The sequence below is a fragment of the Mycobacterium persicum genome (assembly GCF_002086675.1).
Classification (GTDB): domain Bacteria; phylum Actinomycetota; class Actinomycetes; order Mycobacteriales; family Mycobacteriaceae; genus Mycobacterium; species Mycobacterium persicum.
In genome coordinates this window covers 1-52000 of record NZ_MVIF01000031.1, presented here as the reverse complement: position 1 = coordinate 52000, position 52000 = coordinate 1, and the positions used below count along the sequence as shown (strand labels likewise).

Below are 52000 nucleotides of genomic sequence, written 5' to 3'. Positions count from 1 at the left end.
ATCGTCGGTTCCGGCGGAGCGGGCGGGCAGGGTGGATTCACCTCGGTCGGCACCGGCGGAATCGGCGGGGCCGGTGGTAGGGCCGGGCTGATCGGCGACGGCGGCGCCGGTGGCGCCGGTGGCCAGGGCGCACCCGGCGCGACCGGGGGTGCCGGCGGCCGCGGCGGCGACGCCGTCGTCATCGGCAACGGCGGCAACGGTGGTAACGGCGGCCTGGGCCCGCCCAACGGTAACGGTGGCCTGGGCGGCGCCGGCGGGTCGTTGCTGGGCCAGCCCGGTCTGCCGGGCACCGGGTAGGCGGCGCGGCGCACCGGCGAGCCGTGCGAAGATTTGGCATGACTCTTCGCGAGCGACCAGTGGAGCTGCCTGGGACGCTGCGCAGTCCCGGACAACCGTTCGGGTTGTACGTGCATGTCCCGTTCTGCGTGACCCGGTGCGGGTATTGCGACTTCAACACCTACACCCCGGCCGAGCTCGGCGGCGTCAACCCGGACGCCTGGTTGCTGGCCCTGGGGACGGAACTTGAGCTGGCGGCCGCCCGGCTCGACGCACCCGCGCTGGACACGGTATTCGTCGGCGGCGGGACGCCGTCGCTGCTCGGCGGTGAGCGCCTCACGACGTTGCTCGGCATGGTTCGCGACTGTTTTGCGCTGGCGCCCGACGCCGAGATCACCACCGAGGCGAATCCCGAGTCCACCTGGCCGGAGTTCTTCGACGCGATCAGGGCGGCCGGGTACACGCGGGTATCGCTGGGCATGCAATCGGTGGCGCCGCGGGTGCTGGCCACGTTGGACCGGGTGCACTCGCCCGGCCGGGCCACCGCCGCCGCGCGCGAGGCCATGGACGCTGGCTTCGAACACGTCAACCTCGACCTGATCTACGGCACCCCGGGGGAATCCGACGACGACCTGCTGCGTTCGGTGGAGGCCGCCATCAACGCCGGTGTCGACCACGTTTCGGCCTACGCCCTGGTCGTCGAGGACGGAACGGCGCTGGCCCGGCGCGTGCGGCGCGGTGAGCTGAGCGCCCCGGACGGCGACGTGCTCGCCCATCGTTACGAGTTGGCCGACGCGCGGCTGACCGCGGCCGGGTTGAGCTGGTATGAGGTGTCCAACTGGGCCCGCCCGGGTGGCGAGTGCCGACATAACCTCGGGTACTGGGCCGGTGGCCAGTGGTGGGGCGCCGGTCCCGGTGCGCACGGTTACGTCGGCGCGACGCGATGGTGGAACGTCAAACATCCCAACGCCTACGCGGAGCTGGTGGCGGGTGCGACGCTGCCGGTGGCGGGCTTCGAGCAGCTCGGAGCCGACGCGTTGCACACCGAGGATGTGCTGCTGAGAATCCGGTTGCGTCAGGGGTTACCGGTGGCCCGGCTCGACGCCGCCGAACGCCAGCGCGCCGAAGCCATACTTGCCGATGGGCTGCTGGCCGTCGAAGGCGACCGGCTGATCCTCACCGACCGGGGACGATTGCTCGCCGACGCCGTGGTGCGCACGCTGTTGGGGTAATCCGTGGTCAGGCGGTGGTATGGAACCACTGCCCGACCATGCGGGCGATCTCGATGTAGAGCGGGATGCCGATCGTGACGTTGTAGGAGAACGTCAAACCCAGCGATGCGGCGAGCGGCAGCGTGGGACTCGCCTCGGGGATCGCCAGCCGCTGTACCGCCGGAACGGCAATGTAGGACGCCGCGCCGCACAGTACCGCGAATAACACGTAGGTGCCCGGCTTGAAGTCGCTATTGGTCAGGTAGGCGTAGGTGTGGGCGACCACGATTCCCAGCGTCGCAAAGAGGTTCGGCGCCAACAGGCCGAAGAAGATGAACCCCCGACCCGCGGTCCTTAGGTCCTTGAGTTTGCGGGATGCCGTCATGCCCATCTCTAGCAGGAACAGCGCCAGTACGCCCTGGAAGGCGGTGACGAAGAAGGTGTCGTCGTCGTGGACGACTTTTTCTCCTTGCAGTCCGCTGATCAGTCCGATGATGATGCCGCCGAGCAGCAGACACAGCCCAGGGTTGAGGAAGACCTCCTGCAGCAGCTCGCGTGAGAACAGGGAGGCCTTGCGGCTGCCTTCCCCGGCTTCCTCCCAATCGGGATGCTCCTGCTTTTCCAGCGAGAGCTCCAACTCCTGCTCGATTCCGCGGTCGTTGACGGCCTCGAGGGTTTCCCCGCGGGCCGGCCGCGCCGCGGTTCCCGGTCCGAGTGAGACCTTGGCCGGGGGGGTGTAGCCCGGCTCGTCGGGCATATACCCGGCCTCGTCCATTCCGCGGTGGCGCAGGCGTGCCACCAGGTAGAGCGCCACCAGGCAGCCGGGAATCTCCATGACAGCCAACATGACCGGCATGTAGGCGTTGAAGGCGATGCCAACGCTGGTCAGCACCGCGACGCAGGTGGCGAAGGTCCCCGCGGAATCCGACCCGTAGTAGCCGGCGACTGTCGCTCGATCGACTCGCCGCATCGAACTCATGCGGCTCAGCAGCAGATAAGCCAGCCCGCCGATCGCGAAGTTCAGGAGAAAGCCCAAAACCATGAATCCGACGATCGTTCCGATGCTGGACGCGCTGATCTTGGCGAGTTCTTCACCGCCATGCCAGCCGATGGCCAGCAGCAAGTACATGGTGAGGCCCTGGTAGATCACATAGGGGAACTCGAACCGCACCTTGAGGATCGGGATCAAGAACCCGAAGTAGAAGAACAGCAGCAGCGGTTTGAAAAGGTTGTGGGTGAAATTCTCCCAGAACTCATGCAGCATTGGCGCCTCCCATGCTTCGTGCCGCGATCCAGGAAGCAACCACCTTCAGCGGAGCGACCGGGAACACCCCAGACAACGCTGAGAATTTAGCGAGGCTGCGGCCGGACCGCTACTCTTGACTCGCGCAAAACCCCTGGATTCGCGGTATTTCCGGGCACCCGGCGACCCCCGGTACCGCCATGTGGCAGTCGGTGGTGCCAATTGTGCTGGCAGTGCGCTGTCAGCGCCCTAATGGCGTGAGTTCAATGTGAATCAGCTGCTAATATGCTGTGAAATCCTGATCGGGCCGTCAGCGCGCGGAAGAAATCAGTGACGGCCGGACACCAATGTCCCGCTTGCGGTGGGTCACCGTCCGCCACGCAATGGGCGAGTAATGGGTCGTGGTCTCCTCGAAGCCGTCGACCTTGCATACCGTAAGCACGCCGGTGTCCTGGTTGATCGAGAGCTCCTCGCTTTCACCATGGACTTCTTCGCCGTCCGCGAGATGGATCACGAACATGTGCTGGTCCCTCCTCGTGCTTGCCTGCGGATGGGCATACGACTGTCGCCGGCTGACAGGCAGCCGGTTAGGCAGTGATGCTAGGAGAGTCGCGCGCACAGCGATCTGTCGTCATGTGACCGACAAGTAAATGGTTGGTAAACGTTTGGAGTTTCCTGCGTCTGGCGTGAGCACTGGTGAGCTGCCGGGAACGACCGGCCATCCGGCGGCAGCCTGCGGAAGAAGTCGGAAACTCGGTCCGGCCGGGTACCGCCACCGCGGCCCGATGATGCCATCAAGTATGCCCCGACAGCGATCGACTCACGGTGAGCCCTAGTGCGGAGGGCATCTGCGCGACAAGGTCGCAGAACGCATTTAGTAGGTTAGGCTACATTTACTAATGCCGCGGAGGGGAGCATCGCGATCAGTACTGCCAGTACCGCTGAAGTGTCGATTCCGATGCCGGCCGACCTGGAGCCGGCTGATCTAGCGGCCGAGCTGGCCGCCGCCCTTTGCGAGGCCCCCGGCGAGCAGTACCTGCTCTACGAATACAACGGGCAATGGGTCCTGGCCTTGGGCGTGCAGGCGATGGTGGAGCTGGACAGCGACGAGCTGCGGGTGATCCACAACGGCACCGCTCGCCGACAAGCCTGGTCGGGGCGGCCGGCGTCGGTACTGGGCGAAGCCATCGACCGGTTGCTGTTGGAGACCGACCAGGTCTTCGGCTGGATCGCCTTCGAATTCGGTGTCTACCGGTACGGGCTGCAGCAGCGGCTGGCGCCCCGCACGCCGTTGGCCCGGGTATTTTGGCCCGGCAGCCGCATCGTGATGACCAGGACCGAGATTTGCTTCGTCGGGGCCGGGGCGCACCATCGCCAGGTGGTGCACCGGTTACTGCGCGACGGGATAGCTGGCGTGCCGCAGTCCCGCGCAGTCGACTTGTCCGCCGACCCGTCCGGATTTCGCGACCGGGTGGCCACGGCCCGCCGCGAGATCTTGGCCGGCCGGTATCGCAAGGTGATCCTATCCCGTTGTGTCGACGTGCCTTTCGAGCTCGACTTCCCGTCGACCTATCGTCTGGCGCGTCGGCACAACACTCCGGTGCGATCGTTCATGTTTCAGCTTGGCGGAATTCGGGCGCTCGGCTTCAGCCCGGAACTTGTCATGTGCGTTCAGCCCGACGGCGCCGTCGTCACCGAGCCACTGGCCGGCACACGTGCGCTGGGCCGGGGCGTCGCAGACGACATGCAAGCCCGCCGCGACCTGGAGTCCAACGCCAAAGAGATTGTCGAGCACGCTATTTCGGTACGCACGTCATTTCGGGAGATCGCCCAGATCGCGAAACCGGGAACCGCGGCCGTCACCGATTTCATGACGGTGCGCGAGCGCGGCAGTGTGCAACACCTCGGCTCGACGATCAGTGCGCGACTAGACCCAGCGCGCGATCGGATGGATGCCCTGGAAGCCCTTTTTCCTGCCGTAACAGCGTCGGGAATTCCCAAAGCGGGCGGAGTCGAAGCCATCTTGCGTCTCGACGAAGGTCCGCGCGGATTGTATTCGGGTTCGGTCGTGATGTTCTCCGCAAACGGCGGCCTCGATGCCGCGCTGACGTTGCGGGCGGCCTATGAACGGGACGGGCGCACCTGGCTGCAAGCCGGCGCCGGGATCATCGAGGCGTCGCTACCCGAGCGGGAATTCGAAGAGACCTGCGAGAAGCTGTCTGCGTTGGCGCCCTACCTGGTTGAACGTCAGTAGCCGGCGCCGCAGTCCGGTTCGGCCGGACGAATCTACCTGCGCGGTGATCAGCAACACATCTTCACAGGGACTTTCGGCCCTAGCGGCTCGAAAGGCAGCCGGGGACGCTTCGACTGAAGCGATCAGTTCGACTGCTGTTCGAGCCGAAGAAGAAAGCGGGGTCGCTGCGGGGTGTACGCGCTCAAGCCGTGGTCGGTGCGAGAATTCCCCGATCTCACAGTGCTTTCCGGCCCACGGGTGTCGGCTTCGCAAGGTGAGTACGTGGCGCGGTCGGTGGGGCGGGTGCTGGCCCATCACGAGATCTCCGGAGGCGCTCGGGTTCGGCTGAAAACCGGAGCCTGTGGTCGCGGGCCGTTGATCATGCAGGTGAACCTGCGCGTCGGCGAGCTACCAGCGCGGGTGCTTGCCGTCACCACGGGTATCGACGACCTGACGCCGGCATTACTGCGACTGGATCGTCATATCGCGCGGATGTACGGCCAGTGGCGACCTCGTCCCTGGCCCGATCCGACCCGCAGGCTCTTGACCATCGCCACCGGGGCCGTCGTGGTACGCCGGAAATCGGTGGTGCCGCAGCGCACCACGCCGTTGGAGGCGGTGGCGGTGATGGATGCCATGGACTACGACGCGCACCTGTTCACCGACGTGGAGACGGGCGAGGACGCGGTGGTGTACCGGGCGGGTCCCTCGGGGCTACGGCTGGCTCGCCAACGACACGTGTATCCCCCGGGATGGGCGTGGTCGTCGAGCACGTCAGAGCCGGTGGTGCCGCTGATCGTGAATTCCCGCCTGACGCCGTGTCTCACCGAGGACGCGGCAGTGCACCGCGCCGGTGAACACCGGCTCCAGCTGCTGTTTTTCACCGACCCGGCCACCGGTCGCGGCAACCTGCTCTACCCGCGCTACGACGGCAACCTCGGATTGATCACTGCGTTCCAGCGTGTCTAACTTGCATGTAACCGGGGTTCACAGATATATTCACTGTTACTGAACGACACACATAGCTGGGAGACCTCTCATGCCGAAGGAAATGACCAACCTGCAGCTACTTCATGAACTTGAGCCCGTGGTGGAGCAGCTGCTCAACCGCCACCTCTCGATGTTCAAGGAGTGGAACCCGCACGACTACATTCCTTGGTCGGACGGCAAGAATTTCTATGCCCTCGACGGCCAGGACTGGGAGCCCGGACAAAGCCAGCTCTCCGATGTGGCCCAGGTAGCGATGGTCCAGAACCTGTTGACGGAGGACAACTTACCGTCTTACCACCGCGAGATCGCGATGAACTTCAGCATGGATGGACCCTGGGGGCAGTGGGTCAACCGGTGGACCGCCGAGGAGAACCGGCACAGCACTGCGTTGCGTGACTACTTGGTGGTGACCCGCGCGGTGGATCCGGTCGAGCTGGAGAAGCTTCGCATGGAGCAAATGACACGGGGCTTCAGCCCGGGCCAGAACCACCAGGGCGATATGTTTGCTGAGAGTGTCTTCGACTCGGTGATGTATGTCTCGTTCCAGGAGCTGGCGACCCGCGTCTCGCATCGCAACACCGGTAAGGCCAGCAACGACACCATCGCGGAGCAGTTGATGGCCAGGGTGTCGCACGACGAGAACCTGCACATGATCTTCTACCGGGACGTCAGCGCAGCCGGACTCGACATTGCGCCCAACCAGGCGATCAAGTCGGTGCACCGGATTCTGCGGAACTTCAAGATGCCGGGCTTCACGGTGCCGGAGTTCCGCCGCAAGGCCGTGATCATCGCCGTCGGCGGCGTCTATGACCCGCGCATCCACCTCGACGAGGTGGTCATGCCGGTGTTGCGGAAGTGGCGGATTTTCGAACGCGAGGACTTCACCGGCGAGGGTGCGTGGATGCGCGACGATCTTGCCGTGCTGATCAAGGAGCTCGAGGAGGCCAGCGACAAGTTCGAGGACTCCAAACAGCGCTACCTCGAGCGCGAGGCTCGCAGGGCCGAGAAGATCACCGCTGACCGCGTGCTCAAGACCGCGGGGACGTTGACGCTCAGCCGACGCTGAGCATGCCTGCGCTGTGGACGGTCAGGGGATGGTCGTCCGCGAGATCCGGCCAACGGCCCGAGTATACGTGCCGGGCGCCAGGCGTTTGACGTTCCAGCCGATCTTGGCATCCAGCTGGGGCAGGCAGTAGAGGTCGCCCCGGTCGTGGGCGTCCAAGCACACGCGCGCCACCTTCGCGGCCGAAAATCCGGTCCAGCGCATCAGTTTGGCGGCACGTTCGCTGGATTGTTCGCTGATACGGCCGGATTCGACGATGTTGGTCTTGACGAAGGTCGGACACAGCACCGTGACCTTGATTGCGGTGCCCGATAATTCGGCCGCCAGGGTCTCTGACAGGGAGAGCACGCCAGCCTTGCTGACGTTGTATGCCGCCATGCCGGGAGCTGCGGCGAACGCCGCCGCCGAGGCGACGTTGATGATGCCCCGCGGGGTTCGTGACGGCTCGGCGGCGCGCAGGATAGGAGTGAATACGTGGCAGCCGTGGATGGGTCCCCACAGATTGACGCCCAGCACCCACTTCCAATCATCCAGGGGCACTTCGCCGACGGGCGCGCCGCCGGCCCCAACGCCGGCGTTGTTGATCACCAGCGTGGGCGCCGCATCGAACCAGGATTGCGACTGTTCGGCCAACGAACACACGTCGTCCACGCGGGACACGTCGCAGCGGATCGCAGTGGCTTTCGCACCCCGTTCGGTGAGCATCGCGGCCGTCTTGTGGGCGGCTATTTCGTCGACGTCACTGCAGACCACCGCGCTGCCGCGGCGGCCGAGTTCGACCGCGAACGCGGCGCCGATCCCACTGCCGGCGCCGGTAACCACGGCCAAGGCCCCGTGCGTGGTGGCCCTCGACCTGTTCAGCAGCCTGCCCACAGGCCCCAACACTTCAGCCTGCCTCGGCAGCGTCATTGTCCTGCAATGAATTTACGATGAATTCGCAGGCGTATCCCATGGCCTTCGCTGCTTCCGGCGCCATTCGCGGGAGCGCCTGGAATACGTGCATCTGGTCGGGCCATACCTGTAGGTCGCAACTGCCACCGGCGGCGCGGATGTCGGCGGCGAGTTGACGCGCGTCGGCCTCCAGAATTTCGGCCGCACCAGCCTGGATCAGGGTGTTCGGTAGCACCGGTCCGCCGGCGACGTCGAGGGTCAGGCGGTGATGGGTGGGATCGATGCCGGCGTAGTACAGGCTGACCACCCGGGCCGCCGCGGCCGCCCGGACAGCGGGATCTGGGCGTAACTGTTCGCGAGCGGCCGAGATCGTGAACGTAAGGTCGATCAGCGGCGAAAACAACACCAGTGACGCCGGTGGATTCGCGGCCACATCCCGTTGCAGCAACATGTCCACCGATAGGTGGCCACCAGCCGAATCGGCAACCACCACAATGCGTTCCGGCGGCAGGCCGGACGCCTCCGGTAGCCAGTCCCAGCCGGCACGAACGTCGTCGGCGGCAGTGGGGAAGCGGTAGCGCGGCGCCAATCGGTAATCGACGCAGAACACCGGCAGGCCGGTCAGTGACGACAGCCATGACGTCAGCCGCCGGTGTGTCCGGGGTGAACACATGGTGTAGCCGCTGCCGTGCACGTAGTAGATCACCCCGGCGGTGCCGGCCGACGAGCGGTGCGTCGCCTCCATGTGCGGTCCGAACACCCATTCACCACGGACCCGACGGCCGTCCGCCAGAACGGAATTCACGTGTTCGACCCGGGTACCCGCCAGAGATGGCCCGAAGGTGCCCAAGAGTCTGGCGATAAGCTGGCGCGTCAGCCACATTCCCCATGCTCGCTCCGGCGGTATCGCGCCGGTGATCGCCGGCATGATCGCCGTGCTCACCGCCACCGCGGTGCGGGAGCGTAACGACCCGCGCGCCGGAACGACGTCCATCATGGCACGCGAGTCAATATCAAACGGCGACATTAGTCAATGGTAAGTTTCGGGGAAAAATTCATGGATCGGCGAGGGAGTGGCGCCGGGTGAGGGCCTGACGCGCGATCGCCTTCTTGTCGATCTTCCCGACCGCCGTGGTGGGCAGTGATGCCAGCGGCAAAAGCATGTCCAGGCGGGCGTGTACCGCCACGCCGCGCTCGTCGAGGTGGCCGTTCAGTTCCGCAATTGTGATCGGAGTACCAGCGAAAACTACCGCCGCGCAGATCTTTTCGCCTAGATCCGGGTCGGGGACCGGGACCGCGGCGACGGACCCGATCGCCGGGTGGCTCAACAGATGCTCTTCGATGTCCTGGGCCGCGACGGTCTCCCCGCACCGGCAGATGACGTCTTTGGCCCGACCGGTGACCACGAGGTAGCCGTCGTCACGAAGGCGCACCAGGTCACCGCTGCGATAGAACCCGTCCGAATCGAAGCAGCGTTGGTTATCCTGCTCGGCGCAAAAGTAGCCGTTGATTGTGTACGGACCGCGCACCAGAAGTTCGCCGACTTCACCGGGTGCCACCGGCTGGCTCTCGACGTCGGCAATCCGCAGTTCATCGGCGGCCGACAGGGGCCGCCCCTGAGTGTGCTCAACCACGTCCGGTGGATCGTCGAGGCGGGTGAAGTTCAACAGCCCCTCTGCCATCCCGAATACCTGCTGTAGGCCCGGGCTCAACATCGATCGCACCCGGCGAGCGTCTTCAGGCTCAAGCTTGGCACCACCGACTTGCAAGAGCCGCAACGTCTTTGGCGTCACAGGTTCCCACTCGCAGGCTTGGGCCCACAGCTTGGCCAGCGCCGGCACGAGCGCGGTGACGGTCACACCGTACCGTTCGATCGTGGCGAACGCGGCCTCCGGGCTGGGATCGGTGCTGAAAACGACGGTGGCGCCGACAGACAACGCGCCGAGAATGCCGGGGCAGGCCAGCGGGAAGTTGTGCGCTGCCGGCAGTGACACGAGATACACGTCATCGCATGTCAAGCCGCACAGCTCGGCACTCGCGGTGGCGTTATAGACGTAGTCGTCGTGAGTACGGGGGATCAGCTTCGGTATGCCGGTGGTACCGCCTGACACGAGCAGCAATGCAGGAGAGGCGGTGTCGACCACATTCTTCGGCGGGTTGCCGGTGGGCAACCCTGACCAGGAGATAAATGGGCCAGGATCTCCGTCGACGATGACATGGCGCAGTCGCGGATGTGCGACAGCAAGCTGCTCGGCGATGGTGCGATAGTCGTAACCGCCGGCCGTCTCGGGGATGACGAACCCGACCGCATCGCTTACCTTGGCGAAGCGAGTCAGTTCTGCCGACCGATGCCCGGGCAGACACATCACCGGAATCACCCCGGCACGCAGCAAGCCGAAAAACGCGACGGCGAACTGGCGCGTATTCGGCAACTGCAGCAACACCCGGTCGGCGGGCGCGATCCCGACGCCGGCTATGCCCGCGGCGGCCCGGTCCGCCAGTCCGTCGAGTTCGGAGTAGGTGTGGCTGCCTGAGTCATCGACCACGGCAACACGGTCCGGCCATGTCGACGCGGCCCGCCGTAACAGCGCATCAACTGTGTGACCGCTCCAGTACCCGCTTTCCCGGTATCTTGCTGCCCGTTCTGGAGGAAAGGGGACGAAGCCGGCGAGCGACGCCGGTTGCGGCGGCTGGACAGAAGTGACTGGCACGTGATGCCCCCTGGGTCGAACGTGTCCTGCCCTTTAGACGTAGGGTAGCGTAGCACGAAGTTAGGGCAGCCTGGGCTAAGCGGCGGAGGTGGTGTGGTGGGCGGCGCATCACTCGCCGGCGTGCGGACGGACTCGGAATGCCGCAATTGTCCCCACCCTTCAGCGCGGTCGGCGGGTCCGCGATGACCAGGACGCTCGCGGTGGTCGGGGCGGGCGCGAAGGCGGTCGCTGTGGCCGCGAAGGCCGCGACGCTGCGGGAAATGGGCATCGAGGTGGGCGACGTCGTTGCCGTCGAACGCGCCGGTGTGGCAGCTAACTGGCGAGCCGGCGGCGGCTGGACCGACGGTCGGCAGCGGTTGGGCACCAGCCCGGAAAAGGATGTTGGCTTCCCGTATCGGTCGACGGTGGTTCCAGGTCGCAATGCCGAACTCGACGAACGAATGATGCGGTTTAGCTGGCAGTCATACCTGGTTGCCACCGACCAACTTGTGGGCTGGATCGACCGGGGTAGGCCGGCGCCCACCCACGACAGCTGGGCTCGGTATCTGCGCTGGGTTGCCGACGCGGTGGGGCTGAAAGTCGTTCGCGGCGAGATGGTTCACCTGTCGGTAGCCGGATTGCGCTGGGTCGTGCAGACACCCGACACGACCGTGTCGGCTGATTCGGTGATGATCACCGGTCCGGGTCAGCCGCAGCGGTCGATGCTCCCCGGGGACCCGCGGATGTTGTCGATCGCGCAGTTCTGGCAGCGCACCGCGGGTGACAACCGGATCGTTGCCGACGAAGTCGCGGTCATCGGGGGCGGCGAGACTGCCGCCTCGATACTCAACGAGCTTTTCCACCATCGGGTTTCAACGATTACCGCGATCTCGCCACAAGCGACGCTGTTTACCCGCGGCGAGGGGTTCTTCGAGAATTCGCTGTTTTCCGATCCCACGCAGTGGTGCAGCCTGACCCGTGCCGAACGGCGCGACTACATTGCTCGCACCGACCGCGGGGTGTTTTCCGCGCGGGCGCAGGAGCTACTGCTTGCCGACGAAAGAATCAGGCATTTGCGGGGGCGGGTGGCCGATGCGCAAAATCGCGCCGGGCGTATCCGGATCACAGTGCACACCGACCGGCCGCAGCTGGCGGACCGGGGTGGCCGTGCCCCGGCGGGAGTGACCACCGCCGGGTCGTGCCACAGCGCTCCTGGCGACGAATTGTCCGCGACCGTACACGATTTCGATCTCGTCGTGGATGGATCGGGGGCCGACCCGCTGTGGTTCCTGCCGCTGCTGGATCAGGATGCCGTGGACATGCTCGAGTTGGAACTGGGCGGCCCGCTGACGAGTGACCGTCTCGAGGAATCCATCGGGCATGACCTTGCTGTCCAGGGGCTGCATCCGAAACTATTCCTGCCCAACCTATCCGGCTTCAATGAGGGGCCGGGATTTCCGAACCTGAGCTGCCTGGGACTGCTCGCCGACCGGGTGCTGGGCGCCGAAATCGGTGTCAGCGATGCGTCACGGGGACGAAGCGGTGAATATCAATCCGTGTGACGCAGACACGGCCATGAGCGCGCAGCGCGTGCCGGAAGTGACGGCCGGCTAGGGGCCTGCGCTGATCTGGTTTCCGGGATCTATGGAGTTTGGCTGCGGCAGTCCTGCCTGTCACAGTGTTCTCTGGCCGGGGTGATACCCGATTTGCCTGGCGCACTCGGAAATTCATGATGACCACGAATGTGGCTGGTCAACGATGTTCTTGGTGCGCAGCCGTGGATGCCTGGCTCAGTTTCGAGCACCTTGGCTCTGTTTTGGCACGTCGATACGGCTGCTTAACTCAAACCGCTTGTGATGGTAGGCGTTCGGGAGATGTCTTACGCGCTCACCGAACCGGCTGTCATGCCGGCTGTATCGAGTGTGCGGTGAGGGCTTTGACTGTGTATGTAGGGCGGGAGTTTGACGTTCGGACCGCCCTGACGGCTTACTCGAGGCCGCCAGTGCACACTCGACGCCGCCTGCCGCCTGCCGCCAGCCGCCAATCCAACCACACCAGCAGGCGACGTCCATCTGCCCACATCGGGGCACAGCCCACGACCGATTTCAGCGACAAGCCAAGGAGGGCAACGGATTGTGGCTGTGTAGCGGGCATGACGGGTACCCGTCGGCTCCAGCCATGGCACGACATCAGCGCTGCCTTGAGCGACATCAGCACCGCATTAGAGTGACAGATCCGTTGGGTGGCAGGGCTTTTCGCCGCCGGGTCAGCACGACGTGACGGAACTAGCGTAACGTGGCCAGAATATCGTCGATCGACGCTCCGCCAAGCAGATCGGAGACCTCGAGTTCGTGATCGAACTCCGCCTTGACGCGGCGACGCAATTCCAGCGCTTGCAACGAATCCAGGCCGAGCGCGACCATCGGAACCGTGGTGTCGATCTCCTCGACGTCGTCGACGCCGATCGCGCCCGCCAGCAGTTTTAGCAACCGGTGGATAGCACCCGTCGCAGTGTCATCCCGCGTCGAGTTACCCACCGTCACGTGCGAAGTCAGCTGTGACAACAACCCGCCGTGGCCGCAGGCCTGCAATACCGAGGTCGCACGCTCCGCGTCGAACGCGGCAACGATCGCATTCCCGCGAAGTCGACCCATCCCCAGTGCCAGCGCATCGGAGGCGGACATCGGCAGCAGACCGGTGAAAGCCAGCTTCGCCATCCCGGAGTCGGCGGCAGCGGAAGCGACATGCCACTGGCCCCACTGAACCGACACGCAATCCAGGCCCTCGGATCTGAGCCGGTGCGCCATGGCGTCGAGCATTCGGTTGGATGCGGCATAAACGATCAGGCCCCGACCCCCGACGGTCGCCGCTACCGACGAGCACAGCAGAATGCGGCAGTCGGCGGTCCGCGGAATCGTCTCCAGTACCATCGACATGCCGACCACCTTGGCGCGCAACGCCTTTTCGGCCTTCTCGACCGTGATGTCCGCAAGCTCCATGCCCGAATACTGGACGGCGGCGTGGACGATGAGATCCGCGGGTGTGTCCTGAGCGGCCGTCGCCAGTCGGAGCACTGCCGCCGGGTCACCGACGTCGCACGCGGCGGCCTCGATGTGCGCCGATGTGGCAGACCGGATCTGCTGTAACCGGTTTGCCACCGCCGCGGTCTCACCGGATCTGCTGACCAGCGTGATCCGTCGCGCCCCGCGCCGCGCCAGATGCTCGCAGAATTCGAGTCCGAGGTTTCCGGTCCCGCCGACGATGAGCACGTGCTGTGGTGTGGCGAGGTTCGAATCGGCTACCGGAGCCTCGCTTTCGACGATCCGCTTGGCGTACAGAACACCGTCGCGCAGGGCAAGCGCCGATTCCCGCGCGGTGTGCAGGGCGGCCAGGACCGCGGCCGACGCGTCCGGCAACGGCGACCCGGCAGCCAGATCGAGATGCCGGAAACAAACGCGCGGATGTTCGCAGCCGATACTGCGAAAACCCGAAATTGCGGCCGCATGCACGGGATCCGGTGACGGGTCGTCGGCAACCACCGCCTCGCCGCCTATGGTCACCAGCCAGCAATCGGTGATTGCAGCACTGATTCCCGGCCACCACGTGCGGTCGGAAAAGAATGCCGCAACCGCGGCCGCGGCCGCGGCGAAGTCGAGTTTCGCCGACCGTGGAAGAAGTATCACAAGTGTATCCAGACCCGTCGTCGCAGAACTGTTTCGGCCATCGACGACACGGGCGGTTGCGCCGAGGTCGGCGGCCGCAATGCACAGCGCGGCGGCCTGCTCGGCGCAGCCCCCGCTGTGATCGACTATCCCGATTGCGCGCGGCGCTACCAGCGAGCGCTGGGACAACCGAACCCAATTCTCGGCGAGAAGTCGCGGCGGCGCGATCTGGCCGATCGGGTTGCGCACCGGACCAGATGTGGTTGTCGTTCGCCGAGGACGCTGCGGCAACGTGTCTTGGTAGGGCAGCCACAGTTTGGTCTCGTTCAGCACGGTATTGGGGAAGTCGGGAAGCGGCAGCGCGACGGGGCCGTGCGGCTCGGCGGACAGCTGGTCCCAGGCATAGGCCAGGTCATGCACGGCGACGCGGCCGAGATTTCGGGTGAATTCGCCCAGATCGGTCGCCTCCCTAATCGACGTGCCCACCACCATGGGATCGCGATCGTTGCCGTCGTCGGACGCTGCGGCAAGGTTTTCTTCGATGGCCAGTTGCAGGGACGGATGAACGGCCAGTTCGACGAAGGTGTCGACGCCGCGTGCCACCGCGGCGGCGATCGCCTTGTCGAATCGAACGGTATTGCGCAGGTTCCAGAACCAGTACTGGTCGAGCGGCAGATCTTGGGTGATGGGACCGCCCAGCGTGGCGCCGAGACAGTCGATATCGGTGTCGAGGAACTTCGGATTCCGCAGTTCGCGTCGGGTGGCAGCGCAGAATTCGTCGCCCAGCGCACTGATCACGCTGGTGTGCGCGGGAAATCGGACTTCGATAACCCGGGCGAACATGTCGCGCCGGGAAAAGGTGTCGACGATCATCTGCACTGTTTCCCGATCGCCCGAGATCCCGGCCAGGTTGGGTGAATTGATCACCGACAGCTGCGCCCAGCCCGAACACCGTGCGAGCAGGTCCTCGCAGGCGTCGCGGTCGGCGGCGATGACTGCCATGGCGTAATCACCTGCGGCGAACCCGTCGGCGGCGCGAGCGCGGATCCCGATGATGCTAACCGCGTCCGCCAAGGTGATTGCGCCCGAGACATAAGCCGCGGCTATCTCTCCCTGGCTGTGACCGATGGTGACGTCGGGCGCAACGCCCACTGATCGCCACATCGCGGCCAGGCCGGCCATCTGGGTGAACAACGCGGGCTGGACGGTGATCGCGGAGTTGTCAACCGAAAGGCCCTCGTCGAGAAGGTAATTCAGTGGCGAGGTGCCCAACTGTGCCTGAAATGCCGCGGCGCAGCGATCCACCTCGGCCCGGAACGCGGGCATGGCCTGGTAGAAGAGTCGCCCCATCCCCGGACGTTGGCCCCCCTGCCCGGGAAATACGTAGGCGACCCGCCGGGCCGCGGCGGCGGTTTGGGTGCACACCACCGACGGGTGGTCGCGCCCGTCGACAATCGCCCGCAGCGCGTTGACCAGCTCGTCGCGGTCGGCCGCCATGGCCAGGGCTCGGTGTTTGCGGGCAATCCTGGTCCGGAAAAGCATGTCGGCGATCGCCTGCGGCGCCACCTCGGGATGGTCGGCCACATACGTCAATACCGCGGCGGCCTCCCGCGACACCAGATCAGGGTTATCCGACGTGACCAGGACGGGGATGGCGCCGTCGGGGAGCCGGTAGCCGCGCGATGTCACTTTCTCACTCCCCGTGGTCTACCGGCATGGCGATGATCGCGTGCGCATTGGCGCCGCCGGCGCCGAACGACGAGACGGCGCCGTAGCGGACGCCGTCTCGGGGCTGCCACTGGTGCAGTGTGGTGGCCAGGCGCAGGCCGGTCAGGTTCCAGTCCAGCTTCTTGGTCGGGTTGTCCGAGAACAGCGTTGGCGGAATCCAGCCATGTCGGCCCGCAAGCAGCAGTTTGATCAGTCCGAGGATGCCCGCCGCCGCCTGCGCATGCCCGGCGTTGGACTTGATGGAGCCCAGCAGAGCTTCGGATCCCGCTGCGCCGTAAGTCTTGAAGAGTGCCAGCAATTCCACCGGGTCGCGCGCCAGCGTCGCGGTTCCGTGCCCTTCGATCATTCCCACCTCGGCGGCGTCGATTCCGGCCGCATCGAGCGTCTTGCGGATCACCTGCTCCTGCGCGCGCACCCGCGGCACCAGGATCGGCTTGCCTTTACCGTTGTGGTTGGTGCGGACGCCGAGGATGCGGCCGTAGATCCGGTGACCCAGTTGCCGTGCCCGCGACTCGCGTTCGACGAGAACCATGCCGGCGCCTTCGCCCCACACGGTGCCGCTGGCGTCGTCGGCGTAGGCGCGGCAATGCCCGTCGTCGGCAAGGGCATTGAGCCTTGCGAACTCGAAGAACGCCGCCGGCGCCCCCAGAACGCACACCGCGCCGGCGAGCGCCCATTCGCACTCGTCCATGGCAACCGCGTTGGCCGCCAACTGAAGTGCCGTCAACGACGATCCGCACGCCGAGTCGATACACATCGACGGGCCGGTCAATCCAAGGCAGTGCGAGATCCGGCCCGCTCCGCCGAGTTGTCCCATTCCGACGGTGCGGTGCCCGGTGTAGGCGTCGGCCTGTGCGGTACGCGGGCCGTACTCCGTCATCGACATTCCGACGTAACAGCCGCCGAATTCACCTTCGAGCGTGCCCGGATTGATCCCGGCATTCTCCAGCGCCTGCCACGCCACCCGCATGGCGACGCGTTGCTGGGGATGCATCACCAGGGCCTCCCGATGCGTGATGCCGAAGAAGGGAGGGTCGAATGTCGTTGCACCGTCCAGGAATCCGCCGGCATCGCAGACCCGGCCCCAGCCGTCGTCCCGGGACAGCGAGAGCAGCTCGTCGATCGGCCAGCCGCGATCGCGGGGAAACGGGCCGATCAGCTCTCTCGACTCCGACAGCGCTGACCATAATGCGGCGGGGCTGTCGATTCCCCCGGGCGCCTCCACGGCCATGCCGGAAATGACGATGTGGTCGGCTGCGGTGTCGATCATGACGTCTGCTGGTAGTGCGCGCATGACGCCAGCAGTTGCGCGACGGCGTCGAGGTGATCGTCGAGGAAAAAGTGTCCGCCGTCGAACATGGTGACCTGGATGGTGTCGGTGTGCTTACCCCATCCATACAGATCACCCAAGGTGACAATCGGGTCCCGATCACCCCCGAGCGCGTGAATCGGGGCGCTGATTCTGACGCTCTCAGCGCAGGAGTACGCATCGAAAGCCCGATAGTCGGCTTTGATCACCGGAAGCGCCAACCGCATCAGGTCGCGGTTGCCGTAGACGTCGGAGTCGGTGCCCTCGAGGGTGGCGAGGTGGCTGAGGATCTCCTCGTCATCCGTCGGATGTGAGGGTTTGGCGGCGGCGTGACAAGGGGCCACCGCCGCCGAGACATAAATCTGCCGCACCTGGATGCCCCGAGCGTCGGCGAGTCGGGCGAATTCGAACGAGACCATGGCGCCCAGGCTGTGGCCGAAGGTCACCAGCGGAACGCCGTCGTGGTGCTCCGATGCCGAAAACTCGTCGAACGCTCCGCGCGCGAGGTCGGGGATGGATCCCAACAACGGTTCGGCTGCCCGGTCCTGACGTCCGGGGTACTGGAAGACGATGACCTTGAACGTCGCGCTCAGCGCTTTCGAGAATGCGCGGTAGGCCGATGCCCCGGCGCCGGCATGCGGAAAAACCAGCAGCGGCGGGTTCGCGGGCGCGCCCGGTTGGTGAAATTGCCTGATCCACCCTAGTTTGCGGGGCATGCGCTAGTACCTTCCCGATCGCTTCGCTTCCCGTGGCCCGCGTGGTCCCGCACCATCACCCGGCCAGAAAATCTCGGGCCTCGACGGCCGCTATACCCATGCAACTTAGCGAAGGCTAACATAATCCGCCGGACCTGTGGTTGGTGCCCGGCAAGGCCGGCCGAACCCCGGGTCCGGCCCCGGCCGAGGCCGGCCGGGTCACGAGTCAGGGGAGGCTGGTCCGCAAATGCGCGTCGTGTCGTTCGGTTTTCAGACCTGGGGATACAAGACGCTGCAGGCGCTGATCGATCTGGGTCACGACGTCGTGCTTGCGGTCACGCATCCGGCCAGCGAACAGTCGTATAAGGCCATCTGGTCGGACTCGGTGGAGAAACTCGCGCGAGACCGGGGCATCCCGGTGCACATCACCGAACGGGCTGACGCGGAAACCATCGACGTCGTCAAGCGGGCCGAACCCGACGTGATCGTGGTCAACAGCTGGTACAGCTGGATGCCGCCGGAGCTCTACAGCCTGCCGCCGCACGGCACACTGAACCTTCACGATTCGCTGCTGCCGAAGTTCACCGGGTTTTCCCCGGTGCTCTGGGCGCTGATCAGCGGCGAGTCCGAGTTCGGGTTGACCGTGCACCGGATGGACGACGGTTTCGACACCGGCGACATCCTGATCCAGCGTTCTCTGCCGATCGGGCCCACCGATACCGCGACGGAGCTGGTCACCCGCGGCATGGATTTGATCCCCGGTGCGCTGCGGGACGCGCTTCACGCGCTGGAGTCGGGCACCGCCGTCTGGCGGCCGCAGAACAAGGCCGAACGGACGTACTTCCACAAACGCGCCGAGCGCGACAGCCTGATCGACTGGACCTGGCCGGCCGAGGACCTGGAGCGGTTCGTGCGGGCACTGTCGGACCCGTATCCGCGCGCGTTCAGCTACTACCGGGGCGAACGCATCGAAGTGCTCGAGGCTCAGGTTTCACAGGCCCGTTACGGTGGTACGCCTGGCCGGGTGATCGTGCAGGAGGGCGGCGGCGCGGTGGTGTCGGGGCCCAACGCGTATCGCGGAGCCAACCGGGGTCTGGTCATCACCGCGGTGCGCGACGCCGCCGGGGCCGAGCACTTTGGGGAGGAGTTCTTTTGCCGCGGTGGCTATTTGAGCAGTCAGGCTTGACTTCCGATTCCGGCGAACCGAATGCTAGGAGTGAAACAGGCGATGGCCGCTGATGCCAAGACCGTGCAGGAACGCCGTCGCGAATTGCTGCGTCGCCGGATCGCCGAAAGCGGTTTGGCGACAGGCAAATCGGTGGAGCAGACGCAGGTCCGGGCCGGCGAGCGCTATCCGCTGTCCACCGGTCAGCGCCGGATGTGGTTCCTGCAGGCCATGGACGCCGACGACACCACCCTCAACATCTGCGTTGGCTTTCGGCTAACGGGCGCGCTCGACGCTGGGAGGTTGCGTTGCGCGGTCGGCGATGTCGTTGCCCGGCACGCGGTGTTGCGCACCACCTATGGAGTGGACGCATCGGGTGAACCGTATCAGGTGGTTGCCGATGGTGCCGATGGCATTGAAATACCCTGGCGTGCATGCGATTTAACTGAAATTGGTGCGCCGGAGCGGAACCGGCGCCTCGAAGCCATGGCACGAGACGAGTTCGGCCGGCCCTTCGACCTCACCCGTGAGCTGCCGCTGCGCATCTCCCTGATACGCACCGGCGCCGACGAATTCGTGCTGCTCTTCGTCGTCCACCACATCTGCTGGGACGACGACTCCTGGGAGATCTTCTTCGACGACGTGCGCGCTGCGTACCAGGGTCTGAACCCGAGTACCCCGGCGCCGCAGTTCGTCGCGGTGGCGGTGCCGCGGCACACCGGTGAACCCGGCGACGCCGACGTCGAGTACTGGCGTAACCACTTGCAGCCGTTGCCCGAACCGCCGGATCTGCCGGGTGCGGCCGCGGCGAATCCCTCCCGGCGCGCCGACCGCCGGACTCGCGCATTGCCCGCCGCCCTGTTCGGCCGGGTCGAAGAGTTCGCCCGCGAGCACTCCGCATCGCCGTTCATGGTATTGCTGGCCGCCTTCGCCGCTGTGGTGCGTCGTTATACCGGCGCATCGGATTTCCTCGTCTCCGTGCCGGTGACCGAGCGCGGCGCGGCCGCGCAGGATGTCATCGGGTATTTCGGCAACATCCTGCTGCTGCGGTTTGTCTCGGGAGCTGACGACACGTTCGCCGGGCTCGCCGACGCCGTTCGCGAAACCTGTCTTGGCGGCTTCGCGCACCAGTCGGTGGGCATCGACCGCGTGGTCCGCGCCATGAACCCGGAGCGCACCGCGGGGCGCGACGGCCTGGACCGGGTGGCGCGGCTGGGCTTCAGCATGCGTAAGAGTCTCGCCGGGTTCGGGTTCGACGGCGTTACCTGCAGACAACTGGAACTCGGAGCGGTCACCGCGCAGCTGCCGTTGGCCCTGGCGGTCGTGCACGATCCCGAGGACCCCGAGCATGTTGTCGTCGAGTTCGAATACCAGACCGATGTGCTGGCCGGTGCGCTCGTCGATCAGCTGCTGACCCATTACCTGCGGCTGCTGGACAATGCACTGCGAGCCCCCGGCGATCGCCTCGCGGGCCTGGACATGCTGGGCGCCGCAGAGCGCGCCGCCGTCCTCGCGCAGTCGCACGGCGAGCTGGTCGCGACACCGGCCGCCACGATGGTCGCGCTGCTCGAAAGGGCGGCTGCCGCCGCGCCCGAGCGGATCGCGCTGGTTTCCGACGACGCGGAGTTGAGTTACGCCGAACTTCATCGCCGGGCAAACCGCCTGGCACGCTGGCTGATTCGGCATGGTGTCGGGGCCGACGACATCGTCGGGTTGCACCTGGCCACCTCGGTCGAGTTCGTCGTCGCCATGTTCGCGGTGCTGAAGGCCGGGGCGGCGTACCTGCCCATCGATCCGGCCTATCCGCAGGATCGCATCCACTACCTGATCACCGACACCGGACCCACAATGGTGCTGGGCCACCACGAATTCGGCGCCGCCGAACAAGCCGCCGCCCACCTGTCCGATGATGCGCTGACCGACGCCGACCGGATTCGGCCGTTACACCCTGCGAACCTGGCCTACGTGATCTACACGTCCGGGTCCACCGGGCGGCCCAAGGGCGTGGCGGTGCCGCATCAGGCCATCGCCGAGCATGTGGACGGGTTCATCGCCGAGTGGAGCATGACCCCCGACGACCGGTTGCTGCAATCGTCATCGGTGAGTTTCGACGCATCGCTGCTGGACATCTTCGTCACGCTGTCGCTGGGGGCCCGGCTGATCGTGCCCAAGCCCGGCGCCTTCGGCGACATCCCCTACGTCGCCGATCTGATCAGCCGCCACCGGGTCACGGTCCTACACATGGTGCCCTCCATGCTGAGCACGTTGCTGGCGCTGCCGCAGGTCAGCCAGTGGCGGCAACTGCGCCACGTGCCGGTAGGCGGCGAAGCGCTTCCCGCCGAACTGGCCGACAAGTTCGCCGGCCACTTCGACGCGGAACTACGCAACCACTACGGCCCCACCGAGGCGGTCGTCTGCTCCACGCATCTGCGGGTATCGGGGCCGCAGCGCAGCGGCGTGGTGCCAATCGGCGTACCCAACCGCAATGTCTACGCCTACGTCCTGGATCCGGAGTTGCAGCCGGTGCCCGCCGAAGTGGTCGGCGAGTTGTACCTGGGCGGTGCACAGTTGGCGCGCGGATATCTGGGCCGTCCGGGGTTGACGGCGCAACGATTCGTCGCCGACCCGTTCAATCCCGGGATGCGGCTGTACCGGTCCGGAGATCTGGTGCGCCGCAACCTCTCCGGGCAGCTGGAGTTCGTCGGACGCGCCGACGAGCAAGTCAAGATCCGGGGCTTTCGCGTCGAACTCGGCGAGGTCGAGTCCGTCATCGCCACCCATCGCGCGGTGCGGCATTGCCTGGTCGTCGCCGAAGACACCGAGGCCGGGCCGACGCTGGCCGCCTACCTGGTGCCCGCCGGCGGTGAGAACGGACCCTCGGCACGAATCGATTTCGACGATGTCCGCGCCCATGCCGCGGCGATGCTGCCCGACTACATGGTGCCCGCTGCGTTCGCGGTGATCCGGGAGATCCCGCTGGGCCTCAGCGGCAAACTGAACAAGCGGGCGCTGCCCGCACCGACTCAAGTCAGTGCGCGCCGTTACCGCGAGCCGGCGAACGCGGCCGAGCGCCGGGTGTGCGCGATCTTCGGCCGGCTGTTCGGCTGCCCGGACGTCGGTGTCGACGACTCGTTCTTCGGGCTGGGTGGCCATTCGCTGCTGGCGGCCCGGCTGATCGCCCAGATCCACGCCGAATTCGGGGTGCGGCTGAACGTTCGCGCGGTGTTCGATACCCCTACCCCGGCCGGGTTGGCCGCTGGGTTGGTGCACGCTTCCGGATCCCCGGGCGCCCGCCCGGAACTCGCCCACGCGGCTCGCCCACACTGGCCGCCGTTGTCGTATTCCCAGCTGGCCATGTGGTTCCAGTACCGGATGCGAGGCGCCAACGACGTCTTCAACATGGCGCTGGCGCTTCGGTTCGACGGTCCACTGGACTCGGCTGCTCTGGCCGAGGCGCTCAACGACGTGATAGCCCGCCACGAGGTGTTGCGCACGAATTTCGTTGACCACAAAGGTGTTCCGTATCAGCATGTGCATCCGGTAATGCGGGTGCGACTCGCCGTCCGCGAAGTCGCCGCCGACCGGGTCGATCAGGTGCTTGCCGAGTTGCGCCGATACGTGTTCACGCTGGAATCCGAGCCGCTGGTCAGGCCCACCCTGCTGCGGCTGGGCCCGGACACGAATGTGTTGCTGCTGCTCGTCCATCACATCGTCACCGACCACAGCTCGTTGGGCGTGATGGTCGACGACCTCATCACCGCCTATCGCGCGCGGTTGCACGGCGGTCCGCCGCAGTGGCCCAAAACCCCCTTACAGTTCGCCGATTACGCGGTATGGCAACGAAGCACCTTCGACGCACCGGGCGACTGGGGGCAAGCCGAGCTGGCGTATTGGCGTGATGCGCTGGCGGGAACACCCGAGGACATCTCGATAGCGTTGGACCACATGCGTCCGCTGGTCCTCGGAAGGCGTGGGGCGGTAGTGACTTTCACCGTGTCCGCGGCACGCCGGACGGCCCTGACCCGGCTTGCCGAACACCACGACGCCACGGAATTCATGGTTTACCATGCGGCGCTGGCGGTCGTGCTGCACAAGCTCGGCGGCGGGGCGGACATCGTCATCGGCAGTCCGGTCGCGTCGCGAATCGACCGGGCAGCAGAACACCTGACCGGCCCATGCGCCAACGTGGTCGTGCTGCGCAGCGACTTCTCCGACGACCCCTCGTTGCGCGACATCCTGATCCGAAGCCGCCGTACCGTGCTGGGCGCGTTGGCTCACCAGGAACTGCCCATCGAACGGTTGGTCGAGGCGATCAACCCGCCGCGCTCGCCGTCGCGCAACCACCCGCTGTTCCAGCACTCGATCCATTTCCGCGGTGCGGACTGGGCGTTGCTGCCGCGGGATCTGACCGGCGACCGAGCGACCACGGTCGTTGCGCTGTCAATGGATTTCGAAGTCTCACTGCTGGATCTGAACGTGGGTCTGGATGTGACACCCGACGGGGGCCTCGCCGTACGGGTGGTGGCCAATGCCGATCTCTACGAACCCGCCTCGGTGCAACTGATCGCCGATGCGCTCGACGCCACGCTCGAGACCTTCGCGGGGGCGCCCGACGCCGCGGTGTCGGGCGTGCACTTGCTGCCCGCCGCCGACCTGGACAAGCTGTTGGCACCGCCGACAGCGGTCGAGCCGCAGCCGTGCCGATCGGTCACCGGCGGCTCGGCGGAAACGGAGCGAGTGCTCATCGCCTTGCTGGAGGAATTGCTCGAGATCAGTGACGTCGACCCCGACGACAATTTCTTCGCGCTCGGCGGCGACAGCATCATCTCGGTCCAGTGGGCGGCTCGGGCCGCCGCGCAGGGGCTGGCGCTGACCCCGGCAATGGTGTTCGCGCACTTGACCATTGCCGAGCTGGCCGCGGCAGTCGATGCGGCCGCCGATCAGCCCGCCGCCGAGGCGGCTTCGCTACCCGCGCCGGCTGAGCCGATGAGCGCCTCCGGTCTTGACGACGACGCGCTGGCTGCGCTCACCGCGTCGTGGCGGCAACATTCGTAAGGCGGGAGTCAGGAAATCGTGACCATTGCTTCGCCGCAGATCGAGGACGTTCTCGCGCTCAGCCCCCTCCAGCAAGGACTGTTCGCCTTGTCCCGGCTGGCCGCGGACGGCCTCGACCACTACACCATGCAGTTGCGGGTCGACATCGACGGACCGGTGGACGCCGAGCTGCTGCGCCGCAGCGCCGCAGCCATGCTGGACCGGCACCCGAACCTGCGGGCCGTCTTCTGGGACCGCGATGTTCCCAAGCCGGTGCAGATCGTGCCCGCTCGGGCCGAGCTGCCGTGGGTCGAACGCATAGCGCTCCCAACAGAATTCGATTCCATCGCGCGGTCCGAACGACGCCGCCCGTTCGACCTGAGCCGGGGCCCGGCGTTGCGCATTATCCTGCTTTCGGCCCCCGGTGAGACCGGGCGCCGGCTGATCTTCACCGCCCACCACATCCTGATGGACGGCTGGTCGCTCGGGGTGTTCTTCACCGAGATGCTGGCGGTGTACCGGGCCGGCGGATCGCCGGCAGGGCTGGCCAAGCCGCGCCCGTATCGCGACTACATCAGCTGGCTGGCACGGCAGGACACCGAGGCGACCATGACCCGGTGGACCGAGTACCTGCGCGGCGTCTCGGGACCACTGATGGTGGCCGACGGCACGCTCGCCGCGCGCGACGCCGTCCCGGAAAAGGCTGAACTGCTGCTGCCGGCCGCCGATACCAGCCGGCTGCGAAACTGGGCAGGGCGCAACGGTCTAACGCTGAACACCGCGGTGCTGTTCGCGTGGGCGGTGCTGCTCAGCAGGCTCACCGACCGTCGTGACGTCGTGTTCGGCGCCGTCGTCTCCGGCCGTCCGCAGCAGCTGACCGGGGTGGAGGGCATGGTCGGGCTGTTCATCAACACCGTGCCGGTCGTACACCAGGTCAGCGGCGCCGCGTCGGTGGTCGAACACTGTGCGCGGCTGCAGCGTGAGTCGTCGGCGATGCGCGACATCGGTTATCTGAGTCTGTCGGAACTGCAACGGGCGCACGGGCGCGGAGCCTTGTTCGACAGCCTGTTCGTTTTCGAGAACGCGCCCGTCGAGCATGCGATCCGGCCGGTGACCACTCCCGACGGGGCGTGTTTTCGCCCGGTCGACATGGACAGTCTGACGCACTACCCGTTGACGGTGGCCTCGCACCTCAGAGACGACGCGTTGGTGGTGGTTGTCGAGGCGATTCGTGATGCGTTGCCGCATCTTCCCGCGGCACAGGTCTGCGAGCGACTACTCGGCGTGCTGCGGCAACTGCCCGATATCGGCGACGCCACTCCCGACGCGCTCGACGTCCTCACCGCGGCCGAGCATGCCGAATTCGAGCAACTTGCAACGCATCCGGCAACCACCCCGGACGGTACGGTGTGGGAGATCTTCGAGCAACAGGCGTCCGCCACACCAGATGCCCAGGCGTTGACCACATGCCGCGGCGATCGCTACACCTATGCCGAACTACACGCCGCGGCATGCCGATTGGCGGCGGAGCTGGCCGACCACGGCGTCGGCCCGGAAACGGTCGTGGCGCTGCTGTTGCCCCGCTCGACCCAATCCCTGGTCGCGATCCTGGCCGTGCTCGCCGCCGGCGGGGCCTACCTGCCGGTTGATACCAGCCTGCCGGCCGCTCGTATCGAATCGATTGTGCGTCAAGCCAAGCCGGTGGTCGCCATCACCGAAGCCGGCAGCTCCCAGCTGGCCGGGGCGGCGATCCCCACCTTGGTCATCAACGATCCGGTGGTAGCCCAACGCGTTTCGCGCCGCCAGCCCGCGCCGCCGCCAGTTCACCGCGATCCCGGGCACTGTGCGTACGTCATCTTCACGTCTGGCTCCACCGGTGAACCCAAGGGCGTGATCGGCACCAATGCCGCGCTGGTCGCGTATTTCGCCGACCACCGCGAACGCGTCTACCGGCCGGCGGTCAGGCGCCTGGGCCGTCCGCTGTGCATCGCGCATGCGTGGTCGTTGAGCTTCGACGCGTCGTGGCAGCCCATGGTCGGACTGCTGGACGGTCATGCCCTGCATCTGTTCGACGCCGAGGAGATGCGTGACGCCGACCGGGTGGTGAAAGGCCTTGCCGCGCACGAGATCGACATGATCGACACCACGCCGTCCATGTGGGTGCAGCTGCGTGCCGCCGGCCTGCTGGACTATGGCCTGTCGGTGCTGGCGCTGGGTGGGGAGGCGATCGACGCCGCGTTGTGGCAGAGCTTGCGCTCGCTGGCGCCGACCGCGGTATACAACTGTTACGGCCCCACCGAAATGACGGTCGAGGCGGTGGTGGCCCCCGTCGACGAATACCCGGCGCCGACGATCGGTACGGCCAACACCGGAACCCTGGGCTATGTCTTGGATTCGGCGTTGCGGATGGTACCCACCGGTGTGGTGGGCGAGCTGTACCTGTCCGGCGCGCAACTGACCCGCGGCTACGTGGACCGGCCGGCGCTGACCGCCGCCCGGTTTGTGGCGGACCCGTTCCGCCCCGGACAACGCATGTACCGCACCGGTGATTTGGTGCGTCGCCTGCCGCATGGCGGATACGCCTACCTGGGACGCAGCGACACCCAGGTCAAGATCCGCGGCTACCGGGTCGAGATCGACGAGATCGAAGCCGCTTTGCGTGACCACCCCGGGGTGCACGACGCGGCGGTTTCGGTGCTGCGCCGCCAGGGCGGCACGATGCTGGTGGCTTTTGTTGTGTGGCAACAAGCTGCTGACGGTGACGTGATCCGGCTGCGTACCGCGCTGACCGAACGGCTGCCCTCGTACATGGTTCCGGTCCGGGTCGTGACAATGCCGCGGCTGCCGGTCAACGCCAACGGCAAGCTGGACTGCCAGGCATTGGAGCGGCTGGCGGAGACAACCCTCTCGGCCGTGGGTGGCCAGGAATCGCCGGCGGCGCGCACCAATACCGAGCGGGCGCTGTGTGAAATCCTCGAAGACCAGTTCAACGGTGCGGTGCCGCACCTCGACGACGACCTTTTCCTGTTCGGGCTGGACAGCATTGTGGCGATCTCGTTGGTGCACAAGGCGCGACGCCGTGGTATCAACCTCAGCCCGCGAATGGTGTTGACCGCGCCGACCATTCGCCAACTTGCCGCCGCCGTCGACACGGCGGTCGACCCGGACACCACCGTCGGGCAGGCCGAATACGGTGAGGTGCTGCCGCTGCCGATGGTGTCCTGGCTCTACGAGCACGGCAATTTTCGGCGCTTCACCCATACCGTCTTGCTCCGGCTACCAGCCGATATCGACGGTCCGACCGTAGAGCTGATGTTGCAGTTGCTGCTCGACGGCCACGACACCTTTCGCTCGATCCTGATCGACACTCCCGCCGGGCCGCGGCTGGTCACTCGCGAACCCGGCGTGGTCCGCGCCGGCGACATCCTCACCCGGATACCGCTGCCGGAACCGACCGACGCCGAATTGGTCGCGGCCATAAGTCGCTGCGCCCGTGGCGTAATGGACCGGATCGACCCCCGCGCCGGTGCGATGGTACGGGCCGTCTGGTTTTCCGGCGGTGGCGGGGACCCGGGCCCGGGAGATGCGCTGCTGCTCACCGCGCACCACCTGGCGGTCGACGTGGTGTCCTGGCACATCCTGTTGGGTGATCTCGTCGAGGCGTGGCGTTCACTCAACGGGGGTGCGTCGCCGAAAATGCTGCCGGAGTTCACCTCGTACCGCAGCTGGTGTGAGTTGATGTGGCACCGGGCCGCAGCACCCGAGGCGCGGGCCCAACGCGAGTACTGGGCGCGACAGGTCCGCCAACCCGATCCGGCACTGGGCGTGCGGCCGCCGGACCCGGCCCGCGACACCTGGTCCACGCTGCGGGTCACCCGGGTGGTGACACCCGCTGAAGTCACCGGACGAATACTTGCCGCGGTCAAGCGAAACCAGGGCGTACGCGAATTTCTTTTGGCCGCAGCCACGATGGCTATCGCAAGTTGGCGCCGTGGTCGTGCGCAGGATCCGGCGGCGGGCGCGCTGGTGGCGCTGGAGGGACATGGGCGCGCTGATGCCGTTCTGGACACCGACACCACGAACACCGTCGGGTGGTTCACCTGTGCATACCCGGTGCGACTCGGAGCCGGTTCGGCCGCGGTGGAAATCGAGCAGGCCGAGCGTGATTCGACAGCAGCTCACCGCCTGGTCGAATCGGTCGTCGCCCATCTTGGCGCAATCCCGAACGACGGTTTGGATTACGGTCTGCTTCGTTACGTGAACCTGGTTCCGGAACTGCAGGACGCGGCCGAGCCGCAGATCCAGTTCAGCTATCTGGGCCGTCTGGACCTCGGTGGTGTCCCCGATCAACCGTGGTCCCTGCTGACCGGGCCGTACCTCGATGCGCTGCCGGACGATCCCGAGCCGGATCTGCCGTTGCGGTTCGCGGTGAACCTCAGCGCGTTCGTGGCCACGACACCGGAGGGCACCCAACTGATCAGCAACTGGCGCTGGAGCGATGCGCTGTTCGCACCCGCCGATATCGATCACCTGACGCATTTGTGGCAGCGCGGAATCGCGCTCCTGGCAGCCACCCTGGACACCGCGGCCTGACGCGCACCACCCGGCACGCCGAGAAAGGATTGGTATGGAGCCGCCCGGAGACAACTGGATCAGCAAGGACGAAATCAGGTCGGCGATCGCGGCAGAGCTAGGTTGTCCCGCAAGCGATCTCGCTGATCACGACGATCTCATCCAACTGGGCCTGAACTCCATCCGGATGATGGGCCTGGCAGGAGGCTGGCGCAAGCGCGGCGCCGACATCACCTTTGCCCAACTTGCGGCCGCGCCGACGGTGGATTCGTGGTATGCCCTGCTCGGCGGGGACCCGGCGCCGAGCCCCGCAGCGGCGGCGGCCGTCGCGCCCGACGAGGCCGAGGCCACCGACGAAGCGCCGTTCCCGTTGGCCGGCATGCAGCACGCGTACTGGATCGGTCGATCCGACGAGCAGGAGCTCGGCGGTGTCGCCGCGCACCTCTATGCCGAATTCGACGGACCGGCAGCCGGACCGGCAATTGATCCGGACCGCCTGCAACGCGCCGCGTCCCAGCTCGTCGCAACCCATCCGATGCTTCGCACCAGATTCCTGCCCGACGGGACTCAGCAAACGATGCCCAGGCCGGACCGGCCGGTGCTGACCCTGGTCGATCTTCGCGGACACAGTTCCGCGCAGGTGGAATCGGCACTGGCGGAGCTGCGCGAGCTCAAGACCCACCAACGACTGGGAATCGAAGACGGTCAGGTCGTTGACATCACGCTGACCCGGTACGGCGAGAATCGCCACCGGCTACACCTGGACATCGACATGCTCGCCGGTGACGCGATGAGCTACCGGGTGCTGATGTCGGACCTGGCCGAGCTGTACCGGGGGGCCGCGGTTTCGGCGCCCGGGTACAGCTACCGCCGTTATCGCACCGAGCGGCAACCGGACGACGCCGCGCGGGAGCGGGATCGTCAGTGGTGGCAGCGGCGGCTGGCCCAGATGCCCGGTGCACCCGAGCTGCCGACCGTGCCGGTGGGGAGCCGTCGGGCAGCTCATCGCACGGTCCGCTACCACCACTGGCTGGCGCCGGATGCCAAGCAGAAACTGATGGCCGGGGCTCACGCCCGCGGCGTCACCCCGGCCATGGCGCTGGCGGCGCTCTTCGCCGACACCATCGGCGGCTGGTCGGCGCAGAGCCGATTTCTGCTGAATGTGCCGCTGTTTCACCGTGAGTCGGTGCACCCCGACATCGACCGGGTCATCGGTGACTTCACCTCGTCGGTGATGCTCGAGGTCGATGTCGCCGAAAACGTGTCGGTTGCCGCCCGGGCCGCAGACATTCAACACCGGATGTACGAGAGTGCCTCGCACGCCGCCTATTCCGGGCTGGAGGTGCTGCGCGATCTGGGTCGATACCACGGTGAGGCGATGTTGGCGCCGGTGGTGTTCACCAGTGCGCTCGATCTCGGGGAACTGTTCGCCGACACGGTGATCCAGACCTTCGGCGAGCCGGTGTGGATCATTTCGCAGGGACCTCAGGTGCTGCTGGACGCTCAGGTGACCGAGCTGCGCGGCGGGCTGCTGGTCAACTGGGACGTGCGGGAGTCGGCGTTCCCGCCGGGACTGATCGAGGCGATGTTCAGCTGGTTTCGTCAGGCTGTCGATCGGCTCGCCCGCGGTGATGCGGGTTGGGACGCCGACGCGGTGGTGCAGTTGCCCAGCACGCAGGCAACGGTGCGTGCCGCGATCAACGCAACCGACGGCCCGGTCAGCCGGCGATGCTTGCATCAAGGCTTCTTCGAGCAGGCCGCGATGAATCCGGACGCGCCCGCGGTGGTGTGGGGTCTGGGCAACGCCGACGGCGCCTGGAGCTACCGGGAACTTCGCACGCAGTCGCTGGCCGTCGCCGGGGCGCTGCACGCCCACGGGGTCCGACGCGGTGAGGCGGTCGCCGTCCAATTGCCCAAGGGACGCGATCAGGTCGCCGCAGTGCTCGGCGTGCTCGCCGCCGGCGCCACGTATGTGCCGATCGGCTTCGACCAGCCGGATGCCCGACGTGCCAAGATTCTTCAGACCGCCGATGCCGTCGCGGCGCTGACCGTCGACGGCGCCGACCTGGGCTCCGCGATCACGTGCCTGCCCATCGACGCGGCACGCAACCACCCAAACCCGTTGCTGGAGGCCGTCTTCCCCGACACCACCGAGATCGCCTACGTGATCTTCACGTCCGGGTCGACGGGTCTGCCCAAAGGCGTCGAGGTGTCCCACGGCGCGGCGATGAACACGATCGACGCCGTCAACGACTGGTTCGCGGTGCGCGGCACCGATCGAGTGCTCGCGCTGTCGGCACTCGAGTTTGACGCTTCCGTTTACGACATCTTCGGCATGTTCTCCGTCGGTGGCTCATTGGTCGCCGTCGATACCGAGCAGCAGGCGGCGGCCACGACATGGGTGGAATTGATCCGCCGCCATCGGGTTTCGATGCTCAACTGTGTGCCCAGCATGCTCGACATGATCTTGGAGCTCGGCGGCCACCAACTGGGCCGTTCGCTGCGGGCGGTCACCCTCGGTGGCGACTGGGTGGGTGCCGACCTGGCTCGCCGGCTGGCACGGCAGGTGCCTGGATGCCGGTTCTCCGGTCTGGGCGGAGCAACCGAGACCGCCATCCATCACACCATCTGCGAGGTGGCCGGCGAACCGCCGGTGCACTGGACGACGGTGCCGTTCGGGCGACCGCTGCGCAACGTCCGCTGCCGGATCGTTGCGCCGTCGGGCCGCGATTGCCTCGACTGGGTCCCCGGCGAATTATGGGTCGGCGGCGCCAATGTCGCCGCCGGTTACCGCAACGACCCGCAACGCACCGCGCAACGGTTCGTCGAGCACGACGGTCTCCGCTGGTACCGGACCGGTGATATGGCCCGATACTGGCCCGACGGAACCATCGAATTCCTCGGCCGGGCAGACCATCAGGTGCAAATACACGGCTACCGGGTCGAACTCGGCGAGGTGGAGAGCGCGTTACGGACGCTGCCGGGGGTGCGCCATGCCGTCGCCGCCGTCGTCGGCGCCAGCGCCCCCAAGCTCGTCGCCGCGGTCGCGGGTGATCCGCAGCCGGCCGGCGACCTCTCCGCGGCGATCGCGAAGCTGTTGCCCGGCTACATGATTCCCACCCGCATCGTGTTCTTCGAACAACTCCCGCTCACGCCCAACGGCAAGTTGGATCGCCGCGCCGTGGCCGCGCTGCTGCAACCGCACCCCGCGGACAGCGCGCCCGCGCACAGCGCCGCACGCAACGATCTGGAGGCGGCCCTCGCCGACATCGCTGCGGAGGTACTTGGTGTGGATTCGGTTGGCGTACAGCAAGATTTCTTCGCGCTGGGCGGTGACTCGGTGTTGGCCACCACGCTGATCGCGCGGGTGCGTGACTGGCTGGAAACCGATCATGCCGTGGTCGCCGACCTGTTTGCGTCCCGGACGGTGGCCGGTTTGGCCGAGCGGCTGGCAGAACGGGAGGCTCAGCGCGGCACGCCGCGGCGCCTGGACCTGGTCGCCCGGCACTATCTCGACGTCGCGGCGTTGACCGATGAGGAGGTGCTGGCTCAGGGCTGAATTTCCACTCGGCACGCCGGTCTGCCGGTCCGCCGGACCGTGGTCCGGAGAGTTGGTGAGCGAATCCATGCCGGTCGCACAGCGTCGTCACAGACTCGCCACACTTTCCACATGTAGCCTGTCTGTAACGCAGACCGTCTGCTCAACGACAGATCAGTGCATACTGCAGTACGAGGCTGACCGGCGATGCTCGTCGTGTTGTGCACCAATCGAAGGGGGAAACACACTATGTACACCGCGAAATCCGTGAAAAGGCTGATCACCGGCGCGACCGCCGTGGCCGCAATCGGAGCTGCCGCCGCGGGTGTGACGTCTGTCGCATCCGAGAGCCTGGCGGTAAGCCAGGTCCAGCCGGTGGTCTTCGGAGCGCCGATGCCGCAGGACCCCGCCCCGGCCGCAAACCTGCCGACCGCCGCTCAACTGACCAGCCTGCTCAACAGCCTTGCCGATCCCAGCGTCTCGTTCGCGAACAAGAGCGACCTGGTCGAGGGGGGTATCGGCGGGACCGAGGCGCGCCTGGCCGACCACGAGCTGAAGAAGGCCGCCAAGAACGGGGACCTGCCGTTGTCGTTCGCCGTGTCCAACATCCAGTCAACCGGTGCCGGGACTGCCACGGCCGACGTTGCCGTTTCCGGCCCCAAGCTGACGTCGCCGGTCACGCAGAACGTCACGTTCGTCAACCAGGGCAGCTGGATGCTGTCGCGCAGCTCGGCCATGGAACTGCTGCAGGCCGCGGGACACTGACCCGTCCTAGCTGTTCAGCGCGCCCAGATCGAGCTTGGCGATGCGCTGCGGATCGGCCAGCACGTCGATCGCGGCGATCCTTGCGTTGCGCACCAGGAAGCCCATGACCGCGGCGGGGCGGCCGGCGATGAAGACGACCGCGCCGGCCGCGCCGTTGACGGTCGCGGGTCGCACCTCGCGTTCGGGTGCCGCTTGGCTGCGGGCCAGTGCGGCCACGGCCGAAGCTCCGTGCGCCGAGCGGACGGCTCCGGGTCCCAGATCGCCGCGTAACACGACGCCGGGGTCGAGCAGCGACACCAGCCGGTCGAAGTCACCGCTGCGTCCCGCCGCGAAGAAGGCGTCGACGAGCCGGCGCTGCGCAGCGATGTCGCGGTCGGGAACGGCGTCGGCGCGCTCGATGCGTCGCCGCGCCCGACTGGCCAGTTTGCGAGCAGCCTCCGGCGAGCGCTCGAGGATGGACGCGATCTGCTCGAACGGGACGGCGAACACGTCGTGCAGCACCAAGGCCAGCCGCTCCGCCGGGGGGAGCGTATTCAGCACGACGAACAGCGCCAGGCCCACCGCATCGGCCAGCATCGCCCGGTGCTCCGGGTCGAATTCGCCGACCGGGTCCACGATCGGATCCGGCAGCCGCTCGACCAGCTCCTCGCGGCCCTGGCCGTGGCGGTCGCGCAGCATGTTCAGGCAGATCCGGGCCACCACGGTGGTCAGCCACGCGTCGAGGTTGTTGATGCCGACGGCCCGATCCGTGCCGGCGCCGAGTCGCAACCAGGCTTCCTGGACCGCGTCCTGCGCGTCGTCCACCGAGCCCAGCATCCGGTAGGCCAGTGCGCCCAGCTGCGGCCGGGCCGCCTCGAAACGCGCGGTCAGCGTCGGGTCGGCCGTCATCGTGTCGTGGTGTCGGGCAGCGCGCACACCCGGTTACCCGAGAAACCTGAAGCCTGAATGCCCAGCGCGATATTGAACCGGGCACGCAGATTGCCCAGGGTGACGATGTGGGTGAGCGCGACGAGTTGAGGCGTGTCGAAGTGCGCGCGTAACGCCTCGAACAGCTCGTCGCTGACCTCGACGGGGGTGCGGCTGATCGCCGTGGCGTACCGCAGCACCAGCTTGTCGACGTCGGAGAAACAGGTGGCCCGCTCGAAGTCGGCCAGCGCCAGCAGTTCCTGGTCGCCGAGCCCGAGGCCGCGGGCGATCTGTGAGCCCAGGTCGATGCAGTATTCGCAGCCCACGGTCGTCGCCGCCTTCAGTTCGGCCAGGGCCCGCACCCGGGGGCTGAGCATATCCAGTTTCGATTCGGCCTGCTCGAGGCCGCCGTAGGCGCTGAGCAATCTCGGAATATGGGCGTACAACCGCAGGGGCTCCATCATGGCGGCTGTTTGCAGTCCGGTCATCTTCGCCAGCTTGCGCCTGGTGAAGAAGAAGGCGATTTTGGCGGCCGGGAAGGCGTCGCGATCACCGACCCCGATAAGGCGGGACATGGTGTGCTCCTCACGGATTGGTGGTCTTTCTTAGATCGACACCTGACGGCATCGGAATGTGACCGGCCGATCCGCATCCGGCGGCGGCACGTGCGGCAAGCGAGCTTAGTTCGGGCGGCCCGGCTGCATGTCCATGTCGAACACCCGCGCATGCAGCACCGTCCGGTTCCGCAGCGCCGCCCGCACCGCCCGGTGCAAGCCGTCCTCGAGATACGTCACCCCGCGCCACTTCACGGCGTGCGGGAAGAGGTCGCCGTAGAACGTGGAATCCTCCGACAGCAATCGGTCCAAGGCGAGCACCGTGGTCGTGGTGACCAGCTCGTCGAGGCGTATCTGTTGCGGCGGAATCTGTGACCAATCCCGATACGACAACCCGTGGTCGGGATACGGCTTACCGTCCCGCACGCCCTTGAAAATCATTGGCGGACCGTCGCTGACGCGCCGTGGGAGCCGCACATGATCATGCCGAACAGGCTAGCCGCAAAGGCGCCGTGGAAGCAGACCTCCACCGAATCTGCCGAATGCGCCGGCCGGCGCCGCCCCGGTGACGCGGTGCTATTCCACAGCTGGACATTCGGATACTTCCGAGACCGTAAAATGAACCCGGCCGACCGGGCGCAAAGGAGGTGACAGTCGATGGCAAGCGCGGACGAGCGCCGCTTCGAGGTACTGCGCGCCATTGTCGCCGACTTCGTCGCCACCCAGGAACCGATCGGCTCGAAATCCCTGGTAGAGCGTCACAACCTGGGGGTGTCCAGCGCCACGATCCGCAACGACATGGCGGTGTTGGAAGCCGAGGGATACATCACCCAGCCGCACACCAGCTCCGGGCGGGTGCCCACGGAGAAGGGATACCGGGAGTTCGTCGACCGCCTCGACGACGTGAAGCCACTGTCCAAGGCGGAGCGGCGGGCGATTCAGAGCTTCTTGGCCTCCGGCGTCGATCTCGACGACGTGCTGCGCCGGGCGGTGCGGCTGCTGGCGCAGCTGACCCGGCAGGTCGCGGTGGTGCAGTACCCGACGCTGTCGAGCTCTACCGTCCGCCACCTGGAAGTGATCGCGCTGACTCCGGCGCGGCTGTTGATGGTGGTGATCACCGACTCCGGGCGGGTGGACCAGCGCATCGTAGAACTTGGCGACGTCATCGACGACCACCAACTGTCCCAGCTGCGCGAGCTGCTCGGGCAGGCGCTGGAAGGCAAGAAGCTTTCGGCGGCCTCCATCGCGGTGGCCGACCTAGCCGGCCAGCTGAGCGGTGCCGGCGGTTTGGGCGACGCGGTCGGCCGCTCGGCCACGGTGTTGCTGGAGTCGTTGGTGGAACACACCGAGGAGCGGCTGCTCATGGGCGGCACCGCCAACCTGACCCGCAACGCCGCGGACTTTGGTGGGTCGCTGCGCTCCATCCTGGAGGCGCTCGAGGAGCAGGTGGTGGTGCTGCGGCTGTTGGCGGCACAGCAGGAAGCTGGCAAGGTGACGGTGCGCATCGGCCATGAGACGGAGGTCGAGCAGATGGTCGGGACCTCGATGGTGAGCACCGCCTACGGCTCCAACGACACCGTCTACGGCGGCATGGGTGTGCTGGGGCCGACCCGGATGGACTACCCGGGAACTATCGCCAGTGTCGCCGCGGTTGCCATGTATATCGGCGAAGTGCTGGGTGCTCGATGATCGCGCACCCGCTGCAGAGGTTGTGGACAGCCGCTTAGGGCGGCACAGGAAGGTCAATCGTGGCACGCGATTACTACGGGCTGCTCGGCGTCAGCAAGGGCGCCAGCGAAACAGAGATCAAACGCGCATATCGCAAGCTGGCCCGAGAACTGCATCCCGATGTCAATCCCGACGAGGCGGCGCAGGCGAAGTTCAAAGAGATCAGCGTCGCCTACGAAGTGTTGAGCGACCCCGAAAAACGCCGGATCGTTGACCTGGGCGGGGATCCGCTGGAAACCGCCGGCGCGTCGGCCTCCGGGTTCGCCGGCTTCGGCGGCCTGGGCGACGTCTTCGAGGCGTTCTTCGGTGGCGGCTTCGGCGGCGGTTCAGCGTCGCGCGGCCCGATCGGCCGCGTTCGCCCGGGTTCGGACTCGCTGCTGCGCATGCGGCTGGACCTCGAGGAATGCGCGACCGGTGTCACCAAACAGGTCACCGTCGATACCGCGGTGCTCTGTGACCGCTGCCAGGGCAAGGGCACCCACGGCGATTCCGCGCCGGTGCCCTGCGACACCTGCGGTGGCCGCGGCGAGGTGCAGACCGTCCAGCGTTCGTTGCTCGGGCAGATGCTGACGTCGCGCCCGTGCCCCACCTGCCGCGGTGTCGGGGTGGTCATTCCCGACCCCTGCCATCAGTGCATGGGCGACGGCCGGGTGCGGGCACGCCGCGAGATCACCGTCAAGATTCCCGCCGGTGTCGGCGACGGCATGCGGGTGCGTCTGGCCGCGCAAGGCGAAGTCGGTCCCGGGGGAGGGCCGGCGGGCGACCTCTACGTCGAGGTCCACGAGCAGGCCCATGACATCTTCGCGCGTGAGGGCGACGACCTGCACTGCACGGTGTCGGTGCCGATGGCCGACGCGGCGCTGGGCGTCACCGTAACCCTGGATGCCATCCTGGACGGCCACAGCGAGATCGTCGTTCCGCCGGGGACCCAACCGGGTTCGGTCATTACACTGCGGGGCCGCGGGATGCCGCACCTGCGCTCCAATAGTCGCGGAGACCTGCACGTCCACGTCGAGGTGGTGGTCCCCACCCGGCTGGACCACCACGACGCCGAGCTGTTGCGCGAGTTCAAGAACCGCCGAAGCCGCGACGTGGCCGAGGTACGGTCGGCGCACGGCGCCGGCGGCGGGCTGTTCAGTCGGCTGCGCGAAACCTTCACCGGGCGCTAGCCGGTAGGCGGCGCGCACATGGTGGCGACGCTGTTCTATGTCGACGCGCTGCCCGACACCGGCGCGCTGGCCGTGGTGGACGGAGACGAGGGTTTTCACGCCGCCACCGTGCGGCGGATCCGTCCCGGCGAGGAGGTGGTGCTCGGCGACGGCGAGGGCGACCTGGCCCGCTGCCGGGTGGAGCGGGCCGGACGCGACGGCCTGGCCGCCCGGGTGCTGGAGCGTTGGCGCGCCGTGCCGGCCCGGCCGGCGGTGACGGTGGTGCAGGCCCTGCCCAAGTCCGAGCGTTCCGAACTGGCGATCGAACTGGCCACCGAGGCCGGCGCGGACGCGTTCGTGGCGTGGCAGGCGGCGCGCTGCGTGGCGAGCTGGAACGGTGCGCGCGTCGACAAGGGTCTGCGCCGGTGGCGAGCGGTCGCGCGTTCCGCGGCGCGGCAAGCACGGCGGGCCTATATCCCGCCGGTCGACGGCCCGCTGTCCACGGCCGCGTTGACCGTGCGCGTCCGTGACGAGGTGGCCCGCGGTGCGATGGTGCTGGCGCTACATGAGTCGGCGACCAACCGTCTTGCCGATAGCGTTGTGGCGCAAGCGGATTCACTGCTGCTCCTGGTTGGCCCCGAAGGCGGTATCGCGCCGGCGGAGATCGACGCGCTGACCGGCGCCGGAGCCGTCGCGGTCCGGCTGGGCCCGACGGTGTTGCGGACATCGACCGCGGCCGCGGTGGCGCTGGGCGCGCTCGGAGTGCTGACCCCGCGCTGGGACTAAGCCCGCACTGGCACTCGCGTGACCGGTCACCGTCTGGCCTGGCAGCGCACGAGCTGCGCTCTCGTACATCAACTTCTCGGCAGTGTCCACATCGAATCCGGGCTCAAGTTCAATCCCGTTGACACCCAAGAACCGCCACGCCGACCCCGGCGTTGAGGACGTCGCCGTGATCGGGCAGCTCCACCACCTTCAGAGCTGACACGGCGTCGAGCCGGCGATTTTCCCGCAGCACCGTTGCCGGCGTGGGACTCTCGGGTGCGAAAGGAGCGTGCCCCATGACCCATACTCCGCGCGACCTGGGTGCAATCTTCGACGAACACGTCGCTCACGAGTTCGTCGCCAAGAACCTCGCCGCGACCATGGCGACGATGACCGCCGATCCCTACGTCAACCATGTGCCCACCATGATGGGCGGTGTCGGCGCCGCCGGGGTGGCCGAGTTCTACGGCCAGTACTTCATCGGGCACTGGCCCGAAGACACCAGCATCATCCCGGTCTGTCGTACCGTCGGCGCCGATCGTGTCGTCGACGAGATGATCATGTCGTTCACGCACGACATCGCGATGCCGACCTTTTTGCCCAACGTGGCGCCCACCGGCCGCGCGGTAATGCTGCCCGTCGTCGTCGTGATGGGATTCGAGGTCGACCCGGACTCCCGGGAACCAAAAGTCGCCTACGAACGGATTTATTGGGATCAGGCCTCGCTGCTGGTGCAGGTCGGGCTGCTGCCCGAGGACCTGCTGCCGGTCACCGGCGTGGCCCAAGCGCACAAGGTCCTGGACAAGGACCTGCCCGCCAACACGCTGCTACGCCCCGCGTGAACCGGTGGCGCGCCAGGAATTGACCCGCCGTTACGTGGACCACGGGCAGCAGTGGGGTGTGTATTCCCCCGACTAGTGGGCATACCAGAACCATGGGCCTTGCAACCAGACTGGTGTCGACCCCTGCCTGGAGAGTCTTCGCCAAGTACTACTACCCCTTCATCACCCGCCACGGCGCCGACGACGTGGCGTTGCTGAATCTTGGCTACGAGGAAGACCCGCCGATGGCCATCCCGCTGTCGGAGTCGGACGAGCCGGACCGGTATTGCATTCAGCTCTACCATCGCACGGCAACCCAGGCCGATATCGCCGGAAAGCAGGTGCTGGAGGTGAGCTGCGGCCACGGCGGCGGAGCCTCCTACCTGATGCGTACGCTGCACCCGGCCTCCTACATTGGCCTGGACCTCAACCCCGCCGGCATCGAGGTCTGCCGCAGCACCCATCGGCTACCAGGGCTGGACTTCGTCCAGGGGGACGCCCAGAACCTGCCGTTCCCCGACAATTCCTTCCATGTCGTCGTCAATATCGAAGCCTCGCATTGCTATCCGTCGGTGCCCCGATTTCTCACCGAAGTCGCGCGGGTGCTGCGCCCGGGCGGGCAGCTGCTCTACGCCGACGTCCGGCACAGCGACCACGTCGCCGAGTGGGAGGCCGAGTTAGCCGACGCGCCGCTGCGGATGCGTTCCAAAGAGATCATCAACGAGCAGGTGGTGCGCGGGCTGGAAAAGAGCCTGCCGCGCTCGCAGAACATGTTCACTCGACGTACCCCGGCTCTGTTCCGTGGCCTGGTCCGCGACGCCGTAGCGGCGTCGAACGCCAAGATCTGTCGCGGGCTGCAGAACGGCGAGAGCTCGTATCGGCTGTATTGCTTCGAAAACGAGTGAGTCGTCCCGTCTTTCGATATCCGTGCCGGCGACCGGCGCCGGCGAGTCCGTTGGAGATGTAGTCCATGACAACGACCAAACGAGACACCTTCTGGGTCACTCGAAACCCGGTCGGCCGCGCGCGTGACGCGCTGGGTGCGCGGCGCCACCATCGAGCGCCGCGACCGCCCGGCCCGCGCGGGCGGCCCTTCGTCGGGGTCCTTCCCGAACTCAAGTCCGACCCATTCGCATACCTGCGCCAGCTGGGGACGACCTACGGCGACATCTACCGGCTGCCGTTGCCGCTGTACGACGTGGTGGTCCTGAATCATCCCGACCACGTGCGTCACGTCATGAGCCACCGCGACGGCGAGTACAGCCTGATCGGCCCCGCCGCGGGTGCGGCGAAAAAAGTGCTGGGCGCTTCCATGCAGATGATGGAGGGCGCCGAGTTTCGCCGCCGGCGCAAGCCGCTGACACCGATGATGGGCCGCCAACAGCTGAGCCGGGTCGCCGCCACCGTCGCCGACGAATTCGCCAACCGCCTGACCAAATGGGAGCGGTTCGCGCAGACCGGCGAACCGATCGATCTGCAGCACGAGATCAACGGCGTGGTGATTCCGGCGTTCATGCGTGCGATGTTCACGACGGGGCTCTCCGATGCCGAGTTGCATCGGCTCGACGTCGACGTCCGCACGCTGATGCAGAGCGCGTCGTCACCGCTGCTGCTCGGAGCTGCGCCGCGGGTGCTGCCGGGAGACGGCAACCCCGTGCAAGCGTGGTTGCGGATGCGGCGCTGGGTGCAGCGGCGGGTCGAGGAAAGGCTGGCCGACTCCCGTTCCCACGACGACCTACTGCAGATACTTCTGGACGCGCGCTACGAGGATGGCACACCCATCAGCCGGCGTGACGTGCTCACCGAAGCGATCATGCTGATCGGCGGCGGTTATGAAACCGTGGTCGCCGCATTGGCCTGGACGCTGGCGCTGCTTCCGCAGAATCCGCAGGCGCAGCAGCGACTGTATGACGAGGTCGACCAACTCGGCGGAGCATTGCCCGGCTACGCCGACCTTGACCGCCTCGAGTGGGCCAAGGCGTGTTTTGACGAGGGGCAGCGCCTGCAGGGCCTGTTGTTGCAGCCGCGGTTCGCCATGATCGACGACGTCATCGGTGGCTACCGGATCCGCCGCGGCACCCTGATCGGCTTGCCGATCTACGCGCTGCAGCGCGATCCACGCTGGTGGGGACCCGACGCCGAGAGTTATGAGCCGATCCGGTTCTACGACAAGGAGATCGTCGCCGCCCGGCCGAATCTGGCTTTCCTGCCCTTCGGCGCCGGGCCGCACCGCTGCTTCGGTGCGGCCATGGGTTACCTGGAGGCCCAATTGTTTCTCGCCCAGGTTCATCAGCGGTTCCGGATACAGCTCCACGCCGGTTGGGCGCCCGAACACGACCCTGCGCTCCCGTGGCCGGTCAAGGGTGGCGTGCCGGCGGTGGTCACCAAGGTGCCCGTCGCCGCGCAACGGATCTAGCGGCCCGGGCGCCCTTACTGTTCAGGGGCGTCGGTTCCCGGGCGGCATTTCGACTGGACCAGGCCCGCGAGGCGCACCCGGCGGTAGACTTGACTACCGGCTGTCGTTGCCCGCGAACCCAGAAAGTAGGCATCAGAAACCACGTGACGCCCCGCGAAACCAAGGCTGCTGACGCCTTACCGGCTTCATCTCAGGTTCGCAGCAGCATCGATGTTCCGCCTGATTTGGTCGTGGGCTTACTCGGATCGGCAGACGAAAACCTGCGCGCGCTGGAACGCACCCTGACCGCCGGGTTGCATGTGCGTGGCAATTCGGTGACGCTTTCCGGCGAACCGGCCGATGTGGCGCTGGCCGAACGCGCAATTTCCGAACTGGTCGCGATTGTTGCCGGGGGACAGTCGTTGACGCCGGAGGTGGTGCGTCACAGCGTCGCCATGCTGCTCGGCGCGGGCAACGAGTCGCCGGCCGAAGTGCTCACCCTCGACATCTTGTCGCGCCGCGGCAAGACGATCCGGCCCAAGACGCTCAACCAGAAGCGCTATGTCGACGCCATCGATGCCAACACCATCGTGTTCGGGATCGGCCCGGCCGGCACCGGGAAGACCTATCTGGCGATGGCCAAGGCGGTGCATGCATTGCAGACCAAGCAGGTCACCCGCATCATCTTGACCCGTCCGGCGGTGGAAGCCGGTGAGCGCCTTGGGTTTCTGCCCGGCACGCTGAGCGAGAAGATCGACCCGTACCTGCGGCCGCTGTATGACGCGCTGTACGACATGATGGATCCCGAGCTGATCCCGAAGCTGATGACCGCCGGGGTTATCGAGGTGGCGCCACTGGCGTATATGCGTGGCCGCACCTTGAACGACGCCTTCATCGTGCTCGACGAGGCGCAGAACACCACCGCCGAGCAGATGAAAATGTTCCTCACCCGCTTGGGGTTCGGGTCGAAAGTCGTCGTCACCGGGGACGTCACCCAGATCGACCTGCCAGGCGGCGCCAAGTCCGGCCTGCGGGCCGCGGTCGACATCCTCGAGGACATCGACGACATTCACATCGCGGAGCTGACCAGCGTGGACGTGGTGCGTCACCGACTGGTCTCGGAGATCGTCGAAGCCTACGCCCGGTCCGAGGAACCCGGCTCCGGGATGAACCGGGCGGCTCGGCGGGCCTCCGGCGCGCGTGGTCGTCGATGATGAGTGCGTGAGAACTCTCGTGAGCAATCTTATGAGCATCTATGAGCATCTATGAGCATTGAAGTATCCAACGAGTCGGGCATCGACGTCTCCGAGACCGAGCTGGTCAGCGTCGCGCGATTTGTCATCGACAAGATGGATGTCAACCCGGGCGCGGAGTTGTCGATGGTGTTGCTGGACACCGCCGCGATGGCCGACCTGCACATGCGCTGGATGGATCTGCCCGGGCCGACTGATGTGATGAGCTTTCCGATGGACGAGCTAGAGCCCGGGGGGCGCCCCGACGCGCCCGAGCCCGGCCCGGCGATGCTCGGCGATATCGTGCTGTGCCCGGAGTTCGCGGCGGAGCAGGCGGCCGCGGCGGGCCACAGCCTCGGACATGAGCTGGCGCTGTTGACAATCCACGGCGTGCTGCATCTGCTCGGCTACGACCACGGTGAGCCGGACGAGGAGCGGGAGATGTTCGCCCTGCAGCAGCGGTTGCTGGAAGAGTGGGTGGCCGCCCAGGTCGAGGCTTACCAGCACGACCGCCAACATGAACGAGATCGCCGGCTGCTGGACAAGTCCAGGTACTTCGACGAGTCGTGACCGGTCTTGCTCAGCTGCTCGGTGCGATCGTGTTGATCGGACTCGGCGGTGTATTCGCGGCGCTGGACGCCGCCTTCAGCACGGTGTCGCTGGCCCGTGTGCAGGAGCTGGTGCGCGAGGCCCGGCCGGGAGCGGTGGCACTGCTCAAGGTGATGGTCGAACGGCCGCGCTACATCAACTTGGTGGTGCTGCTGCGGATCGTGTGTGAGATCACCGCCACCGCGTTCCTGGTGGTGTTTTTCCGGCACAATCTGAACCTCAACGGCGGGTTGTTCGTGGCCGCGGCCGTCATGGTGGTGACCAGCTTCGTCGTTATCGGTGTGGGTCCGCGCACGCTCGGCCGCCAGCATGCCTATTCCATCGCGCTGGCCACCGCCGTTCCGTTGCAGGTGATTTCATGGCTGTTGATGCCGATCAGCCGGTTGCTGGTGCTGCTGGGCAACGCGCTCACCCCGGGCCGTGGGTTTCGCAACGGGCCGTTCGCCTCCGAGGTTGAGCTGCGCGAAGTCGTCGACCTGGCGCAGCAGCGCGGCGTGGTCGCCGCCGACGAACGCAAGATGATCGAGTCGGTCTTCGAACTCGGCGACACCCCCGCCCGCGAGGTGATGGTGCCGCGCACCGAGATGATCTGGATCGAGGGGGACAAATCACCGGCTCAAGCGATGAACCTGGCCGTGCGCAGCGGCCATTCCCGCATTCCGGTGATCGGCGAGAACGTCGACGACATTCTTGGCGTGGTGTACCTGAAAGACCTTGTGCGCCAGACCTTCTTCTCGCCTGACAGCGGTCGGGAAAGCACCGTGGCGGACGTCATGCGCCCGGCGGTGTTCGTGCCGGACTCCAAGCCGCTGGACGCGTTGCTGCGGGAGATGCAGCGCGACCGCAACCATATGGCGCTGCTGGTCGACGAATATGGCGCCATCGCCGGCTTGGTCAGTATCGAAGACGTGCTGGAGGAAATCGTCGGTGAGATCGCCGACGAGTACGACGAGGCCGAGACGGCGCCGGTAGAAGATCTGGGTGACAAACGATTTCGGGTGTCGGCGCGGCTGCCGATCGAGGATGTGGGTGAGTTGTACGGCATGGAATTCGATGGCGACCTCGACGTCGACACCGTAGGCGGTTTGCTGGCTTTGGAATTGGGCCGCGTTCCGCTGCCCGGTGCCGAGGTGGTATCCCATGGTCTGCGCCTGCAGGCTGAGGGGGGCCGCGACCACCGCGGCCGGATGCGCATCGGCACCGTCTTGGTGAGCCCCGTAGAGCTGGGCGAAACCGTAGCAATCGACGGCTCCGGGGACCGCCGGGGTGAAGGTGATTCCGATGGCTGAGCCGGCGGATCCTGAAGACGCCAAGCTGGTGGTGCTGGCGCGGGCGGCCATGGCGCGGGCCGAGGCCGACAGCGGGGCGGCGGTACGCGACCGCGACGGGCGCACCTATGTGGGCGTACCGGTGAACTTGTCGGCGCTACGGCTGACCGGATTGCAGGCGGCGGTGGCTGCTGCCGTATCCAGCGGGGCGATCGGTCTGCAGGCTGCCGCGCTGGTCGCCGGATCCGTCGACGATCCGGGCATCGCGGCCTTACGCGAACTGTCGCCGATGGCGTTGGTGATCGTCACCGACCGCGCCGAAACCCCGTTATGACGGCCGAATTCCGTTCCGGCTTCGTCTGTTTGGTCGGACGGCCGAACACCGGAAAGTCAACGCTGACCAATGCGCTGGTGGGTGCCAAAGTCGCGATCACGTCGATGCGGCCGCAGACCACTCGGCACACCATCCGCGGGATCGTGCATCGAGAGAACTTCCAGATCATCCTGGTCGACACGCCCGGCCTGCACCGGCCGCGGACGCTGCTGGGCAAGCGGCTCAACGACCTGGTCCGGGCCACCTACGCCGAGGTCGACGTGATCGGACTGTGTATTCCGGCCGACGAAGCGATCGGACCGGGTGACCGGTGGATCCTCGAACAGATTCGCTCCGTGGCACCCGGCACAACCCTGGCCGTCATCGTCACCAAGATCGACAAGGTGCCCAAGGAGCGGGTGGCGGCGCAGCTGGTGGCGGTCGGCGAGCTGGTGGAAAACCTGCCCGGGTCAACCGAAATCGTCCCGGTGTCGGCCCTGACCGGCGCGCAGGTCGACGTGCTGGTCGACGTGCTGGCCGGGGCTTTGCCGCCCGGCCCGGCGTACTACCCCGACGGTGAGCTGACCGACGAACCCGAAGAGGTCCTGATGGCGGAGTTCATCCGCGAGGCCGCCTTGGAGGGTGTCCATGACGAACTGCCCCATTCGCTGGCCGTGGTTATCGACGACGTCAGCCCCCGCGACGGACGCGACGACCTGATCGACGTGCACGCGGTGTTGTATGTCGAGCGGGACAGCCAGAAGGGGATCGTCATCGGCAAGGGCGGCGCCCGACTGCGACAGGTGGGCACCGCGGCCCGCGGTCAGATCGAGAAGCTGCTGGGGACCAAGGTCTATCTGGACCTGCGCGTCAAGGTCGCAAAGAACTGGCAGCGCGACCCTAAACAGCTTGGCCGGCTGGGCTTTTGAACGGCGAACGGATCAGCGCTGCTAACGCTGTGGCGGCCGGACGCTGTGCGGGGCGGGAGTTTCGGTGCCCTCGTCCCACCAGACCGTCGGCTGCTTGGCCGCCCAGCCGCTGACGGCTTCCAACTCGGCGGCCAGCGAGATCAGCATGCCTTCGCTGTTGGCCGGTCCCATGAGTTGGACACCGATCGGCAGGCCCTCGACGGTGAACCCCGCGGGCACGTTGATGGCGGGCCAGCCCAGTAGATTCCACGGCCAGGTATAGGGGCACGCCGCGATGATGGCGCGGTCGGTGGCCAGCCCGCCCAGCTGGTCGAACGCGCGGGCCAAGGGCGGGGGTTGTGCGGTAGTCGGTGCCAGCACCACGTCGACGATGTCGAAGATCGAGCCCACGCGACGCTGCGCGGCGGCTTCGTGGCGCCGCGCGCTGCGCAGGATGGCCTGGGAAAGCATGTGTCCGGTGCGCAGATTGGACACCGTGCGCGGGTCCAGCGTGACGCCGTCACCCAGCCGCTGGGCCCACTCCCACAATCCGGCGGTGGAGCGGGCAAGAAAATCCCACGACATCTGCACGCTGTAGTCGGGGTTACCGCGTACCACGGTATGGCCGAGCAGCTGAAGCTGTTCGCCCACCTGACGCGTCGCGGCCAGGATCTCCGGATCCAACTTCGCCCGAAAACCGTTGAACGGGGCTCGGGTTGACAGGGCGATCTTCAGCGGGCCGGGGGCGATGCCGACGTAGTCGGATGCGGTCACCGGCGGCGGCCGGTGTAGATCACCCTCGACATTGCCCGACGCCGCATCCAGCACCAGCGCCGCGTCGGCCACCGTGCGGGCCAGCACGCCGTTGACCGTGATGCCGTTGAACGCCTCCGGCAGCGGCCAGGTGGAGATGCGGCCACGCTGCGGTTTGATGCCCACCAAGTGGGTCCACGCCGCGGGAACCCGGATGCTGCCGGCCCCGTCGGAGCCGATTGCCGCGGTGACCAGGCCCGCGGCCACCGCGGCCGCGCTGCCGCCCGACGATCCGCCCGGGGTATGCCGGCGCGCCCACGGGTTGCGGGTGTGTCCGAACCCGGGCCCGCTGGTGAACGGCCACTGACCCAGCTCACACGTGTTGGTTTTGCCGACGATCACCGCCCCTGCCGCCTTGAGCCGCCGGACGACCTCCGAATCCGCGGTGGCGGGAGCGACATACCCCTCGGTGCCGTAGGCGGTGGGCACTCCAGCAACGTCGACGTCGTCTTTGACCGCGATCGGGATGCCCAGCAGCGGCCCGGTGTCGCCGGCAGCCCGTCGCCGGTCTGCCGCGGCCGCGTCGGCCACCGCCGACTCGGTGAGGACCACCCGGAATGCGTTCAACGTGGACTGGCTCGCCTGAATCTCGCGCAGGGATCGGCCTACCAGCTCGACGGAGGTCACCGAGCCGTTGGCCAGCTGATAGAGAAGATCGGTCAAGGTGGGCAGGCGCTGGTTACCGGACCCGGAAACGGCCCCGGAAGCGGACTCAGAAGCGCCAACCACGGGGTACGAGACTATCGGCGCGGATACCCGCGATGTCGCGCCGGGGTGCGAAACTATGGGGATGCGGCTATATCGAGACCGGGCTGTTGTGCTGCGCCAGCACAAGCTCGGCGAAGCCGACCGGATCGTCACCCTGCTGACCCGCGACCACGGGCTGGTTCGTGCGGTGGCCAAAGGGGTACGTCGCACCCGCAGCAAATTCGGTGCCCGGCTGGAGCCGTTCGCGCACATCGACGCGCAACTGCATCCCGGCCGCAACCTCGACATCGTCACCCAGGTCGTCTCCATCGATGCCTTCGCCACCGACATCGTCAACGACTACGGCCGCTACACCTGCGGCTGCGCGATGCTGGAAACCGCCGAACGCCTTGCCGGTGAAGAGCGGGCGCCCGTCCCGGCCCTGCACCGGCTCACGGTGGGCGCGTTGCGGGCGGTCGCCGAGGGACGTCGTCCTCGCGACCTGCTGTTGGACGCCTATCTGCTCCGTGCTATGGGTATCGCCGGCTGGGCGCCGGCACTGACCGAATGCGCTCGCTGCGCCGCACCCGGGCCGCATCGGGCGTTTCACATTGCCGCCGGGGGCAGTGTCTGCGCGCACTGCCGTCCCGCCGGTGCGACGACACCGCCGTTGGGTGTGCTGGAGTTGATGTCGGCCCTGCACGACGGCGATTGGGAGGCCGCCGAGCAGGCGCCGCAATCGCATCGCGGCTACGTCAGCGGGTTGGTGGCCGCGCACCTGCAATGGCACCTGGAACGTCAGCTCAAGACGTTACCGCTGGTGGAGCGGACCTATCGGATCGATCACACCATTGCCGAGCGTCGCGCCGCGCTGATCAGACAGGTAGGTGAGTGTGGCTAAGAAGGCCGAACGAGTGCTGACGTCCACCGACTTCCCACAGCTGCCCCCCGCACCGGATGACTATCCGACCTTTCCCGACACCTCGACGTGGCCGGTTGTCTTCCCGGCATTGCCGCCGTCGCCCGACGGCGGTCCGCGCCGGCCGCCGCAGCACATCTCGAAGGCGGCTGCGCCCCGAATTCCTGCCGACCGGTTGCCCAATCATGTCGCCATCGTGATGGACGGAAACGGCCGCTGGGCCACCCAGCGTGGCCTGCGCCGCACCGAGGGGCACAAGATGGGCGAGGCGGTGGTGATCGACATCGCTTGCGGTGCAATAGAACTCGGAATCAAGTGGCTGAGCCTCTATGCTTTTTCCACCGAAAATTGGAAGCGTTCGGCCGAGGAGGTCCGCTTCCTGATGGGTTTCAACCGCGATGTGGTGCGACGACGCCGGGAGAACCTCAAGGAGATGGGGGTGCGGATCCGGTGGGTGGGCTCACGGCCGCGGCTGTGGCGCAGCGTCATCAACGAACTGGCGGTGGCCGAGCAGATGACGAAGTACAACGACGTCATCACCATCAACTACTGCGTCAACTACGGTGGACGCACCGAAATTGCCGACGCCACAAGGCAAATCGCGCGCGACGTGGCAGCCGGCCGATTGAACCCGGAGCGGATCAGCGAGTCCACCATCTCCCGGTACATGCAGCGCCCCGACATCCCCGACGTCGACCTGTTTCTGCGGACCTCGGGGGAGCAGCGGTCCAGCAATTTCATGCTGTGGCAGGCCGCTTACGCCGAGTACATATTCCAGGACAAGTTGTGGCCCGACTACGACCGCCGCGACTTGTGGGCGGCCTGCGAGGAGTACGCTTCCCGAAATCGACGGTTCGGGAGCGCCTAGTGCCCTCACTGCAGCAGCGGCTGGCATCGATTCTGCGCGACGTTCTTTCCGTCGAGCAGGAACTCGACGGCGCGTTGACGGTCCGTCATAACGGCACGTTCGCGTCGTTGCGGGTGGTGAGCATCGTCGAGGGCCTCGAGTTGGTGTCGCTCACCCAGATATTGGCGTGGGACCTGCCGCTGAACAGGAAGATTCGCGATCGGGCGGCCAAGCAAGCGCGCGACGTCAACTTCGGCGCGGTCACCGTGCTGGAGAAGACCACGCCCAAGGGTGCGGCCCAGACGGCCACGACGGTAGCCAAGACAGCGTCCAAAACCGCGGATGTGATGCTGCGGTACAACTTTCCCGGCGCCGGGCTGAGCGACGACGCGCTGCGCACCCTGATCCTGCTGGTGCTCGACACCGGCGTCCAGGTACGCGAAGCGTTGCTCGCCGGGGCTCCCTGACGCCGGGATCGACGTCGGCGCTTCGAATGTCAGGCCCGGCAGTCTGCGCAGTTGCCGAAGATTTCGATGGTGTGGCTGACATCGGAAAAGCCGTGCCGGGCAGCCACTTCCGCGGCCCAGACCTCCACTTCGTGGTCGGCCACCTCGATGGTGGAGCCGCAACTGCGGCACACCAGATGGTGGTGATGATGTTCCGAGCAGCGGCGGTAGACCGACTCACCGGTGTCGGTGCGCAGCGTGTCGACGACGCCTGCGGCGGCCATCGACTGCAGGGTGCGATAGACGGTGGTCAGGCCGATGTTTTCGCCGCGGCGGCGTAGTTCGTCGTGCAATTCCTGTGCCGACCGGAAATCATCGACCGTCTCCAGCAGCGTCGAGATCGCCGCCCGCTGGCGGGTGGACCGGACACTGGGTCCGGTCACGGCGACTCCTCACCGGCATGGGCGACCGCGTCGACGACGATATGCGCGAGGTGATGATCGGCAAGCCGGTACAGCACTTCCCGGCCCGACCGCTCCCCGGTGACGACGCCCGCTGCCTTGAGGATCTTCAAATGCTGACTGACCAGCGGTTGCGGTACACCCAGCGCATCGACCAGTTCATGCACGCAACGTTGCGATTCGCGCAATTGCAGCACGATGGCGATGCGTACCGGTGCGGCCAGTGCACGCAGCAACTCGCCGGCGGCGTCGAGAATTTCCCGCGGTGGGGGTGCGGGGGAGCCAGGATGTCCCGAGGAGCTGCGGGCGCCGTGCTCATGATGACCGACCAGGTCGTCGACGGCGACAGGCGTAGCGGGGGACGTCGCCATATCTGAACCACCTCGAGACGTACCGGCAGAAGGGCCGCTTGTCGCGAAAGGATCGCGGACACCTGCGGCTGTCCTCCACTGTCACATGCGTGATGGTGCATGTCAAAGAACCGCCGCCGATCGCTACCATGACTGAGGTTTGTGCGCAGTGATTACCCGCTGCATGCAGTTGCCCGATTCGGGAAGGGAGTGCGGTACCACGTGGCGTCTGTCATCGACACGGTGGTGAACCTGGCCAAACGGCGTGGCTTCGTCTATCCGTCTGGTGAAATCTACGGCGGTACAAAGTCGGCGTGGGACTACGGTCCACTGGGGGTGGAACTCAAAGAGAACATCAAACGGCAGTGGTGGCGGTCGGTGGTCACCGGCCGCGACGACGTCGTGGGTATCGATTCGTCGATCATTTTGCCGCGTGAGGTATGGGTTGCCTCAGGCCATGTCGAGGTCTTCCACGACCCGCTGGTCGAGTCGCTGATCACGCACAAGCGCTACCGGGCCGACCATCTGATCGAAGCCTACGAAGCCAAACACGGGCATCCGCCGCCCAACGGGCTGGCCGACATTCGCGACCCGGACACCGGCGAGCCCGGCCAGTGGACCGAGCCGCGCGAATTCAACATGATGCTCAAGACCTACCTTGGACCTATCGAGACCGAGGAGGGGTTGCACTATCTGCGGCCGGAAACCGCGCAGGGCATCTTCATCAACTTTGCCAACGTTGTGACGACGTCCCGCAAGAAGCCGCCGTTCGGCATCGGCCAGATCGGCAAGAGCTTCCGCAACGAGATCACCCCCGGCAACTTCATCTTCCGCACCCGCGAGTTCGAGCAGATGGAGATGGAGTTCTTCGTCGAGCCGTCGACCGCCAAAAAATGGCACCAGTATTGGATCGACACCCGGTTGCAGTGGTATGTCGACCTGGGCATCGATCCGCAGAACCTGCGGCTGTGGGAGCACCCGAAGGAGAAGCTGTCGCACTACTCCGACCGCACCGTCGACATCGAGTACAAATTCGGCTTCCTCGGCAATCCATGGGGTGAGCTGGAAGGTGTCGCCAACCGCACCGACTTCGACTTGTCGACACATTCACAGCATTCCGGCACCGATCTGAACTTCTATGACCAGGTCAACGACACTCGGTATACGCCCTATGTCATCGAACCGGCAGCGGGCCTGACCCGGTCGTTCATGGCCTTCTTGATCGACGCCTACAGCGAGGACGAGGCCCCGAATGCCAAGGGCGCGATGGAGAAGCGGACGGTGCTGCGACTGGATCCGCGGCTGGCCCCGGTCAAGGCCGCGGTGCTGCCGTTGTCCCGCCATGCGGATTTGAGCCCCAAGGCCCGCGACCTCGCCGCCGAGTTGCGCAGTTGCTGGAACATCGACTTCGACGATGCGGGCGCCATCGGGCGTCGCTACCGGCGCCAGGACGAGATCGGGACTCCTTTCTGTGTGACGGTGGACTTCGACTCGCTCGAGGACAACGCCGTCACGGTGCGCGAGCGCGATGCCATGACCCAAGAACGGATCGCGATCGACAAGGTCGCCGATTATCTAGCGGTCCGGCTCAAGGGCTGCTGCTAGCGCACCCGGATTTCACCGGCGCCGACTGTTTGCTGCGTGTTAGCGGCGCCCGCGGCGTACCCGCCGCTGCGTCAAACGAGCTACAAAGACATGGTTCGCATCCCATACCGCGGCGAAGCCCTTTTCTCGTGGTGGTTGGGGGGTCCACACGGGTGGGTGG

Annotated in this window: 41 protein-coding genes; 26 read left to right on the top strand and 15 right to left on the bottom strand. The window is 66.6% G+C overall.

Annotated elements, in window-relative coordinates; genetic code table 11:
* A partial coding sequence (locus BST40_RS12360) for a PE-PGRS family protein (RefSeq protein WP_083154396.1) occupies positions 1–297 on the top strand: 297 nt, incomplete at its 5' end.
* A gap of 38 nt (positions 298–335) precedes the next feature.
* A complete protein-coding gene (gene hemW, locus BST40_RS12355; RefSeq protein WP_083154394.1) occupies positions 336–1508 on the top strand; it encodes a radical SAM family heme chaperone HemW in 1173 nt (390 codons plus the stop codon).
* Positions 1509–1515: 7 nt separating this feature from the next.
* Here the strand turns inward: hemW and BST40_RS12350 are convergent, their stop codons facing one another.
* Together BST40_RS12350 and BST40_RS12345 are read right to left on the bottom strand one after the other, a co-directional pair.
* Positions 1516–2751, bottom strand: a complete 1236-nt coding sequence (locus BST40_RS12350) for a sodium-dependent bicarbonate transport family permease (protein WP_075548069.1) — start codon at positions 2749–2751, stop codon at positions 1516–1518.
* Positions 2752–3040: 289 nt separating this feature from the next.
* Positions 3041–3250 carry a hypothetical protein gene (locus BST40_RS12345; RefSeq protein ID WP_023365698.1) on the bottom strand — a complete coding sequence of 70 codons (210 nt, stop codon included), beginning with the start codon at positions 3248–3250 and terminating at the stop codon, positions 3041–3043.
* Positions 3251–3688: 438 nt separating this feature from the next.
* Here BST40_RS12345 and BST40_RS12340 point away from each other — a divergent pair, with 438 nt between their 5' ends.
* The 3 genes from BST40_RS12340 to BST40_RS12330 all read left to right on the top strand — a co-directional run bounded on the left by BST40_RS12340 (position 3689) and on the right by BST40_RS12330 (position 7019).
* A complete protein-coding gene (locus BST40_RS12340; RefSeq protein ID WP_075548068.1) occupies positions 3689–4984 on the top strand; it encodes a salicylate synthase in 1296 nt (431 codons plus the stop codon).
* Between the two features lie 261 nt (positions 4985–5245).
* A complete protein-coding gene (locus BST40_RS12335) occupies positions 5246–5932 on the top strand; it encodes a sigma 54 modulation/S30EA ribosomal C-terminal domain-containing protein (RefSeq protein ID WP_306770976.1) in 687 nt (228 codons plus the stop codon).
* A 70-nt stretch (positions 5933–6002) separates the two neighbouring features.
* Positions 6003–7019 carry an acyl-ACP desaturase gene (locus BST40_RS12330; RefSeq protein WP_075548066.1) on the top strand — a complete coding sequence of 339 codons (1017 nt, stop codon included), beginning with the start codon at positions 6003–6005 and terminating at the stop codon, positions 7017–7019.
* 21 nt (positions 7020–7040) lie between these two features.
* On the opposite strand, the gene BST40_RS12325 is transcribed toward BST40_RS12330, so the two are convergent.
* Genes BST40_RS12325 through BST40_RS12315 form a run of 3 tightly spaced genes read right to left on the bottom strand, consistent with a single transcriptional unit; the run spans position 7041 to position 10618 of the window.
* Positions 7041–7925, bottom strand: a complete 885-nt coding sequence (locus tag BST40_RS12325) for an SDR family NAD(P)-dependent oxidoreductase (RefSeq protein WP_075548065.1) — start codon at positions 7923–7925, stop codon at positions 7041–7043.
* Positions 7903–8904, bottom strand: a complete 1002-nt coding sequence (locus tag BST40_RS12320) for an alpha/beta hydrolase (protein ID WP_075548076.1) — start codon at positions 8902–8904, stop codon at positions 7903–7905. The genes BST40_RS12325 and BST40_RS12320 overlap by 23 nt, the downstream gene beginning before the upstream one ends.
* Positions 8905–8962: 58 nt before the next feature.
* Complete coding sequence (locus BST40_RS12315; protein ID WP_083154392.1) at positions 8963–10618, bottom strand: (2,3-dihydroxybenzoyl)adenylate synthase; 1656 nt, start codon at positions 10616–10618, stop codon at positions 8963–8965.
* A gap of 182 nt (positions 10619–10800) precedes the next feature.
* Here BST40_RS12315 and mbtG point away from each other — a divergent pair, with 182 nt between their 5' ends.
* Positions 10801–12159 (top strand): NADPH-dependent L-lysine N(6)-monooxygenase MbtG, encoded by a 1359-nt coding sequence (mbtG, locus tag BST40_RS12310; RefSeq protein WP_075548063.1) that lies wholly within the window; start codon positions 10801–10803, stop codon positions 12157–12159.
* 723 nt (positions 12160–12882) lie between these two features.
* Here mbtG and nbtC read toward each other — a convergent pair.
* From nbtC to BST40_RS12295, 3 genes are read right to left on the bottom strand one after another with little or no spacing between them, the layout of a single operon-like run.
* Positions 12883–15948 (bottom strand): nocobactin polyketide synthase NbtC, encoded by a 3066-nt coding sequence (gene nbtC / locus BST40_RS12305; RefSeq protein ID WP_083154390.1) that lies wholly within the window; start codon positions 15946–15948, stop codon positions 12883–12885.
* A 4-nt stretch (positions 15949–15952) separates the two neighbouring features.
* Positions 15953–17257: a beta-ketoacyl [acyl carrier protein] synthase domain-containing protein gene (locus tag BST40_RS12300; RefSeq protein ID WP_083154388.1), complete on the bottom strand. Its 1305-nt coding sequence runs from the start codon at positions 17255–17257 to the stop codon at positions 15953–15955.
* Positions 17254–18012, bottom strand: a complete 759-nt coding sequence (locus BST40_RS12295) for a thioesterase II family protein (RefSeq protein ID WP_075548060.1) — start codon at positions 18010–18012, stop codon at positions 17254–17256. Before BST40_RS12295 ends, BST40_RS12300 begins: the two co-directional genes overlap by 4 nt.
* Positions 18013–18238: 226 nt before the next feature.
* Here BST40_RS12295 and BST40_RS12290 point away from each other — a divergent pair, with 226 nt between their 5' ends.
* The 5 genes from BST40_RS12290 (at position 18239) to BST40_RS12270 (ending at position 33065) form a co-directional block, all read left to right on the top strand.
* Complete coding sequence (locus BST40_RS12290; protein ID WP_075548059.1) at positions 18239–19177, top strand: methionyl-tRNA formyltransferase; 939 nt, start codon at positions 18239–18241, stop codon at positions 19175–19177.
* A 42-nt stretch (positions 19178–19219) separates the two neighbouring features.
* The gene (locus tag BST40_RS12285; RefSeq protein WP_083154398.1) at positions 19220–24211 is read left to right on the top strand and encodes a non-ribosomal peptide synthetase; all 4992 of its coding nucleotides are present in this window, start codon (positions 19220–19222) and stop codon (positions 24209–24211) included.
* 18 nt (positions 24212–24229) lie between these two features.
* Positions 24230–28783: a non-ribosomal peptide synthetase gene (locus BST40_RS12280; protein ID WP_075548058.1), complete on the top strand. Its 4554-nt coding sequence runs from the start codon at positions 24230–24232 to the stop codon at positions 28781–28783.
* Positions 28784–28817: 34 nt separating this feature from the next.
* The gene (locus tag BST40_RS12275; RefSeq protein WP_083154386.1) at positions 28818–32321 is read left to right on the top strand and encodes a non-ribosomal peptide synthetase; all 3504 of its coding nucleotides are present in this window, start codon (positions 28818–28820) and stop codon (positions 32319–32321) included.
* Positions 32322–32549: 228 nt separating this feature from the next.
* Entirely contained in the window at positions 32550–33065 is a 516-nt protein-coding gene (locus tag BST40_RS12270) for an MTB12 family secreted protein (RefSeq protein ID WP_075548056.1), read from the top strand.
* Positions 33066–33071: 6 nt separating this feature from the next.
* Here BST40_RS12270 and BST40_RS12265 read toward each other — a convergent pair whose 3' ends face one another.
* The 3 genes from BST40_RS12265 to BST40_RS12255 form a co-directional block, all read right to left on the bottom strand.
* Positions 33072–33953, bottom strand: a complete 882-nt coding sequence (locus BST40_RS12265) for a sigma-70 family RNA polymerase sigma factor (protein WP_075548055.1) — start codon at positions 33951–33953, stop codon at positions 33072–33074.
* Positions 33950–34546: a carboxymuconolactone decarboxylase family protein gene (locus tag BST40_RS12260; protein ID WP_075548054.1), complete on the bottom strand. Its 597-nt coding sequence runs from the start codon at positions 34544–34546 to the stop codon at positions 33950–33952. Before BST40_RS12260 ends, BST40_RS12265 begins: the two co-directional genes overlap by 4 nt.
* A gap of 105 nt (positions 34547–34651) precedes the next feature.
* Positions 34652–34966: a type II toxin-antitoxin system VapB family antitoxin gene (locus tag BST40_RS12255; RefSeq protein ID WP_075548053.1), complete on the bottom strand. Its 315-nt coding sequence runs from the start codon at positions 34964–34966 to the stop codon at positions 34652–34654.
* A gap of 216 nt (positions 34967–35182) precedes the next feature.
* On the opposite strand from BST40_RS12255, the gene hrcA reads away from it, so the two are divergent.
* The 3 genes from hrcA to BST40_RS12240 are packed head-to-tail and all read left to right on the top strand — an operon-like array spanning position 35183 to position 38187.
* Complete coding sequence (gene hrcA / locus BST40_RS12250; protein ID WP_075548052.1) at positions 35183–36214, top strand: heat-inducible transcriptional repressor HrcA; 1032 nt, start codon at positions 35183–35185, stop codon at positions 36212–36214.
* A gap of 59 nt (positions 36215–36273) precedes the next feature.
* On the top strand, positions 36274–37422 hold the full coding sequence (dnaJ, locus tag BST40_RS12245) for a molecular chaperone DnaJ (RefSeq protein WP_075548051.1): 1149 nt from the start codon (positions 36274–36276) through the stop codon (positions 37420–37422).
* A gap of 18 nt (positions 37423–37440) precedes the next feature.
* Positions 37441–38187: a 16S rRNA (uracil(1498)-N(3))-methyltransferase gene (locus BST40_RS12240; RefSeq protein ID WP_075548050.1), complete on the top strand. Its 747-nt coding sequence runs from the start codon at positions 37441–37443 to the stop codon at positions 38185–38187.
* A gap of 109 nt (positions 38188–38296) precedes the next feature.
* On the opposite strand, the gene BST40_RS30090 is transcribed toward BST40_RS12240, so the two are convergent.
* Positions 38297–38464 carry a hypothetical protein gene (locus BST40_RS30090; protein ID WP_158006364.1) on the bottom strand — a complete coding sequence of 56 codons (168 nt, stop codon included), beginning with the start codon at positions 38462–38464 and terminating at the stop codon, positions 38297–38299.
* On the opposite strand from BST40_RS30090, the gene BST40_RS12230 reads away from it, so the two are divergent.
* The 8 genes from BST40_RS12230 (at position 38463) to era (ending at position 45733) form a co-directional block, all read left to right on the top strand.
* Entirely contained in the window at positions 38463–39008 is a 546-nt protein-coding gene (locus BST40_RS12230) for a nuclear transport factor 2 family protein (protein WP_075548049.1), read from the top strand. The two genes, BST40_RS30090 and BST40_RS12230, sit on opposite strands and share 2 nt — an antisense overlap.
* Positions 39009–39100: 92 nt before the next feature.
* The gene (locus tag BST40_RS12225) at positions 39101–39892 is read left to right on the top strand and encodes a phthiotriol/phenolphthiotriol dimycocerosates methyltransferase (RefSeq protein WP_075548048.1); all 792 of its coding nucleotides are present in this window, start codon (positions 39101–39103) and stop codon (positions 39890–39892) included.
* 65 nt (positions 39893–39957) lie between these two features.
* Entirely contained in the window at positions 39958–41403 is a 1446-nt protein-coding gene (locus tag BST40_RS12220; RefSeq protein WP_083154384.1) for a cytochrome P450, read from the top strand.
* A gap of 143 nt (positions 41404–41546) precedes the next feature.
* A complete protein-coding gene (locus tag BST40_RS12215; protein ID WP_036392639.1) occupies positions 41547–42596 on the top strand; it encodes a PhoH family protein in 1050 nt (349 codons plus the stop codon).
* Positions 42597–42647: 51 nt separating this feature from the next.
* Positions 42648–43184 (top strand): rRNA maturation RNase YbeY, encoded by a 537-nt coding sequence (gene ybeY, locus BST40_RS12210; protein ID WP_075548047.1) that lies wholly within the window; start codon positions 42648–42650, stop codon positions 43182–43184.
* The gene (locus BST40_RS12205) at positions 43181–44512 is read left to right on the top strand and encodes a hemolysin family protein (protein ID WP_075548046.1); all 1332 of its coding nucleotides are present in this window, start codon (positions 43181–43183) and stop codon (positions 44510–44512) included. The genes ybeY and BST40_RS12205 overlap by 4 nt, the downstream gene beginning before the upstream one ends.
* Positions 44505–44825: a cytidine deaminase gene (locus tag BST40_RS12200; protein ID WP_075548073.1), complete on the top strand. Its 321-nt coding sequence runs from the start codon at positions 44505–44507 to the stop codon at positions 44823–44825. The genes BST40_RS12205 and BST40_RS12200 overlap by 8 nt, the downstream gene beginning before the upstream one ends.
* Positions 44822–45733 carry a GTPase Era gene (gene era / locus BST40_RS12195; protein ID WP_075548045.1) on the top strand — a complete coding sequence of 304 codons (912 nt, stop codon included), beginning with the start codon at positions 44822–44824 and terminating at the stop codon, positions 45731–45733. The genes BST40_RS12200 and era overlap by 4 nt, the downstream gene beginning before the upstream one ends.
* A gap of 21 nt (positions 45734–45754) precedes the next feature.
* Here era and BST40_RS12190 read toward each other — a convergent pair whose 3' ends face one another.
* Positions 45755–47254 carry an amidase gene (locus BST40_RS12190; protein WP_075548044.1) on the bottom strand — a complete coding sequence of 500 codons (1500 nt, stop codon included), beginning with the start codon at positions 47252–47254 and terminating at the stop codon, positions 45755–45757.
* 61 nt (positions 47255–47315) lie between these two features.
* Here BST40_RS12190 and recO point away from each other — a divergent pair, with 61 nt between their 5' ends.
* From recO to BST40_RS12175, 3 genes are read left to right on the top strand one after another with little or no spacing between them, the layout of a single operon-like run.
* The gene (recO, locus tag BST40_RS12185; protein ID WP_075548043.1) at positions 47316–48113 is read left to right on the top strand and encodes a DNA repair protein RecO; all 798 of its coding nucleotides are present in this window, start codon (positions 47316–47318) and stop codon (positions 48111–48113) included.
* Positions 48106–48999, top strand: a complete 894-nt coding sequence (locus BST40_RS12180; RefSeq protein WP_083154382.1) for a decaprenyl diphosphate synthase — start codon at positions 48106–48108, stop codon at positions 48997–48999. The genes recO and BST40_RS12180 overlap by 8 nt, the downstream gene beginning before the upstream one ends.
* Positions 48999–49445 carry a hypothetical protein gene (locus tag BST40_RS12175; protein ID WP_075548041.1) on the top strand — a complete coding sequence of 149 codons (447 nt, stop codon included), beginning with the start codon at positions 48999–49001 and terminating at the stop codon, positions 49443–49445. The genes BST40_RS12180 and BST40_RS12175 overlap by 1 nt, the downstream gene beginning before the upstream one ends.
* Positions 49446–49474: 29 nt before the next feature.
* Here BST40_RS12175 and BST40_RS12170 read toward each other — a convergent pair whose 3' ends face one another.
* The gene (locus tag BST40_RS12170; protein WP_075548040.1) at positions 49475–49867 is read right to left on the bottom strand and encodes a Fur family transcriptional regulator; all 393 of its coding nucleotides are present in this window, start codon (positions 49865–49867) and stop codon (positions 49475–49477) included.
* Positions 49864–50256, bottom strand: a complete 393-nt coding sequence (locus BST40_RS12165; RefSeq protein WP_075548039.1) for an ArsR/SmtB family transcription factor — start codon at positions 50254–50256, stop codon at positions 49864–49866. The genes BST40_RS12170 and BST40_RS12165 overlap by 4 nt, the downstream gene beginning before the upstream one ends.
* A gap of 189 nt (positions 50257–50445) precedes the next feature.
* Here BST40_RS12165 and BST40_RS12160 point away from each other — a divergent pair, with 189 nt between their 5' ends.
* Entirely contained in the window at positions 50446–51840 is a 1395-nt protein-coding gene (locus tag BST40_RS12160) for a glycine--tRNA ligase (RefSeq protein WP_089025111.1), read from the top strand.
* Positions 51841–52000: the final 160 nt, after the last annotated feature.

Coding starts and splice junctions, on each gene's coding strand:
- hemW (WP_083154394.1), top strand. CDS start 336: ATGACTCTTCGCGAGCGACCAGTGGAGCTGCCTGGGACGCTGCGCAGT.
- BST40_RS12350 (WP_075548069.1), bottom strand. CDS start 2,751: ATGCTGCATGAGTTCTGGGAGAATTTCACCCACAACCTTTTCAAACCG.
- BST40_RS12345 (WP_023365698.1), bottom strand. CDS start 3,250: ATGTTCGTGATCCATCTCGCGGACGGCGAAGAAGTCCATGGTGAAAGC.
- BST40_RS12340 (WP_075548068.1), top strand. CDS start 3,689: ATGCCGGCCGACCTGGAGCCGGCTGATCTAGCGGCCGAGCTGGCCGCC.
- BST40_RS12330 (WP_075548066.1), top strand. CDS start 6,003: ATGCCGAAGGAAATGACCAACCTGCAGCTACTTCATGAACTTGAGCCC.
- BST40_RS12325 (WP_075548065.1), bottom strand. CDS start 7,925: ATGACGCTGCCGAGGCAGGCTGAAGTGTTGGGGCCTGTGGGCAGGCTG.
- BST40_RS12320 (WP_075548076.1), bottom strand. CDS start 8,904: ATGATGGACGTCGTTCCGGCGCGCGGGTCGTTACGCTCCCGCACCGCG.
- mbtG (WP_075548063.1), top strand. CDS start 10,801: ATGACCAGGACGCTCGCGGTGGTCGGGGCGGGCGCGAAGGCGGTCGCT.
- BST40_RS12300 (WP_083154388.1), bottom strand. CDS start 17,257: ATGATCGACACCGCAGCCGACCACATCGTCATTTCCGGCATGGCCGTG.
- BST40_RS12295 (WP_075548060.1), bottom strand. CDS start 18,012: ATGCCCCGCAAACTAGGGTGGATCAGGCAATTTCACCAACCGGGCGCG.
- BST40_RS12290 (WP_075548059.1), top strand. CDS start 18,239: ATGCGCGTCGTGTCGTTCGGTTTTCAGACCTGGGGATACAAGACGCTG.
- BST40_RS12285 (WP_083154398.1), top strand. CDS start 19,220: ATGGCCGCTGATGCCAAGACCGTGCAGGAACGCCGTCGCGAATTGCTG.
- BST40_RS12275 (WP_083154386.1), top strand. CDS start 28,818: ATGGAGCCGCCCGGAGACAACTGGATCAGCAAGGACGAAATCAGGTCG.
- BST40_RS12270 (WP_075548056.1), top strand. CDS start 32,550: ATGTACACCGCGAAATCCGTGAAAAGGCTGATCACCGGCGCGACCGCC.
- BST40_RS12265 (WP_075548055.1), bottom strand. CDS start 33,953: ATGACGGCCGACCCGACGCTGACCGCGCGTTTCGAGGCGGCCCGGCCG.
- BST40_RS12260 (WP_075548054.1), bottom strand. CDS start 34,546: ATGTCCCGCCTTATCGGGGTCGGTGATCGCGACGCCTTCCCGGCCGCC.
- BST40_RS12255 (WP_075548053.1), bottom strand. CDS start 34,966: ATGATTTTCAAGGGCGTGCGGGACGGTAAGCCGTATCCCGACCACGGG.
- hrcA (WP_075548052.1), top strand. CDS start 35,183: ATGGCAAGCGCGGACGAGCGCCGCTTCGAGGTACTGCGCGCCATTGTC.
- BST40_RS12240 (WP_075548050.1), top strand. CDS start 37,441: ATGGTGGCGACGCTGTTCTATGTCGACGCGCTGCCCGACACCGGCGCG.
- BST40_RS12230 (WP_075548049.1), top strand. CDS start 38,463: ATGACCCATACTCCGCGCGACCTGGGTGCAATCTTCGACGAACACGTC.
- BST40_RS30090 (WP_158006364.1), bottom strand. CDS start 38,464: ATGGGGCACGCTCCTTTCGCACCCGAGAGTCCCACGCCGGCAACGGTG.
- BST40_RS12225 (WP_075548048.1), top strand. CDS start 39,101: ATGGGCCTTGCAACCAGACTGGTGTCGACCCCTGCCTGGAGAGTCTTC.
- BST40_RS12220 (WP_083154384.1), top strand. CDS start 39,958: ATGACAACGACCAAACGAGACACCTTCTGGGTCACTCGAAACCCGGTC.
- ybeY (WP_075548047.1), top strand. CDS start 42,648: ATGAGCATTGAAGTATCCAACGAGTCGGGCATCGACGTCTCCGAGACC.
- BST40_RS12200 (WP_075548073.1), top strand. CDS start 44,505: ATGGCTGAGCCGGCGGATCCTGAAGACGCCAAGCTGGTGGTGCTGGCG.
- era (WP_075548045.1), top strand. CDS start 44,822: ATGACGGCCGAATTCCGTTCCGGCTTCGTCTGTTTGGTCGGACGGCCG.
- recO (WP_075548043.1), top strand. CDS start 47,316: ATGCGGCTATATCGAGACCGGGCTGTTGTGCTGCGCCAGCACAAGCTC.
- BST40_RS12165 (WP_075548039.1), bottom strand. CDS start 50,256: ATGGCGACGTCCCCCGCTACGCCTGTCGCCGTCGACGACCTGGTCGGT.